Origin of the sequence: Microbacterium sp. NPDC087868 (assembly GCF_044900755.1) — a bacterium.
Taxonomy (GTDB): Bacteria; Actinomycetota; Actinomycetes; order Actinomycetales; family Microbacteriaceae; genus Microbacterium; species Microbacterium galbinum.
This window is the reverse complement of sequence record NZ_JBJDNO010000001.1, coordinates 949,894-1,006,934: the sequence shown is the minus strand read 5'-3', so window position 1 is coordinate 1,006,934 and position 57,041 is coordinate 949,894. Positions and strand designations below refer to the sequence as shown.

Sequence of the window (57,041 nt, the reverse complement as noted above, 5' to 3'; positions counted from 1 at the left end):
AGCGCCGCGGGCGAGGCGAACCCGGACGCCATCATCACCACGAACGGCTCGGAGCCGGAGAACCCGCTGATCCCGACCAACACCAACGAGGTCGGCGGCGGAAAGATCCTCGACGAGATCTTCGCAGGGCTCATCTACTACGACGCCGACGGCGAGCCCGTCAACGACGTCGCCGAGGAGATCACGACCGAGGACCCGCAGCACCTCACGGTCAAGATCAAGGAAGGCCTCACCTTCACCGACGGTGAAGAGGTCACCGCCGACAACTTCATCAAGGCGTGGAACGAGGGCGCGAAGCTCTCCAACGGCCACCTGTCGAGCTACTTCTTCGAGGACATCGAGGGCTTCAGCTACGACGAGGACTCCGAGCTCACGGGCCTGGAGCAGGTCGACGACTACACCTTCACGATCGCGCTGAACAAGCCGGCCTCCGACTTCGCTCTGCGTCTCGGCTACTCGGCGTTCTACCCGCTCCCGGACGTGGCCTTCGAGGACATGGACGCGTTCGGTCAGAACCCGATCGGCAACGGCCCGTACAAGATCGACGGCGACGACGCGTGGCAGCACGACGTGCAGATCGACCTCGTCCGCAACGACGACTACGAAGGCGGCCGCAAGGCAGCCAACGGCGGTCTGACGATCAAGTTCTACGCGACGCAGGAAGCGGCCTACGCCGACCTGCTCTCGAACGAGGTCGACGTCATCGACGCGATCCCGACGAACTCGCTGGCCGTCTTCACCGACGAGCTCGGCGACCGCGCCGTGAACCAGCCCTCGGCCGTGTTCCAGTCGTTCACCATCGGCCAGTTCCTCCCGCACTTCTCGGGCGAAGAGGGCAAGCTGCGTCGTCAGGCGCTCTCGATGGCGATCAACCGCGAAGAGATCACCGAGACCATCTTCTCGGGCTCGCGCACTCCGGCCGCCGACTTCACCTCGCCGGTCATCGCCGGCTGGTCGGACTCGGTCCCCGGTAGCGAGGTTCTCGACTTCAACCCGGAGAAGGCGAAGGAGCTGTGGGCCGAGGCCGACGCCATCGCCCCCTGGGAGGGTGACTTCAAGATCGCGTACAACGCCGACGGTGGGCACGACGCCTGGGTCGACGCGGTGAGCAACCAGATCAAGAACAACCTCGGCATCAGCGCCTCGGGCGACCCGTACCCCACCTTCCAGGACCTTCGCACGAAGATCAACGACCGCACCATCACCACGGCTGCGCGTTCGGGCTGGCAGGCGGACTACCCGGGTCTGTACAACTTCCTCGGACCGCTCTACGCCACGGGCGCCGGTTCCAATGACGGTGACTACTCGAACCCCGCGTTCGACGAGCTCATCTCGGCCGGTATCAGCAACCCCGACGCCGACGCGCAGATCGAGGACTTCACCAAGGCTCAGGAGGTCCTCTTCGAGGACCTGCCCGCCATCCCGCTGTGGTACTCCAACGTGACCGGTGGATTCAGCGAGAACGTCGACAACGTCACGTTCGGCTGGAACTCCGTCCCGCTGTACTACGAGATCACGAAGGCCGGCGAGTAAGATCTAACGGCACTTCACCTGTGAGGCGGTGACGATTTTCGTCACCGCCTCACAGGCTTGTGTTCGCACGGTCTTCTTACTCCCCCCCTTCAGAAGGGACAGCGGATGCTCGGTTACATCCTGAGACGTCTCCTGCAGGTGATCCCGGTCTTCTTCGGTGCCACCCTGCTCATCTACTTCCTGGTGTTCGCCATGCCCGGCGACCCGATCCTCGCCCTGTTCGGCGACAAGACCCCCAACCCGGCGGTCGTCGAGCAGCTGCGCGAGCAGTACCACCTGAACGACCCGTTCATCGTGCAGTACTGGTACTACATCACCGGTGTGTTCCAGGGCGACCTCGGCAACACGTTCTCGGGCCGTCCGGTCTCCGCCGTGCTCGCCGCGACGCTCCCGGTCACCGGTCGCCTCGCGGTCATGGCGATCGGAATCGAGTTCACGCTCGCGATCATCATCGGAACGGTCTCGGCGCTGCGCAAGGGCAAGGTCTTCGACAACGTGTCGCTCATGGTCGCGCTCGTCGCGATCGCGATCCCGATCTTCGTCGTCGCTTTCCTCGCGCAGTACTTCCTCGCGATCAAGCTCGGGTGGTTCAAACCGACGGTCGGCGCCGACAACGACTGGGGCGGTCTCTGGCTCCCCGCCATCGTGCTCGGCTTCAGCCTGTACGCCGTGAGCATGCGCCTGATGAGAAGCTCCGTCATCGACACCCTCAACCAGGACTGGGTGCGCACCGCGTACAGCAAGGGCCTCTCGCGCGGTCGCGTGATCCCCGTGCACGTGCTGCGCAACTCGCTGATCCCCGTGATCACGAACTCCGCCACCAACTTCGGCGTGCTGCTCGTCGGCGCGACCGTCACCGAGGGCATCTTCAACGTGCCCGGCGTCGGAAACACCCTGTTCCAGGCCATCCAGCGCGGTGAGGGACCGACCGTGGTCTCGTTCGTCACCGTGTTCGTCATCCTGTACGTCCTGGTGAACCTGCTCATCGACCTGCTCTACGGTCTGCTCGACCCGAGGATCCGCTATGCCTGACCCCACGACCCAGAAGCACTACGTCGCCCCGGTCGAAACCGAGTCGATCGCGGTAGACGCTGTCCGCATCTCCGAGAAGCCCAGCAACCTGTGGCGCGACGCCTGGAGCGACCTGCGCCGCCGTCCGCTGTTCTGGTTCTCCGTCGTCCTCGGACTCGTGTTCCTGCTGATGGCGGTGTGGCCGACGCTGTTCACCGCCACCGCACCGGACTCCTGCGATCTGGCGAACAGCAACGGCGGCCCGGCTGCCGGGCACCCGCTCGGCTTCACGTTCCAGGGCTGCGACATCTACGCCCGCATCGCCTGGGGTGCGCAGACGTCTCTCGCGGTCGGCCTCATCGCGACCGTGATCTCGTCGTTCCTCGGCCTGATCATGGGCGCACTCGCCGGTTTCTACGGCGGGTGGCTCGACGGTCTGCTGTCGCGCATCGGTGACATCTTCTTCGCGATCCCGTACATCCTCGCGGCCGTCGTCGTCATGACGGTGTTCCGCGACTCGCGTTCGGTCTGGACGCTGGCGCTCGCGATCGGCGGGTTCGCCTGGGCCTCCACGGCCCGTGTCGTGCGAGCAGAAGTGCTGCGCGTGCGTCAGGCGGACTTCGTCGTGGCGTCGCAGGCTCTCGGCCAGTCGAAGTTCAAGATTCTGCTCAACCACGTCATCCCGAACGCGATCGCGCCGCTGCTCGTCGTCTCGACCCTCGGCCTCGCGGCGGCGATCGTGGCCGAGGCCACGCTGTCGTTCCTCGGTGTCGGTCTGGGCAGCGACGTGATGTCATGGGGTAACGACATCAGTGATGCCCAGGCATCGCTCCGTGTCGCCCCGATGGCGCTCATCTATCCGTCGATCGCGCTGACCCTCGCGGTGCTCGCGTTCGTGACCCTGGGTGAGCTCATCCGAGACGCCCTCGACCCGAAGGCGAGGGCACGCCGATGAGCGAGCGCATCACCGATCAGGCGCCCCTGCTGAGCATCCGCGACCTCAAGGTCGCCTTCCGCACCCAGGAGGGTCTGCGCGAAGTGCTCCACGGCATCAGCTTCGACGTCTTCCCGGGCGAGACCGTCGCGATCGTGGGGGAGTCGGGTTCCGGCAAGTCCACGACCGCCACCGCGATCGTCAACCTGCTGCCCGGCACCGGCACGGTCACCGGCGGATCGATCACCCTCGAGGGTCGCGAGCTCACCACTCTGAGCCGCACGGCCATCGAGGGCGTGCGCGGCCGCGACATCGGATTCGTGCCGCAGGACCCGATGTCGAACCTCAACCCGGTGTGGAGCATCGGCTTCCAGGTGAAGGAGGCGATCCGCGCCAACGGCATCGCCCAGGGTCGCCAGGCCGTCAAGGCCCGCGCGATCGAGGTGCTGCAGCAGGCGGGTCTCGCCGACGCCGAACGCCGTCTGCACCAGTTCCCGCACCAGTTCTCGGGTGGCATGCGCCAGCGCGCGCTGATCGGCATCGGCCTCGCGGCCGATCCGAAGCTCCTGATCGCCGACGAGCCGACCTCGGCCCTCGACGTGACGGTGCAGCGCGTGATCCTCGATCACATGGCTTCGCTGACGCGCGACAAGGGCACCTCGGTGCTGCTGATCACGCACGACCTCGGTCTCGCGGCCGAGCGCGCCGACAAGATCATCGTGATGAACGGCGGCAACATCGTCGAGGCGGGCCCCAGCCGGCAGATCCTCGAGGACCCGCAGCACCCGTACACGAAGCGTCTCGTCGCGGCGGCGCCCAGCGTCGCCTCGCAGCGCATCCAGGCGGTCGTGGAGGATCGGGGCATCGAGACCCTCGACGACCTCGCCGACATCCCGCCGACGGTGCGCGTGGCCGGGCTCACGAAGGACTACAAGATCCGTCAGGGCGGCTTCCGCAGCGAGGCCTTCCGCGCGGTCGACGACGTGTCGTTCGAGATCCCCAAGGGCAAGACGCTGGCTCTGGTCGGGGAGTCCGGCTCGGGCAAGTCCACCGTCGCGAAGATGGTGCTCAAGCTCGAGGAGCCCACCGCGGGAACCATCGAGATCGACGGGCAGGACGTGTCGAAGCTGTCGAACGCGCAGGCGTTCGGTCTGCGCCGCCGCATGCAGCCCGTGTTCCAGGACCCGTACGGCTCGCTCGACCCGCTGCGCAACATCGGCAACACCATCGCCGAGCCGCTGCAGATCCACGGCGTCGGCGATCGTGCCTCGCACCGTGAGCGTGTGGAGGAGCTGCTCGACCAGGTCGCCCTTCCGCGGGCGTTGGCGACGCGCTACCCGAACGAGCTCTCCGGCGGTCAGCGGCAGCGCGTGGCGATCGCCCGTGCCCTCGCGCTCAAGCCCGACATCATCGTGCTCGACGAGGCCGTCTCGGCTCTCGACGTGCTCGTGCAGGACCAGGTGCTGCAGCTCCTGGCCGAACTTCAGTCGGAGCTCGGCCTGACCTACCTGTTCATCACCCACGACCTCGCGGTCGTGCGCGTGTCGAGCGACCTGGTGTGCGTCATGGAGAAGGGTCGGATCGTCGAGCAGGGTACCGTCGACGAGATCTTCGCCAACCCCCAGCAGGAGTACACGGATCGCCTGCTCCAGGCGATCCCCGGCGCGTCCATTCCGCTCGGCGGAAGCGGCGCGTGACCGCTGCCGACAAGCCCGAGGGCGTGCGGATCTTCCGCGCGTCCTCGGGCACGGCCGTGCTCGTGATCTCCGGCGCGCTCGCGCTCTTCCTGCTCGGCGACACGGTCGTGCGGGGCAGCTGGACGCAGATGCTCCTGGTGGCGCCGTGGGTGCTGCTGGGCATGTGGGTCGTGTACGAGCTGAGCTTCGTATCCATGGTGCGGGTCGACGACGCCGGTGTGGTCGTGCAGAACATGCTCCGGCGCACCTCGTTCGGCTGGGCCCGCGTCCGCGACGTGGACTTCCGCTGGCAGCTGGAGTTCTCCCTCGACGACGACTCGCGCGTCAGCGCCTACGGCGGACCCGCCCGCGCGCGTCCCTCGCGTCGTGATGCAGCAGAGGGCGAAGCATCCAAGGCCCCGGCCGGCATCCGCGATCTCACCGAGATCCGCGACCGGTGGGATGCGGCGACCGGGGCGGACGCCCCGATCCGCCGCGAGTGGGACTCCCGCGCGCTTCTCGCCCTCGGCATCATCGTGCTGTGGGCGATCGGCGCCGTGCTGGTCGCGAACGCCGGCTGAACGCGGGCGCGGATCGCCGGGGCTTCTCGGGGGATCAGCCCGGGAGGCCGAAGAGCGCCGGCCACGTCGCCGCCGCCCACGGGTAGCCGACGAACACCGTCGCGTCGATCAGGAAATGCGCGATGAGGAACGGCAGCAGGCGTCCGGTGCGCAGGAACAGCCAGCCGAACAGCAGCCCCATCGCGAGGTTGCCGATGAAGGCCCCGGGTCCCTGATAGAGGTGGTACGTCGCCCGGAGCACCGAGGTCGCGATGATGATGGTCCAGGGCGACCATCCGAGCTGCTTGAGCCGGGCGAAGAGATACCCGAGCACGACGAACTCCTCCTGCAACGACGCTCGCGCGGCGGCCAGCAGCAGGATCGGGATCGTCCACCAGTGGGTGTCGAGTCCGCCCGGGTTCACCGCGACGAACAGACCCAGTGCCCGGCCGACGACGTACAGGCCGAGGCCCGGGATGCCGATGGCCAGCACGAGGAGCGCGCCCCGGCCGATGTCGACGCCGACGCGTGTGCCGTCGAGGCCGAGACGGGCGAGGTGCGGTCGACGGTGCTGCCAGAGCAGGAAGCAGACGAGCAGCACCGGTACGAGCGAGAAGCCGATCGACAGCACCTGGTAGATCAGGTCGAAGACCTCGCGGTCGCTGCGTGAGGGATTCAGCGTCGCGGTCTGATCGGCGAGCGGGGTGTCGTCCGTGAGCCGGTAGGCGAGCTGGACGATCGCGTAGATCGCCGACTGGCCGAGACCGAGCGCGAGCACGATCGCGATCTCCCACCACAGCCGCCGCGCCGAGGGCTCGGAGGCCGGGTCAGGGAGCGGTCGGTCTGCGTCTTCGTGCCTCACTTTTCCGATGGTACGGCCTCCGTTCAGCCGGGGGTCCTGCGCGTGCGTTATCCTGGAACGTCGGTTTCCCGACTCCTCCCACTCCTCTTCTTAGGATTCCTGCATGGCTCACGCCCTCCGCTCTGACCTCCGCAACGTCGCCATCGTCGCTCACGTCGACCACGGCAAGACCACTCTTGTCGACGCGATGCTCCGCCAGACCGGCTCGTTCGGTGAGCACTCGCACGTCGAAGAGCGCGCGATGGACTCGAACGACCTCGAGCGCGAGAAGGGCATCACGATCCTCGCCAAGAACACGGCGATCACCTACAAGGGCAAGCACGCCGGCGGCAAGGAGATCACGATCAACGTGATCGACACCCCGGGTCACGCCGACTTCGGTGGTGAGGTCGAGCGCGGCCTGTCGATGGTCGACGGCGTCGTGCTGCTCGTCGACGCGAGCGAGGGCCCGCTCCCGCAGACCCGCTTCGTGCTGCGCAAGGCGCTCGAGGCCAAGCTCCCCGTCATCCTGCTGGTCAACAAGACCGACCGCCCCGACGCCCGCATCGCGGAGGTCGAGGAGGAGGCCCACGACCTGCTGCTGGGTCTGGCGTCCGACCTCGTCGACGACGTGCCCGACCTCGACGTGGACGCACTGCTCGACGTGCCGGTCGTCTACGCGTCCGGTCGTGCCGGTGCGGCGTCGCAGAACCGTCCCGCCGACGGCTCGCTGCCCGACAACGACGACCTCGAGCCGCTCTTCGAGGCGATCCTCGAGCACGTCCCGGCTCCGTCCTACGACGACGAGGCGCCCCTGCAGGCGTGGGTCACGAACCTCGACTCCAGCCCCTTCCTCGGCCGCCTCGCGCTGCTGCGCGTCTTCAACGGCACGCTGAAGAAGGGTCAGACCGTCGCCTGGGTGCGCTCCGACGGCACCACCAGCAATGCCCGCATCACCGAGCTGCTGATGACCCGCGCGCTCGAGCGCTACCCGGCCGAGTCCGCGGGCCCGGGCGACATCGTCGCGATCGCGGGCTTCGAGAACATCACCATCGGCGAGACGATCGCCGACCCCGAGGACGTGCGCCCGCTCCCGGCGATCACGGTCGACGACCCCGCCATCTCGATGACGATCGGCACCAACACCTCGCCGCTGATGGGCAAGGTCAAGGGCCACAAGCTCACGGCGCGCATGGTCAAGGACCGTCTCGACAAGGAGCTCATCGGTAACGTCTCGCTCAAGGTCGTCGACATCGGACGCCCGGATGCCTGGGAGGTCCAGGGCCGCGGTGAGCTCGCACTCGCGATCCTCGTCGAGAACATGCGTCGCGAAGGCTTCGAGCTCACGGTCGGAAAGCCGCAGGTGGTCACGAAGAAGATCGACGGCAAGACCTACGAGCCCTTCGAGCACCTCACGATCGACACGCCGGAGGAGCACCTCGGCGCGATCACCCAGCTCCTCGCGAACCGCAAGGGTCGCATGGAGAACATGACCAACCACGGCACCGGTTGGGTGCGCATGGAGTTCATCGTCCCGTCGCGCGGCCTCATCGGCTTCCGCAGCGAGTTCCTCACCACGACTCGCGGCACCGGCATCGCGAACGCGATCTCGCACGGCTACGAGCCCTGGGCCGGATCCATCACGACCCGCCAGAACGGCTCGATCGTCGCCGACCGTCAGGGTGTCGTCACCCCGTTCGCCATGATCGCCCTGCAGGAGCGCATGTCGTTCTTCGTGCAGCCGACCGCCGAGGTCTACGAGGGCATGGTCATCGGCGAGAACTCGCGCGCCGACGACATGGACGTGAACATCACCAAGGAGAAGAAGCTCACCAACATGCGTGCGGCGAGCTCCGACTCGTTCGAGTCGATGACGCCCCCGCGTCAGTTGACGCTCGAGGAGAGCCTCGAGTTCGCGCGTGACGACGAATGCGTCGAGGTCACGCCGGAGGCCGTGCGCATCCGCAAGGTGAACCTCGACGCCAACACGCGTGCGCGCGAGACCGCTCGCCTCAAGCGTCAGGATGCCAACGCCTGAGTCCGAACAGGACCGATAAGAGGGCCTCGCTCTGCAGAAATGCGGCAGCGAGGCCCTTTTCTCATGAAAAGCCCAGGTGGGACCTATATTCCGTCCAGGCTCTGCGGAGGGTTCGTTCAGAAACATGACACAGAATCGATGACTTGCGTCCGATGAGTCGGCTCCCGATGAGCCGCCCTGTCCGCAGGTCCGGGCGCTCGACGACCCGAAAGTCGATTCTTTGCTTCACCTTCAGAACACCCGTGCTTCCCGGCGCGCCCTCGAGGCCGCCACCGCCCACTCCGCCGTCCGCTCTCGTCGGCCGTTGCTGCTCCTCGGCACCGCCGTCGGTGCGATGCTCGGCATCACGCTGACCGCCGGACTCGTCGCGGGCCCGGCCTCCGGCGCCACCGAGACCGATGACGCATCGCCCTCGGCGACCACCGGCACCACCACGACCGTCGAGGCGTCGGACGACGTCGCGGCGACCGCGACCGCCGCGACCGATGCCATTGATGCCGCCGATAAGCTGTCCGCCGAGATCGACGCCGCAGGCTTCGACCTGAGCGGAGTCGTCCCCGCCGTCGAGACCGCGCAGTTGCAGAGCAATGTCGACACCCTCGACGGTCGGAAGGCCGTCCCGGCCATCGAGCTCACTCTCACCACGGTCATCGCCCAGCAGCACACCGAGAAGGTGATCGAGCAGACTGCGGCGCTCCAGTCGGCGTTCACCACGGCGCAGGAGAAGAAGGCGGCGGACGACGCGGCCGCCGCAGCCGCCGCGCAGGCGCAGGCAGAGGCCGAGGCGGCAGCTGCAGCGCTCGCCTCATCGAACACCCCCGAGGGGGCCAAGGCGACCGCACGTGTCATGGCGGCCGACCAGTACGGCTGGGGAGAGGACCAGTTCTCCTGCCTGAGTTCGCTGTGGCAGAAGGAGTCGAGCTGGAACTACCAGGCCTACAACCCGAGCGGCGCGACCGGCATCCCGCAGGCGCTCCCCGGCAGCAAGATGGCCTCGGCGGGCAGCGACTGGCAGACCAATGCCGCGACCCAGATCGCCTGGGGTCTGGGATACATCTCGTCCGTGTACGGCACCCCGTGCAGCGCGTGGGGGCACTCGCAGGCGATGAACTGGTACTGAGCCCGCAGACCCGCGAACGCCCCCGGTAGACACCTTCTACCGGGGGCGTTCGAGCGCTATCGTGGCGAATGACGGCTGGGGCGTCGTCGAACGCGAGGAGAGCCCGTGGACACGGCCGGATGGGACCACGTCCCGCAGCAGGTCTCGACCGGGGCATTGCCCGGGTGGCGAGACGTCGAGCGGCTGGTCGGCGACGCGCACGCGCGCTTCGCCGGGGATTCCGACGGCATCGTCGCCGACTACATCCCCGTGCTCGCCGAAGTCGACCCCGAGCTCTTCGGGCTCGCCGTCATCGAGGTCGGCGGGGGAGTGCACGACGCGGGCGACGCGCAGCATCCGTTCTCGATCCAGTCGATCTCGAAGATGTTCGTCTACGCCCTCGCCATCCAGGAGCACGGGCACGAGCGCGTCCGCGAGATCGTCGGGGTCAACAACACGGGCCTTCCCTTCAACTCGGTGATGGCGCTCGAGCTGAACGCCGGGCATCCCATGAACCCCATGGTCAACGCCGGCGCGATCGCCACCACCGCGCTCATGCCGGGGGAGACGTCCGCCGAGCAGTGGGAGCGCGTCCGTGAGGGTCTGTCGGCGTTCGCAGGCCGCGCTCTCGGACTCGACGGCGTCGTCTACGCCTCCGAGGCGCGTACGAACGACCGCAACCGAGCGCTCGGGCGCCTGCTCACCAGCTATGGACGCCTCGAGGGAGACTCCGACGAGGTCGTCGACGTCTACACCCGCCAGTGCGCTCTCACGGTGACCGCGCACGATCTGGCGGTCATGGGGGCCACTCTGGCCGACGGCGGCGTCAATCCCCTCACCGGGCAGCGCGTGGTGTCGGCCGAGGTGTGCCGTGACACGCTCGCCGTCGTCGCCGCCAGCGGCCTGTATGAGCGCTCGGGTGAATGGCTGTTCGAGATCGGACTCCCGGCCAAGTCCGGTGTCTCCGGGGGCATCGTCGCGGTCGCCCCCGGCAAGGGCGCCGTCGCGGGCTTCTCGCCGCGTCTCGACGATGCCGGCAACTCCGTGCGCTCGCAGCGCGCGATCGGCTACCTCTCCCGTGCCCTCGGGCTCAATCTGTTCGCGTCCGCACCCGCCGTTGCACCCGCCCCCGAGGAGTCCCGATGACCGAGTCCGCGCCGCAGACCGCATCCTTCGCCGTGAAGTCGTCCTGGCTTCCCATGATCAGCCTGTTCATGGCGCAGGTGCTGATGTCGTTCAACGTCGCCGCGCTCCCCATCTCGCTGGGTGGGATGGTGAGCGAGTTCGGCGTGCCGCCGACGGTCGCGAGCACCACGATCGTCATGTACGGGTTGGCCGTCGCGGCGCTCGTGATGACCGGTGCGAAGCTCGGTCAGCGCGTCGGATGGGTGCTGATCTTCCGCGTCGTGATCGCGCTGTTCGCGGCATCGTCGGTGCTCATGCTGATCGCCCCGAGCATCGGATGGGCGATCGCGGGTCAGGCGGTGGCCGGTGCCGCGGCGGCGATCATCGTGCCCTCGATCGTCGCGCTCATCGCCGAGAACTACCGCGGCGCCCAGCAGGCGACGGCGATCGGCGCGATCGGTTCGGCGCGGGCGATCTCCGGCGTCACCGCGTTCCTCATCGGCGGCACTCTCGGCACTCTCGTCGGGTGGCGTCCGATGTTCTTCATCGTCCTCGGCATCGCCGTGCTCGTCTTCGCCTTCAGCTTCACGCTGCGCGGAGACCGCGGCGACCCCGGCATTCGCATCGATCTCGTCGCCTCGCTTCTCATCGGCGCGGCGATCGTGCTCCTCACCCTCGGCTTCAACAATCTCAACGGCTGGGGAGCGATCGAGGCGACGGATGCGGCCCCGTTCGACATCCTGGGGCTCTCCCCGGCACCGCTCTTCATCGTGGCCGGCGTCGTGCTGGGGCAGGGGTTCTTCCTGTGGACGCGTCGGCGGATCGCCGAGGGACGTGTGCCGCTGATCGACCTCAGCATCCTGCGTTCCTCGAAGGAGCGCGCGGCGGTGTACGCCATGTTCATCGTGGTCGCGCTAGAGGCGTGCGTGAACTTCACGATCCCGCTCTACATCCAGATCGTGCAGGGGAGGACTCCCTTCGACACCTCGATCGCGATGATGCCGTTCAACCTCACCGTGTTCATCACCGCGACCCTCGTCGTGCGGTTCTACAAGCGCTACCCGCCGCGTGTGATCGGCGTCTTCGGATTCCTGCTCACGACCGGCGCCCTCGTATGGCTCTCGTTCGTCGTCAACAACAACTGGGAGACGCTGCCCACGATCCTCGGTCTGGTGGTGTTCGGGATCGGGCAGGGGGCGCTCGTGACCCTCGTCTTCAACGTGCTCGTCACCTCGGCGCCGTCGTCGCTCGCGGGTGACGTGGGATCGCTGCGGGGGACGACCCAGAACCTCGCGTCGGCGGTGGGGACGGCGGTCGCGGGTGCGCTGCTCGTCTCTCTGCTGGGGCTGAGCGTCGGGCGCGCGGTCGTGGAGCATCCGGAGCTGCCGCCGGCGCTCGTCGCGCAGGTCGATCTCGACAGCGTGAACTTCGTGAGCAACGACGACCTGCGCGTGGTGCTCGAGCGCACCGACGCGACGCCCGCCCAGGTCGACGCCGCCGTGGCCGTCAACGAGGAGTCCCGTCTGTCGACGCTGCGGCTCGGGCTGCTCGTGCTCGCCGGGATCAGCGCCCTGGCGATCCTCCCGGCCTCCCGACTGCCGCGATACAAGCCGGAGGAGATCCCGGATCCGTCGCCCGTGGCCGCGTCGGACTGATCCTCAGCGCAGCTCGGAGATCAGCACGGCGCTCGTGTTCGGGGCCGTGGCCTCGAACACGTGCGGGGCGTCGCCCGGGTAGGTGAGGTAGTCGCCGGGGTTCAGCAGTGCGGCGGCACCGGCGGGGCCGACCTTCGCCTGCCCCGAGATCAGCACCACGTGATCGATGGTCCCGGGGTGGTGCGGATCGGAGCGTCGGGCCTCGCCCGGTTCGGCGGAGATCAGGTACAGGTCGCGCCGTGCGCCGGGCGGGGAGGCGGCCAGCAGGGTGGCGCTGTACGCGGCGGCCGAGGACGGGACGCCGCTGAGATCCTCCCGGCGGATGAGCGTGGGCCCGCTCTGGGGCGGGTCCACGAAGACGGCGAACGGCACGTCGAGTGCGACGCCGAGCGCCCAGAGGGTCTCGACGCTCGGGTTTCCGGCTCCGCTCTCGAGCTGCGACACGGTGGCCTTCGAGACGCCGGCGCGCCGAGCGAGTTCCGAGACCGAGAGGGCTGCGGCTTCACGCTCCCGGCGCAGCGTGCGGGCGATGCGGGTGCGGAGATCCTCCATGCGTTCATCATGTCAAACGATCGTTCGCTTGACTAGTCGTCCTTGAATGTTCAGAATGATGGTCATGTGTTCATTGCAGCGAACGGTGCGCGAGGGGATCGCCCCGTGACCGCCGAGCGCGAGGTCTGGCGCGAGGCCCTCGGCGTCGTGCTGGCGACGAGCGCGTACGGCATCTCGTTCGGTGCCCTCGCCGTCGCGGCCGGGCTCGACGTCTGGCAGACCTGCGTGCTGAGCCTGCTCATGTTCACGGGAGGATCGCAGTTCGCCTTCGTCGGGGTCTTCGCGGCCGGCGGTGTCGCGGCGCTCCCCTCGGCGATCGCCTCGGCCGTCCTCCTCGGCGTGCGCAACGTCGCCTACGGCATGCGCATGTCGCCGGTCATCGGGGGAGGGCCCGCGACCCGTGCACTGGCCGCCCACTTCACGATCGACGAATCGACGGCGGTGGCGATCGCCCAGAGCGATCCGCGCCTGCGCCGGGTCGGATTCTGGGTCACCGGCATCGGGATCTTCGTCGGCTGGAACATCACCACCCTCATCGGCGCCCTCGTCGGCAACGTGCTCGGCGATCCGAAGGACTGGGGGCTGGATGCCGCGGCGGCGGCCGCCTTCCTGGCGCTGCTCTGGCCGCGCTTGCAGCAACGCCAGGCGATCGCGGTCGGGATCGCCGCCGCCGTCGTCGCCGCGGCGCTCACGCCCTTCCTCCTCCCCGGTCTGCCGGTGCTCGTCGCGGCCGTCGTGGCCGTGATCGTCGGGTGGTTCAACTGGCTGGGGCGCCCGGCATCCGATGGCCGCGCAGTGGATGCCGATGAGAAGGGGGAATCATGACCCTGTGGAGTGCGATCCTGCTGGCGGCTCTCGTCTGCCTGTCGCTGAAGGCCGTCGGATACCTCGTGCCGCCGAAGGTGCTCGAGGCGCCTCGACCCGCGCGCATCTCCGACCTGCTGACCGTCGCCCTGCTCGCGGCGCTCGTTGCGGTGCAGACGCTGGGCGACGGTCAGGCGATCGTCGTCGATGCGCGCGTGCCCGCTCTGCTCGTCGCGGCGGGTCTGCTGTGGCTGCGGCAGTCCTTCCTCGTCGTGGTGTTCGCGGCGGCGCTCACCGCTGCCCTCCTGCGTCTGTTCGGACTCGCGGCCTGACCGCGCGTAGGATCGGAGGGTGGGCGTGAGTCGGTTGTCGAGAGTTCTGTCGTGGGTGGCCTCGGCCCTGGTCGGTGGCGTCTACGGTGTCGCCGGAACGATCGCGCACAGCCAGACCTGGGGTCCGATCCCGACCGGCATGATCGTCGGAGCGATCGCGTGCGCCGCGATCCTCGTCGCCATCCGCGTGCTTACCCACGACCGCGGCGCCGCCGTCGCGGCCGGCCTCGGGATGGTGGGCATGCTGCTCCTGATCTCCGGCCGGGGCCCCGGCGGATCCGTCGTCGTCGAGAACACGCTCGCGGGACAGATCTGGACGTACCTGATCGCCGCGATCGTTCTCGTCGTCATCGCGTGGCCGTCGTTCCGGTCGGTGCCCGTCGCCACGGAGGCGGAGAAGTAGACTGGAGCGGTGACGTATGTGATCGCCCTCCCGTGTGTCGATGTGAAGGACCGAGCCTGCATCGACGAATGCCCCGTCGACTGCATCTACGAAGGCGAGCGCTCCCTCTACATCCACCCGGACGAGTGCGTCGACTGCGGCGCCTGCGAGCCGGTGTGCCCCGTCGAGGCGATCTACTACGAGGACGACCTGCCCGATGAGTGGCAGGACTACTACAAGGCGAACGTCGAGTTCTTCGACGAGGTCGGCTCGCCCGGAGGCGCGGCCAAGGTCGGCGTCATCGCGCACGACCACCCGATCATCGCGGCCCTGCCGCCCCAGGGCGAGTAGGCCGGCGCCCGTGAGCGTCCGCGACCTCGCCGACTACCCCTGGGACGCCGTCGTCCCCTTCCGCGAGCGGGCGTCCGCGCACGCCGGCGGACTCGTCGACCTCTCCGTCGGGTCGCCCGTCGATCCCACGCCCGAGATCATCCGGCGCGCTCTCGCCGAGGCGACGGACGCGCACGCCTATCCGCAGACCGTCGGTACACCGGCACTGCGCGAGGCGATCGTCTCCTGGTACGCGCGTCGCCGCGGGGTCGATGACCTCACCGTCGCGAACGTGCTGCCCACGATCGGCTCGAAGGAGTTCGTGGCGCTCCTCCCGACCCTCCTCGGGCTGGGAGAGGGCGACGTCGTCGTGCACCCCGAGATCGCCTACCCGACCTACGACGTCGGAGCACGCGTGGTGGGAGCGACGCCGCTTCCCGCCGATGACCCGGCGGACTGGCCCGAGGGCACCAAGCTGATCTGGATCAACACTCCGGGTAATCCCGACGGTCGCACCTGGACGGTCTCGGAGCTCGCCGCCGCGGTGCGCCGTGCGCGCGAGCTGGATGCCGTCATCGCGAGCGACGAGTGCTACGCGGAGCTCGGCTGGGACGGCGCCTGGGCGACCGAGGCGATCCCGTCGATCCTCGATCCGCGGGTGACCGGGGGGTCGCGGGCCAACCTGCTCAGCGTCTACTCGCTGAGCAAGCAGTCGAACCTCGCGGGCTACCGCGCCGCCTTCGTCGCCGGCTGCGCGCGCATCGTCGCCGACCTGCTCACCGCCCGCAAGCACCTCGGCCTCATGCCGCCCGAACCCGTGCAGCACGCCATGGCGGTGGCGCTCGGCGACGACGAGCACGTCGCCGCCCAGAAGGAGCTCTACCGCGAACGGCGGGAGCTGCTGCGTCCCGCCGTGGAGGCCGCCGGCTTCCGTCTCGACGGCTCCGAAGCCGGTCTCTACCTCTGGGTGACCGAGGGGCGTGACGCATGGGAGTCGATGGCTCGCCTCGCCGATCTCGGCATCCTGGCGGGTCCGGGTCCGTTCTACGGAGCAGCCGCCGCCTCGCACGTGCGTCTCGCGCTGACGGCGCCGACGGAGCGCGTCGCGGAGGCCGCTCGACGCCTGCACGCCGCCGCTTCGTAGAGAATCTGTAGGTTTCCCCCTCCCAGCACCGATCCGTTTGGCGGATGCGACAGTAGGCGTGCGGGCCTACTAGGCTGTAAAGGCGATTCGGTCGTGACCCGACCTGGCGCTGTGCGCCGTGCGATCGCCCGCTCCGATGAGATCAGGTTCCAAGGATGACCGATCTGCTCGGGGCGAGACGAGACAGACTACGGGCAGAAACCCCAAGGAGGTCCGCGTGAGTGCAGCGGCAGACCAGCAGGCCACGGCGAAGCTGACGATCGGTGACACGACCGCCGAGTTCCCCGTGCTGCAGGGCACGGCGGGCCACAACAGCATCGACTTCTCGACGCTGACCCGCCAGACCGGCTACACCGGGCTCGACTACGGGTTCGTCAATACGGCGTCGACGAAGTCCGACATCACCTTCATCGACGGCGACAAGGGCATCCTGCGCTATCGCGGGTACCCGATCGAGCAGCTCGCCGGTCGCACCAGCTACCTGGAGGTCGCCTGGCTGCTCATCTACGGTGAGCTCCCCTCGGAGTCCGAGCTGGCCGAGTTCGACGAGAAGATCCGTCGCCACACGCTGCTGCACGAAGACCTCAAGCACTTCTTCTCGGCACTGCCGCACACGGCACACCCGATGTCGGTGCTGTCCTCGGCCGTCGCCGCGCTCTCGACCTACTACGAGGGCCAGACCGACCCGCACAACCCCGAGCACGTCGAGATCAACACGATCCGCATGCTCGCGAAGCTCCCGGTGATCGCGGCCTACGCGCACAAGAAGAGCGTCGGTCAGGCCTTCCTCTACCCCGACAACTCGCTCGGCTTCGTCGAGAACTTCCTCAAGCTCAACTTCGGCGTCAACTCCGAGCCCTACGAGATCAACCCGGTCATGTCGAAGGCGCTCGAGCTCCTGCTGATCCTGCACGAGGACCACGAGCAGAACGCGTCGACCTCGACCGTGCGACTGGTCGGATCGACCGGGGCGAACCAGTTCGCGTCGGTGTCCGCCGGCATCCAGGCCCTCTCGGGGCCGCTGCACGGCGGGGCCAACGAGGCCGTTCTCACGATGCTCGGCCAGATCCGCGACTCGGGTCAGAGCGTCTCGCGCTTCGTCGAGCGGGTGAAGAACAAGGAAGAGGGCGTGAAGCTGATGGGCTTCGGGCACCGGGTCTACAAGAACTACGACCCGCGCGCCAAGCTCGTCAAGGACGCCGCCGACGAGGTCCTCGCCTCCCTCGGCGTCACCGACCCGCTGCTCGACCTCGCGAAGGAGCTCGAGGAGATCGCTCTCGCCGACGACTACTTCCGCGAGCGTCGTCTGTATCCGAACGTCGATTTCTACACCGGCGTGATCTACAAGGCGATGGGGTTCCCCACGCGCATGTTCACGGTGCTGTTCGCCATCGGCCGTCTGCCCGGCTGGCTCGCGCAGTGGCGCGAGCTGCAGCTCGACCCGCAGACCAAGATCGGTCGCCCGCAGCAGCTGTACACCGGGTCTCCGGAGCGTTCGTACCCGAACCGCTGACACGACACCGATGCCCGTCGTCAGCGCCGAGGCTTTCGTTCCGGTCGATCCGGCGACGGCGTTCGCGGTGTCGCAGACGACCGGCGCGGTTCGCCGGCGCTGGGACGGGTTCATCAGTGAGCAGCATTTCCTCGACGGTGCGCAGAGCGCCGCGAAGGGCGTGCGCACCTTCACGCGCCAGCGGTTCGGTCTGTCGATGGTGAGCCGCTACGTGTCGTACGCTCCGCCGACGAATGTGGGGATGGTCATGGAGACCGGCCCCTGGTTCTTCGAGAAGCTGGGCGGTGGCTGGCGCTTCGTCGCCGCACCCGATGGGTCGGGCACGATCGCGACGTGGAAGTACAACTTCTCGTGCCGCCCGGCCTGGCTCGCGCCGGTGGCTGAACGCGTCGGCGCGGTGATCCTCGGTTTCGAGATCCGGCGGCGCCTCGCAGGGTTCGTCGCCGGATGCACGAACCCCGAGGTCATCCGTTCCGTGCGGAACGGGACCCCGGGGTCGTAGACGTGCGGATGCTGCGGGTCAGCGTCCCTGCGAACCGCGGCCGCCCTGGCGGGACTGTCCACCCTGACGACCCTGGCCGCCCTGGCGCGCGAAACCGCCGCCCTGGCTCTGGCCCTGACCGCCACCGGAGCGGGGGCGACGACGGCGTGCGGGCGGGTTCGCCGCGCCGCTGCGCTCGCCACCGGCGGGACGCTGCTTCGGAGCCTGACGCTGCGGAGCCTGCACCGGGGCGGGACGCACGTGCGGTGCGCGCTCCGGGACGAGCTCGGTCACGGCGCCGGCGGTGACGTCTTCGAGCGGGGCGACGATCGCGGCCTTGCGCAGCAGGTCCTTGACGTCGCGGCGCTGCTCGGGGAGCACGACCGTGACGACGGTACCGGCGGCACCGGCGCGGGCGGTGCGGCCCGAGCGGTGCAGGTACGCCTTGTGCTCCATGGGCGGGTCGACGTGAACGACCAGGTCGACGTTGTCGACGTGCACGCCGCGGGCTGCGACGTCGGTCGCGACCAGCACGCGCACGCCGCCGTCTGCGGGGTCCGACGAGAACGCGCCGAGGTTGCGCTCACGGGCGTTCTGCGAGAGGTTGCCGTGCAGGTCGACGGCGGGGATGCCCGCAGCGGTGAGCTGCTTGGCGAGCTTCTTCGCCTGGTGCTTGGTGCGGGTGAACAGGATGCGGCGACCGGTGCCGGACGCGAGGTCGCGCACGAGGGTCGTCTTGTTCTCGGTGGAATCGACGACGAGCACGCGGTGCGTCATCTCGCCGAGGGGGACGCTCTCCTCGTCGACCTCGTGGCTGACGGGGTTCGAGAGGAAGCGGCGGGCGAGCGAATCGATGCCGCGGTCGAGCGTCGCGCTGAAGAGCAGGCGCTGTCCGCCGGCCGGCGTCGCGGTGAGGATGCGCGTGACGCCGGGCAGGAAGCCGAGGTCGGCCATGTGGTCGGCCTCGTCGAGTACGGCGACCTCGACCGCGCTGAGCCGCACGATCTGCTGCTTCATGAGGTCTTCGAGGCGGCCGGGGCACGCGACGACGATGTCGACGCCGCCGCGGAGCGCCTGCTCCTGCGGGCGCTGGCTGACGCCGCCGAAGACGGTGGTCACGCGCAGGCCGGCGGCCTCGGCGAGGGGGGAGATCGTCGCGGCGATCTGCGTCGCGAGCTCACGGGTCGGGGCGAGCACCAGACCGCGGGGGAGGCCCGCACGGCGCTGCTTGCCGGACGCGGCGAGGCGCGCGACGAGGGGGAGAGCGAAGGCGATGGTCTTGCCACTGCCGGTGCGACCGCGACCGAGCAGGTCGCGGCCGGCGAGCGAGTCGGGGAGGGTGTCGCGCTGGATCGCGAAGGCTTCGGTCTTGCCGGAATCGGCGAGAACGGCGGCGAGTTCGGCGGGAACGCCGAGTTCGAGGAAAGTAGGCATGGATGACTCCGTCCGTACGCGAGAAGACACGCACGATAGTGGGCTGAGGTGGGCGACGGCGCTCGCAGGGGGCGTGCGCATCGGTTCGCCGTGCGAAAGGCCAGCAAAGCGCTGGTGATGGGAGCCGGGTGACTCGCTTCGGTCCTCAGAGACCCCGTGACGACGACGACGTTGGCGAGCTCGTGCTCGGGCAACAGCCACAGTCTATCAGCGCCCGCTCCGAGGCGGCCGCAGGTGCGGATGACCGCGCGTCAGGCGTGCAGCGCCTCGTTGAGCGTGACGCCGACGCCCGCGCGACGCACGGCCTCGACCGCGCCGCTGATCGAGTTGCGGCGGAACAGCAGTCCGTTCTGCCCCGACAGCTCGGCGCCCTTCACGCTGGTGCGGGTGCCCTCGGCCGTCACGGGGCCGTCGACGAGCACGATCTTGGTGCCGGCGGTGACGTAGAGGCCCGCCTCGACCACGCAGTCGTCGCCCAGCGAGATGCCGATACCGGCGTTCGCGCCCAGGAGCGTGCGCGAGCCGATCGAGACGCGGTGCGAGCCCCCGCCCGAGAGGGTTCCCATGATCGATGCGCCGCCACCGATGTCGCTGCCGTCGCCCACGACGACGCCCTGCGAGATGCGGCCCTCGACCATCGAGGCCCCGAGGGTGCCCGCGTTGAAGTTGACGAATCCCTCGTGCATCACAGTGGTCCCCGGCGCGAGGTGGGCGCCGAGGCGCACGCGCGAGGCATCGGCGATGCGCACGCCCTGCGGCTGGAGGTAGTCGGTCAGGCGGGGGAACTTGTCGAGCCCCTGCACCTGGATTCCCGCGCGCTGGAGCTGCGGACGCAGGCGGGCGGCATCGGCGGGGAGCACGGGGCCCGCGTTCGTCCAGGCGACGTTCGGGAGGTGACCGAAGATCCCGTCGAGGTTCAGCTCGTTCGGGCGCACGAGCAGGTGCGAGAGCGCGTGCAGACGCAGGTAGGCGTCGGCGGTCGAGGCCGGAGCGGCATCGAGGTCGATCTCGAGCCGCACCGCCTCGACGGTGACGTTGCGCCGTGCGTCGGGACCGGTGAGTCCGTCGAGATCTGCCGCGGCATCCGAGGGCAGGGCGCCGGTGCCGAGGGTGGCGTACCAGGCGTCGAGAACCGTGCCGTCGCCGGCGATGGTCGAGAGTCCGATTCCCCACACGGTGCGCGCATCAGTCATGCCTCCACGGTACCGGCTCCCGCGATCACGCCCGGCCCATGTGACCGGCGTCCGATGACCGCGCGCCGAGGTCATAGGCTGGGGGCATGGTGCTCGATCTGACCGCATCCTCTCTCGACCTCACGCGCGCGATCTGCGACATCGCGAGCGTCTCGGGAGACGAGAAGACCTTGGCCGACGCGATCGAGCAGGCGCTCGTGCCGCTCGACCACCTCGAGGTGATCCGGCACGGCAACACGATCGTCGCCCGTACCGACCTCGGTCGCGCCCAGCGGGTGGCCATCGCCGGTCACATCGACACCGTCCCCATCAACGACAACCTGCCCACGCGCCTGATCGACGTCGACGGCGAGGCGTACCTGTGGGGCCGCGGCACGGTCGACATGAAAGCGGGCACGGCGGTGCAGCTGAAGCTCGCCGCCGAGATCACCGATCCCGTCATCGACATCACGTGGATGTGGTACGACAACGAGGAGGTCGAGGCGTCGAAGAACGGACTCGGTCTGCTCGCCGCCGTGCGTCCCGATCTCTTCGTCGCCGACTTCGCGATCCTCGGAGAGCCGTCCGACGGTGAGGTCGAGGGCGGATGCAACGGCACCATGCGCGCGATCGTGCGCACGAGCGGTGTCCGCGCGCACAGCGCACGCGCCTGGATCGGCGAGAACGCCATCCACCGCGCGGCCCCCATCCTCGCCCGCCTGGGTGAGTACCGGGCGCGCGAGGTGCTGGTCGAGGGTCTTCTGTACCGCGAGAGCCTCAGCGCCGTGCGCATCAGCGGCGGTGTCGCGGGCAACGTCATCCCCGATGCCTGCGAGGTCGAGATCAACTACCGGTTCGCTCCGAGCAAGTCGGCGGCGGATGCCGAGGCTCACCTGCGCAGTGTGCTCGCGGGCTTCGACCTCGAGGTCACGGACTCGGCGGAGGGTGCACGTCCCGGCCTCGACGCACCGATCGCCCAGCAGTTCGTGGCCGCCGTCGGCGCGGAACCGCGCCCCAAGTACGGCTGGACCGATGTCGCCCGTTTCTCTGCGCTCGGCATCCCTGCGGTGAACTACGGGCCCGGCGATCCCCACCTCGCCCACCACGACGAGGAGCGCGTCCCCGTCGCGCAGATCGATGCCGTCGAGCGGGGACTGCGGGCGTGGCTCAGCTCGCACTGAGCGCCGCGCGTCGGTGGGCGCAGATGCCGCTGCCGCTGCGCATCGCCGTCATCTACCTGATCGCCCGGCTCGTCACGACGGGCTTCCTCCTCTTCGCGGCATCCGCCTCGACGTCGCTGTCGCGCTTCGGAGCGGATGCCGGACTGGCCGACTTCGTGCTCGGCTGGGATGCGCAGTGGTACTGGCTGGTCGCGGAGAGCGGATACCCCTCGACGCTCGAGCTGACCGACGCGGGCACCGTCGTCGAGAACCAGTGGGCGTTCATGCCCGTCTTCGCCTACGCGGCGAAGGCGATCGGGTTCTTCTTCGGTTCCTGGGGAGTGGGGGCGTTCCTGCTCTCGTTCGTGGCCGGCTATCTCGCCTGCCTCGCTCTGCATCGGCTGCTGCGTGACCGGATCGGATCCTCCGCGGCGCTGTGGGCGGTGGTGTTCTTCGCCGCGGGGCCGCTCGCGGCGATGTTCCAGGTGGGATACGCCGAAACGCTGTTCCTGCTCCTGCTCTTCCTGGCACTGGACGCGGTGATCCGCCGCCGGTACGCCTGGCTGTACCTCCTGCTCCCGATCATGGCGTTCACCCGCCCGGGTATCCTGGCGTTCGCGCTGCTGCTCGGCCTCCACGGCATCGCCCGCTGGATGAACCGTCGCCGCGAACCACTGACCGCCGTCGAGATCGTGCACATCGTCGCGACGGCGGCGCTCGCGACCGTCGCCGGTTTCTCGTGGCAGGTGATCGCCGGTCTCGTCACGGGCGACATGGGGGCGTACCTCGCCACCGAGCTGGCGTGGCGTCAGCACTGGATCAGCGGGGGAGTGGCCGGGTTCGTACCCTTCGAGGGCTGGATCCAGGCGTCGCAGTTCTGGTTCGCGCAGTGGGGTATCCCCGCGTGGTGGGGCCCGATCGGACTCGTGGTCATCGTCGTCGCCACCGGACTCGCGCTCGTGCGCTCGCCGCAGGTTCGAGCGCTCGGTCTCGACCTCCGGCTCTGGAGCGCGAGCTATCTGCTGTACCTGCTGGCGGTGTTCTTCCCGCAATCGAGCACCTTCCGGCTGCTCCTGCCGATCAGTCCGCTCTGGGGAGCGGTGGCGGTGCCGCGCTCGCGGCTCTGGCGGCTGAGCGTTCTGGCGCTGTGCCTCGTGGGTCAGGGCGTGTGGATCTACTTCGTCTACGCGCTCGGGAACACCTTCTGGCAGGTGCCGTGAACATGAAGAATCGATGCATTTCTTCACAGGTGACGCTCAGGTCGCGACGACACCGATAAACTCTTCCCATACCACCGAGGAAAGGAAGCCGCGATGGCAGCGATGAAGCCGAGGACCGGGGACGGCCCCATGGAGGCCGTGAAAGAAGGACGACTCATCATCGTGCGCGTTCCGCTCGAAGGAGGAGGCCGTCTGGTCGTCTCCGTGAACGACGCCGAGGCCAAGGAGCTTCACGACGTGCTGGCAGCCGTCGTGGCGCCGGCCTGAGTCACCCCGATCCGTCTCACGGATCAACCGAAGGAGGCGGCGGATCATCGGATCCGCCGCCTCCTTCGTCTGTCGGGGGGAGCGTCAGTCGCGCTCGGCGACGCTGATCAACTGCAGCAGGCCCTCGCCCGCGGGAGACACGGTCGCGAGCACGGCCGACGACTCCTGGGTCTCCTGGATCAGGGAGCGGTAGCCCGCCGTGATCTCATCGCGCTGCACGGGGTCGGCCACGCGGCCACCCGCGAGCACGCGGGGGACGAGCACGATACCGCCGCGGCGGACGAGGCGCAGTCCGTGCTCCACGTAGTCGATGACGTTCTCGGGATCGGCGTCGACGAGCACGATGTCGTAGGCGTCCTCGTTCATGCGGGGGAGCACATCGGCGGCGCGGCCCGTGATGAAGCGGGCGCGGGTGGCCGGAACCTTCGCGTCGGAGAACGACTGGCGGGCCGCGGCGAGGTGCTCGGGCTCGTTGTCGATCGAGGTGAGCACGGCCTGCGGCGCGCCGCGCAGCAGCCAGAGTCCGGATACTCCGGCGCCGGTGCCGATCTCGACGATCGAACGGGCGGCGGTCGCGGCGGCGAGCACGGCGATCTGCGAGCCGACGGCGATGCTGATCGGCGCCGCTCCGAGCTCGACGCCGTGCGCCCGAGCGCGCGCGATCGCATCCGGTTCCGTGAGGGACTCTCGGATGAAACGTGCGTTCGCGTCGTGTTCGCTCATGACCTGATCCTCCCGTCCACGCTGTGACTCCTCCCAGCGTATTGGCTCGGTGCGCACGCGGAGCGCAGGCGCGGCGGTAGCCTGGACAGATGCAGTTCGGGTTGACCTTCGAGAAGCTTCTGCTGATCGGTCTCATCGCGGTGCTCATCGTGGGCCCCGAACGCCTTCCGCGCATGGCCGAGGGCTTCGCCAAGGTCGTGCGCCGCGCCGGGGAGTACCTCCGCGACACGCGCACCCGCGTGCGCGACGAGATGGGCCCCGAGCTCGACGACGTCGACTGGCGCAAGCTCGACCCCCGCCAGTACGACCCCCGTCGCATCATCCGGGACGCCCTCCTCGAGGAGCCGACCCCTCCGGCGCATCCGATGGCGGCGGCCGCCGCCATCGCGGAGCCCGAGCCGCGCACCCCGCCGCAGAGGTTCACTCCCGGCGAACTGCCGCCCTTCGATCTCGAAGCCACCTGATCGCATCGGCGATCGACGGCGGTCGCGACCTCAGCCGAGCGACATCGGCAGCGGGCGACCGGCGAGCCCGCGCCCTCGCCCGGCCAGGGAACGGGCGAGGGCGCGGATGGCCGTGGCTGCGGCATCCGTCTCGGCATCCAGCACGACCGGAGCACCCGCATCCCCGCCGGCGCGCAGGGCGGGACTCAGGGGGATCGAGGCCAGCAGGGGGACGCCGGCTCCGTCGGACGACAGCGCCTCCGCGACCGCGGCTCCACCGCCCGCACCGAACAGATCGACCAGGGTCCCGTCGGGAAGGGTGAGCCCCGCCATGTTCTCGACCACCCCGATCACGCGCTGACCGGTCTGGCGGGCGACGAGTCCGCTGCGGATGGCGACCTCGGCGGCGGCCGCCTGCGGGGTCGTCACCACGAGCACCTCGGCGTGCGGCAGCAGCTGTCCGATCGAGATGGCGATGTCGCCGGTGCCCGGCGGCATGTCGATCAGCAGGATGTCGAGATCGCCGAAATGCACGTCGGTGAGGAACTGCGACACGGTGCGGTGGAGCATCGGCCCTCGCCAGGCGACCACGCCCTCGCCTTCGCGCAGGAACATCCCGATCGATATGGTCTTCACCCCGTGAGCGACCGGCGGCAGCATGAGGTCGTCGATGCGCGTCGGCTGCGTGCCCGCGGGGATGCCCAGCAACCCGGGGATGGAGAAGCCGTGCACGTCCGCGTCGACGAGGCCGACCGCGAGGCCGAGGTCGGCGAGGGCGACGGCGAGATTCGCGGTGACGGTCGACTTACCGACGCCGCCCTTGCCGCTGGAGACGAGGATCACGCGGGTCAGGGAGTCCGGGCCGAAGGGCATCTGGCGGGGTGCTCTGCCGTCGCGCAGCTTCTCGGTCAGGCGCTTGCGCTCCTCGGGCGTCATCACCCCGACCTCGACCTCGACGGCGTCGATGCCGGGAACGGATGCCGCGGCACGGCGCACATCGGACTCGATCTTCGTCGCGGCCGGGCATCCGACGATCGTCAGGACGATCCCGACGGTGGCGCTGCCGCCCTCCACGACGATGTCGCGCACCATGTCGAGGTCGCCGATCGGACGTCGGAGTTCCGGATCGGATACCGCGGCGACCGCGCGTCGGACGTCATCGGCGGACGTCATGCGCGCGGGCGACGCGGAGGCCTCGTCGCCACCGGCCCCGTGGTCGGCGCGGGGGAGGCCGCGGGGGCCTCGGGGTCCGCGTCGTGATCGCCGAGGTCGGCGAGCAGTGCCTTGAGCTCCTGTCGCAGCACGTCGCGCGTGACGACGTGCGAGTTGCGCTCCTCGAGCGCCATGCGCAGCGCGACGATCTCGCGGGCGAGGTACTCGGTGTCGGCGAGGTTCCGCTCGGCGCGCTGACGATCCTGCTCGATCTGCACCCGGTCACGGTCGTCCTGCCGGTTCTGCGCGAGCAGGATCAGCGGCGCGGCGTAGGAGGCCTGCAACGAGAGCACGAGGGTCAGAGCGGTGAATCCGAGGGCGGCGTCGTCGAACCGCAGGCTCGTGGGCGACATCGTGTTCCACACGATCCACAGGATGCAGAACAGGCTGAGGATCAGCAGGAACGCCGGTGTGCCCATCGCGCGGGCGACCCACTCGGTGAACCGTCCGAAGCGGTCGCGTGAGGTCGGACGCTGACGGGTCGTGCCGCGCCCGAGCGGGGCGTCGAGGCGGGGGGAGCGGGCCATCAGCGCACCTCCGTGGTCGTGTCGTCCGACACCTCATCGACATCGTGCGTGCGCCAGTCGTCGGGCAGCAGGTAGTCGAGCACATCGTCGACGCTGATCGCACCGACGAGCCGGTGCGCGGCATCGACGACGGGGAGCGAGACGAGGTCGTAGCTGGCCAGCAGACGGGCGACCTCCGCCGCGGAGGCCGTGGCGGACACCGGTTCGAGACTGTCGTCGACGATCGCGCCGAGGCGTTCGTGCGGCGGGTAGCGCAGCATCCGTTGGAAGTGCACGACGCCGAGGAGGCGGCCCGTCGGCGTCTCGAACGGGGGGAGGGTGACGAAGACCGCGGCCGCGAGGGCGGGGTGCAGCTCGTGGCGACGGATCAGCGCGAGCGCCTCGGCGACCGTCGCGTCGGCCGAGAGCACGATCGGCTCGGGCGTCATGAGCCCGCCGGCGGTGTCGGGGCCGTAGCGCAGCAGCATGCGCACGTCTTCGGCCTCCTCCGGCTCCATGAGCTCGAGGAGGTGCTCCAGGCGGTTCGGGGGGAGCTGGGCGAGCAGGTCGGCCGCGTCGTCCGGTTCCATCTGGTCGAGGATGTCGGCGGCGCGCTCGTCGCCGAGGCGGTCGAGGATGTGCACCTGCTCGTCCTCGGGCATCTCCTCCATGGCGTCGGCGAGGCGGTCGTCGGACAGCTCCTCGGCGACCTCGATCATGCGCTGCTGCGGCAGATCGAGGAGCGTGTTGGCGAGGTCGGCCGCGTGCAGCTCGGAGTACGACGCCACCAGCTGTTCGGCGGACTGCGATTCCCCGGGCGCGCGCTCCTCGGTGACCTCGCTCCAGGCGGCGAAGGTCGTCGAGCCCTTCGCGAACGGCGAGGCGCTGGTCTTCGGCTTCCGGAGGAACAGCTGGCTGACGGCCCACTCGCCGAGTCGATTCGGTTCGATGGCGACGTCTTCGATCACAGCCGTGCCGCTGCCGTCGGCGAAGCTGACACGGCGCCCCAGCATCTCGGCGAGGACGCGCACCTCGCCGGCGCGCGGCGAGAAGCGGCGCACGTTGATGAGCCCGGTGCTGATGACCTGACCGGAGCGGATCGAGGTGACCCGACCGATCGACAGGAAGACGTGGCGACGGCCCGGGATCTCGACGACGAGGCCGATCACGCGGGGGGCCGCCGTACTTCGGTACACGATGACGACGTCTCGGACCTTGCCGAGCCGGTCGCCCACGGGGTCGAAGACGGCGCAACCGGCCAGGCGCGCGGCGAATACCCGTTGTGTGCTCACCCACCCAGCGTAGTCCGCGCGGCCCCGGGGCGTCCCCCGGATCGACGCTCCGAGGACGCGCGCATCGAGGCGTGGGACAATGGGCGGATGAGCATGCTCAACCGTCCCGTGAACAGCACCGACACCGGCGAGATGGTGGCGTCCACCCGTGACTACGCCACCGCGCAGAAGACCGTGTCCACGCTGATCGCCGCCGAGATCCCCGCCCGTGACATCGCGATCGTGGGCCAGGGCGTCCGCACGGTCGAGCGCATCACCGGTCGCCTCGGCTACGCGACGGCCGCGCGTTCCGGCGCGGTGAACGGCGTGCTCATCGGCCTCTTCCTCTCGGCGATCCTCGTGATCGGCAACCCCGAGGTCCCGATCCAGCTGTTCCTGGGCTTCGTGCTCATCGGCGTGGCGATCGGCATGATCCTCAGCCTCGTGACCTTCGCGATCGTCCGCCGCCGTCGCGACTTCGCGAGTGTGACGCAGCTGGCGGCCGACCACTACGAGGTCACGGTGCTGCCGGCGTCGCTGGCGAAGGCTCGTCAGGCGCTGGGGACCGCCCGCCAGGCGCCCGTGCGCCCGCCGGTCGATCTCGACGAGCCCCCGCGCTACGGCGAGCGGATCACGCCGGGGAGCCAGGGCCAGGCGCCCGTGCCCTCCGGCGAACCGGTGATCCCGCCGCGGCCCGCCGCACCGGTCGCTCCCGGAGCAGACGCGCCGACCGCGCCCGAGGGCGCCGAGCCCGGCGACACGGAGCAGGGCAAGCCCGCGAAGCCGGGCGAGGGCGACGCTCCCGTTGCAGGTACGCCCGAGCCCGCCTGATGCTCGCATCCGGACGCTCGTCGTTCGAGGTCGCCCTGCCCGCAGGTGGCACGCAGGTCTCTGTCGAGCACACCTCGGGCGAGGGGCGCACGACGATCCTGATCGCGCACGGTGCGGGCGCCGGAATGGACCACCCGTTCCTCACCGGGCTCGCCGCGGCGTTGACGGAGGCCGGGTTCTCGACCGCTCGGTTCAACTTCCCCTACGTGGAGCAGGAGCGACGGATGCCGGGCCCCGCCGCGCACGCGATCGCGACGTGGCGCGCCGCCGTCGCCGCGGAGCGGGAGCTCGACCCGACGGCGCGGATCATCGCGGCCGGCAAGTCGTACGGCGGCCGGATGGCCTCGATGGCCGTGGCCGAGGGACTCGACGTCGACGCTCTCGTCTATCTCGGTTATCCGTTGCACCCGCCGGGCGCCCCCGAGAAGCTGCGCGCCGAGCATCTGCCGGCGATCGCCGTGCCCCAGCTGTTCATCGAGGGCTCGAACGACCCGTTCATCCAGCCGCTCACGCAGTTCGAGGAGGTCGTCGAGACCTGCCGGGATGCGCGCGTCGCCTGGATCGACGGCGGAGGTCACAGCTTCGAGGTGAAGGGGCGCAAGCGTCCGGCATCCGATATCGGTGCCGGGCTCGCGCCCCTCCTCGTGGACTTCGCCGCCCGGATCTGACTCCCGAGGGATCAGCTCTGGACGCGGGCGATCCAGGCCTCGATCTCGTCGGCCGTGCGGGGGATGCCGGCCGAGAGGTTGACGGGGCCGTCCTCGGTCATGAGGATGTCGTCCTCGATGCGCACGCCGATCCCGCGGAGTTCGGCGGGGACGGTGAGATCGTCGATCTGGAAGTACAGGCCGGGCTCGATCGTGAACACCATGCCCGGGGCGACGATGCCGTCGTAGTACATCTCGCGGCGAGCCTGGGCGCAGTCGTGCACGTCGATGCCGAGGTGGTGCGAGGTGCCGTGCACCATGTAGCGGCGGTGCTGGCCGCCGGCGTCGGCGTCGAGGGCCTCCTCGGCCGTGACGGGGAGCAGACCCCACTCCGCGACGCGAGCGGCGATCACGGTCATGGCCGCGGCGTGGATGTCGCGGAAGCGCACCCCGACCTTCGCGGCGGCGAAGGCGACGTCGGCCGCTTCGCGCACGGCTTCGTAGACACGGCGCTGCACATCGGTGAACGTGCCGGAGACGGGCAGCGTGCGGGTGATGTCGGCGGTGTAGAGGCTGTCGGCCTCGACACCGGCGTCGACGAGGATCAGATCGCCGGGCACCACGGCGCCGTCGTTGCGGGTCCAGTGCAGGTAGCAGGCGTGGGGCCCGGAGGCGGCGATGGTGTCGTATCCCTCCCCGTTGCCGTCCTCGCGCGCCCGGCGGTGGAACACGCCCTCGACGACGCGCTCGCCGCGCGCGTGCGCCACGGCGGAGGGGAGCTCGCGGATGATGTCGTCGAAGCCGGCGGCGGTGATCTCGACCGCACGTCGCATCTCGGCGATCTCGAAGTCGTCCTTGATGAGGCGCAGCTCGGAGACCGCACGGGTCAGCGCCTCGTCCTCATCGAGCACCAGCTCGCCCTCGGCCGGCGCGAACTCGGCCAGGTGCGCGGTGGTGAGGGCGAGGTCGGCGGCGACACCGGCCAGCGAGGGGCGCGGTCCGATCCAGAACTCTCCGACGGTGGCGTCGGCGTAGAACTCGGTCGTGGTGCGGTCGGCACGCTCGCGGAAGTACAGGGTCACGTCGTGACCGTCGTCGGTCGGGTCGAAGACGAGCACCGAGTCGGGCTCGGTGTCGGATGCCCAGCCGGTGAGGTGCGCGAAGGCGGAGTGCGCACGGAACACGTAGTCGGTGTCGTTACTGCGCTGCTTGAGGGAGCCCGCCGGGATGACGAGGCGCTTACCGGGGAACGCGGCCGAGAGCGCGGCGCGGCGCACGGCGGCGTAGGGTGCCTGCTCGCGCGCGCCGGGAAGCGTCTCGGGACGCTCGGCCCACCCGGTCGAGATGGTGTCGAGGAAGCCCTGCGGGAACGGCTGCTTGCGATTCGTGTTGCTGTTCTCGACGTCGGGTTCGGCGATCGTGTCGCGTTCTGCTGCGGTGCTCATCCCTCAAGTCTCTCACTCGGGGATGCACGCCGCCTCTCAGCCGGCGGGCTCGAGCTGCACCACGAGGGCGCGGTGATCGCTGCCGCCGGCGTCGTCGAGCACGACCGAACCGGTGGGCGTCCAGTTCTGCGAGGCCATCACATGATCGATCGGCGCGCCCGCCAACGGGGGCAGCGAGCTGGGCCAGGTCCCGACGACTCCGTTGCCGGTGCGCGAAGCGACATCGCGGCAGTACCCGATGTCACCGCCCTCGATGCCGAGACCGGCCATGTGGTCGATCGTCGCGTTGAAGTCGCCCGCGAGGATGAAATCGCCCGCGGGGCACTGGTCGGCGATCCACTGGAGATCGGACTGCCACTGCTGCATCTCCTCCACGCGGGGTGCCACGGCGTGCACCGCCACGACCGTCGGCCCGCTCCCATCGACCGGCATCAGCACGACGCTGGGCACCGAGCCGGTGTTGCTCGTGCCGTCCTGCGACGATTCGATGACCGAGTACTCCCCGAGGTCGGGGGAGACCAGGACGGTCGTCTGCCAGGACTGCGGGCCGTCGGGCACGTCGGGGCGGAACTGCACGTGGTGCACCCACATCGGATGCCCCTGCTCGCGCAGCATGAGCGCGATGCGCTCGCCCACGGCCTCGGTCGTCTCGGGGAGCGCGACGATGTCGGCTCCCTGGTCGAGGATCTCCTGGGCGATCTGGTCGGCCGACACCGCCTCGCCGGCGGTGTTCCAGGTCAGAACACGGACGCTCGTCTCCGCCTTGTCGGGAAGGGCCGACGTGCCGAATCCGCGGGTCGCTCCGATGATTCCGGTCGCTCCGGCTCCGAGCAGCGCGACGATGAGGATCGAGGCGGCGAAGCCGCGCAGCGGGCGGGCGAGCAGGAGCAGCAGCGCCAGGAGCGCGATCACCACGAAGATGCCCAGCACCACACCGCGCGCCGCGACGACCTGCGCGAAGGGATAGGTCTGCTCCAGCCGGAAGAACTGCGGCCACACCACGACGGCCGTGGCGGCGGCGAACAGCACGGTGATCAGGATTCCGAGGAGGCGAAACATCCCCTCCAGCCTAGGAGCGCCGCCTGTGAAGTCCCTGCCGCGACAGGCGGGACTGCGCTCCCGTGCGCCCGCCCTCCGCCCCGCTCGGTACGCTCGGAGGATGGCCCCTGAGCACTCCCGTCGATTCGTCGGTCCTGCCGACCTGCATCTGCACTCGAATCACTCCGACGGAACCGAGGCGCCGGCCGAGGTCGTGCGCCAGGCGCACGCGCACGGACTGCGCACGATCGCGCTCACCGACCACGACCGCACGACCGGTTGGGGCGAGGCGGCGGAGGCGACGGCGGCGCTGGGAATGACCTTCCTACCGGGGATGGAACTGTCGGCGAAGCACGACTGGCGCAGCGTCCACGTGCTGGGCTACCTGTTCGACCCCGACGACGCGGCCCTGCGAGCGGAGACGGATCGCATCCGTGGCGACCGCATCGGCCGGGCCGAGCGGATCGTCCGCAGCATCGGCCGCGACTACGACCTGCACTGGGACGACGTGCTCGCCCAGACCACGCCGGACGCGACGGTCGGTCGCCCGCACATCGCGGATGCGCTCGTCGCACGAGGAATCGTCCGCGACCGCACCGAGGCGTTCGACGGCATCCTGCATCCGCGCGAGGGGTATTACGAGCCGCACTACGCGCCGGATCCGCTCACCGCCGTCCGGCTCATCACGGACGCCGGGGGAGTGGCGATCATCGCCCACCCGGTGACCTCCGGTCGCGACCGTATGATGCCGATGTTGTTCCTGGAGCAGCTGATCGATGCGGGGCTCGGCGGCTTCGAGATCGACCATCGGGAGAACACCGAGGCGGGGAAGGCCCTGCTGCGCGAACTCGCCGCTCGACGCGATCTCATCGTCACCGGCTCCAGCGACTACCACGGCAGCGGCAAGCCCAACCGGCCCGGGGAGAACACCACGAGCGACGAGATGGTCGAGCGCCTGATCGCGCGCGCCTCCGGTACCACACCGCGCTACCCCTGACGGGGCTTCCCGGCATACTGGCGGTCGACTCCCGGCGCTCTCGCCGTCGTCGTCGATACGCTCGCCCGATGCAACGCGCCACCTCGCTCGAGCGCCGGATCGACGCGGCCGCTCACCGTCTGCTCCGCGATGCCCCGGCGAACGGCATCCGCGCGTTCCTCGTCGAGTTCGCCGTCTTCGTGCTCAAGCAGGCCTGGGCCTGCATCTTCGGCGCGGCGCTCCTCGTCGTGATCGTCGCCGCGCGGCTCTGGTATCCCGATGATGCGGCCCTCGCCCGGAACGATGCACTCACGATCGCCGCCGTGCTCATCCAGGTCGCGATGCTGGTGTTCCGGCTCGAGAGCGGACGCGAGCTGTGGGTGATCCTGCTCTTCCACGTCACCGGCACGGTCATGGAGTTGTTCAAGACCGACGTGGGGTCGTGGGCGTATGCCGCCGACGGCATCCTCCGCATCGGCGGAGTGCCGCTGTTCAGCGGTTTCATGTACGCCGCGGTCGGCTCCTACATGGTGCGCGTCTACCGCCTGTTCGACCTCGGGTTCACGCGCTACCCGCGCCGATGGCTCACCGCACTCGTCGCCCTGGCGATCTACGCGAACTTCTTCGCGCACCACTACTGGTGGGATGCACGCTGGGTTCTGCTGATCGCTGTGCTCGTGCTCTGGCTGCCGACGGTCATGCACGCGCGGGTCTGGCGGCGGACGCTGCGCATCCCGCTCCTGCTGGCGTTCGCCGGCGTCGCGGTGTTCATCTACTTCGCCGAGAACATCGGCACGCTGGCCGGTGCATGGGCGTACCCGGATCAGGCCGACGGGTGGCAACCCGTCTCGCCGAGCAAGCTCGTGTCGTGGTTCCTGCTCATGATCATCTCGGTCGTGCTCGTGACGTGGGTGTACCCGCCGAAGGCCCCGGCGCGGGCCCGAGCCGGGACATGACAGAGGGGCGGATGCCGCAGCATCCGCCCCTCTGTCGAAACCGTCTCAGGCGCCCGCGACCGGTGCCGCGCCCGCTCCGCCGGAACCTCCGCGACGACGGCGGCGACGGCGAGCCGGGGCGGGCTTTCCGTCGTGGTGCTCCTTGCCTGCACCGTCGTGCGTGCCGGCGCCCTCGGCGCTGCGATCGGCGGCGGGGGCACCGTCGCCGTCACCCGAGGCCGCAGGTGCGGCGCCCTCGGCGAACGTCGAACCGACCGGGTTCGACCCGCCGCGACGGCGACGACGGCGGCGCGTGCCGCCCTCGTCGGTGCCCTCGGCAGCGGCATCCGCTGCGCGCTCGGGGCGCGGGGTGCGCGGGGGACGGGTCGACTCCGCCTTGGGCGCCGAGACGAGACGACCCTTCGTGCCGGCGGGGATGTCGAGGTCCTCGTACAGGTGCGGGCTCGAGGAGTAGGTCTCGACGGGCTCGGGCTGACCGAACTCGAGGGCGCGGTTGATCAGGGCCCACTTGTGCAGGTCCTCCCAGTCGACGAACGTGACCGCGATACCGGTCTTGCCCGCGCGGCCCGTGCGGCCCGCGCGATGCAGGTACGTCTTGTCCTCGTCCGGGATCGTGTGGTTGATCACGTGCGTGACGTCGTCGACGTCGATGCCGCGGGCGGCGACGTCGGTCGCGACCAGGACGTCCTTCTTGCCGGCCTTGAACGCCGCCATCGAGCGCTCGCGCTGGTCCTGGCCCATGTCGCCGTGCACGCCGCCGACGTTGAAACCGCGGTCGCCGAGCTCGTCGACCAGTCGCTGGGCCGCACGCTTGGTGCGGGTGAAGATCACGGTCTTGCCGCGGCCCTCGGCCTGCAGGATGCGGGCGATGACCTCGTCCTTGTCGAGCGAGTGCGCGCGGTAGACGAGGTGCTTGATGTTCGCCTGCGTGAGGCCCTCGTCGGGGTCGTTGGCGCGGATGTGGATCGGGTTCGTCATGAAGCGACGGGCCAGCGCCACGATCGGGCCGGGCATCGTCGCCGAGAACAGCTGGGTGTGGCGCACGGCCGGCACCTTCTGGAAGATCTTCTCGATGTCGGCGAGGAAGCCGAGGTCGAGCATCTTGTCGGCCTCGTCGAGCACGACCTCGGTCGCGTTCGACAGGTCGAGCAGACGCTGGCCGGCGAGGTCGATCAGGCGACCGGGCGTGCCGACGACGATCTGCGCGCCGGCCTTGAGCTGGTCGATCTGGCCCTCGTACGCCTTGCCGCCGTAGATGGCGACGACGCTGGTCGAGCGGTTGCTGGTGAGCAGGTCGATGTCCTCGTAGACCTGCACCGCGAGCTCGCGGGTCGGCACGACGATGAGCGCCTTCACCCCGTGCTCGGGGTCGAGGCCGAGACGCTGCACGACGGGGATGCCGAAGCCGAAGGTCTTACCGGTTCCGGTCTTCGCCTGGCCGATGATGTCCTGGCCCGGAAGGCCGAGGGGGATGGTCTGCTCCTGGATGGGGAACGCGTCGACGATGCCCTTCGCAGCGAGCGCATCGACGATGTCCTGATCGATCCCGAGATCGGAGAAAGTAGTCACTGTATTCAGATTGCCTGTCCGGCGGTCGTGCTGAGACCGCCACGTTAACGATCCACGCCGTCTCTTGTGCCACAGGCGCGGGCCCCGCTCCGACGGCGGGGACACGCCCAGCCTACCGGAGGGCGGCCGAACGCCCGAGGAGGACCTCCGCCCCGGGTATTGTGATCGTCGTGGCGAACTCGGTAGGGAGACCTCGTGGTTAAGTGGTTCTGGCAGCGCGACGATGCGCCGCGACGCACTCTCGCCCTGCGCAGCCGGGGCGACCAGGGCGACGCGACCCGCGTGGACTTCGCCGACCTCGCGCCCGAGCTGCCCCGCTTCCTGGGCCAGGCCGCCTACCTGCAGCTGGGGTACTTCGAGACCCTCACCCGTCTCATCCGTGCCACGCCGGAGCTCGCCGAGAAGGAGGCGCTCTCCCGTGCGGCCGGGGCCGCTCTCACGAAGCATCGCGGCATCGTCGAGGTGATCGCCGAGCGCGGCGACGACCCCACGCAGCTGATGCTCCCGTTCCGCGAGAACCTCGATGCGTTCCGCCGCAAGACGATCGGTGCGCGACCGCGCGAGACGCTCCTCGCCGTGTACATCACGGCCGGGATGCTCGACGACTTCTATCTCGCCCTCGCGTCCAGCTACGGCGAGACCGGGCGGCGGATCGCCGAGATCCTGCGCGAGGACGACGCCCGCCACGAGATCGTCTCGATCATCCAGGAGACGATCGAGAGCGACGAGGAGTGGCGCTCACTGCTGTCGATGTGGGCGCGACGCCTGGTGGGTGACACGATCCTCGTCTGTCGCTCGGCGCTGAAGCCCGAGGTCTTCGTGGCACCGGACGACGAGCGCATCGAACCGGTGTACACCGAGCTGATGGGCGCGCACGCGCGTCGCATGGACGCGATGGGGCTCGCGTCCTAGACCTGCGGAGTCCTAGACCTGCAGATCGATCTGGACGTGCGGACCTAGATGCCGAGGGCCGCGGTCTTCGCCGCGTCCGAGCGGCGTCGGGCGGCGACCAGAGCGAGAGTCGCGACGACGGCGACCACGACACCGCCGAGGATGCTCGCGAGCCAGAGCCACACGTTGTCCTCGCCGAGACCGGCCCACTGCAGGCCCGTGTAGAGCGCGGCGGCGACGACCGTCGCGATGCCCGGGGTCAGTGCGGCGCCGCGGAGTTCGCGGCCGTCGATGAGGAAATGCGCGGCGATGCCCAGAGCGCAGGCCGCGACGAGGGCGAGAAGGATGTACATCGCGATCAGGCGACGAAGCCGACCCGGCGCGATTCCTCGGTGCCCAGCTCGATGTAGGCGAGGTTCGCGGTGGGGACGATGTACGAGTTGCCCTTGATGTCGGTGAAGCTCAGGTGCGCGGTGCTCTGGTCGAGCGCTGCCGCGACCTGGGTGCGGATCTCTTCTGCTGCGGTGGCGGTCTCGAAGCTCAGCTCGCGGCCGGTGTTGATGATTCCGATGCGGATTTCCACGCGTACTCCTTGGAGTGTCAGGACGATGTCGTCGTCCGAGGTCTGCGCCAACTCTACCCCGCAGGTGCGTCGCCGGATCGGCGCAGGGGAGCGGTTTCGCCGTGAGCGCACACGCGCCCGACCCGCCGCGGGAGGCGATGTCGGCGCACGCCGCTAGCGTGGAGTGCATGACAGGGGATGCCGCGCAGCGAGCCGTGATCGACGCCGCGGCGACCGCATCCGGAGTCGTCATCGGCGCACCGGGAACGGGCAAGACGCGCACGCTGATCGAGCGCATCGGCAGGCTGCTCGATCACGAGGGGATGCGCCCCGAGGAGGTGCTGGCCCTCACTCCGAGCAGGCAGGCGGCGACGGCGCTCCGCGACCGCATCGGCGTGCGCGTCCGCCAGGCGACGCCGGGTCCGCTCGCGCGGTCGCTCGGATCCTTCGCCTTCCAGATCGTTCGCGGAGCGATGGTGCACGCGGGCTCCGAGCCGCCGGCGTTGCTCACGGGCGCCGATCAGGACCGGATCATCGCCGAGCTCCTCGCGGGCGACGCCGAAGACGGCGGCATCCGCTGGCCCGACGCGCTCAGCGCATCGGTGCGCGGGTCGAAGGGGTTCCGTTCCGAGCTGCGTGCGCTCATCGCCGAGTGCACCGAGCTGGGTGTGCTCCCGGACGAGCTGAAGGCATCGGGCGACCCGATCTGGGCGGCCGCCGCCGATTTCATTCTCGAGTACCGCTCGGTGCTCGACGCGTTGCGCTCGGCGCATCGCGACGCCGCAGACCTGCTCGGCGAGGCGAGCACGATCCTCCGTGACGCGTCCCCGGGCACGCTCGGCCCCCTGGCGCCCCTGCGCGTGGTGCTCATCGATGACGCGCAGGAGTTGACCCGCGGGGGCGTCGCCGTCGTCCAGGCGCTGCGTGCCCGAGGGGTCTCGGTGCTCGCGTTCGGCGATCCCGACATCTCCTCCGGTGCGTTCCGGGGAGCGAGCCCCGAACTGTTCGCCGACCTCGTCTCGGCGCTCGGAGCGGTGCACGTGCTCGACGGCGCGCACCGCCAGCACCCGGCGCTCACCGCGCTCACCCGCACCGTGACGCAGGCGATCGGGGTCTCGGGAAGGGTCGAGCACCGGCGCGCACCGCAGGCCGGCCCCATCGAGGGAGCGGATGCCGCCGTCACGTCGTTCCTCGCCCCGTCGCCGCACGAGGAGTTCGACCGCATCGCCGGTGTCATGCGCGAATGGCACCTCATGCGGGGCGTCGCCTGGGATCGCATGGCCGTCATCGCCCACGACACGCGTCAGGTGACACTGCTCGAGACCGAGCTCGCCGCGCGGGAGATCCCGACACGGGCCGCCGGCGTGCAGCGTCCGCTCGGCAGCGAGGGCGTCGTGCGCGACATCGTCGGCATCGTGCGCCTCGCACTCACCCCGGCAGCGGAGCGCACGTCCGCGGAACTCGAAGAAGCCCTGCGCACGCCGTTCGGGGGGATGGACGCGATCGCCCTGCGTCGTCTGCGCGCGCGGCTGCGACACCTCGAGCTGGAACACGGGGGAGCCACACCCGCTCGCGAGCTGCTGCGCCGGGCGATGGCCGACCCCGAGCACTTCACGCTCATCGATGCCCCGGAGTCCCGCACGGCCCGGCGGTTCGCCGAGACGATCGAGGCGGTCTCGGCCGCCGCGCGAGCCGGCGAGACGATCCACGACCTGCTCTGGCGGATCTGGGAGCAGTCGCGGGCGATCGACGGCCGCCGCCTGCACATCGCGTGGCGAGAGCTGTCGGCGCAGCCCGGCGGCGCCGAGACCGCGCGATCGCTGGATGCCCTCGTCTCGCTGTTCGACGCGGCCAAGCGCTTCGTCGAGCGCACGCCGAACGAGCGCCCGGAGACGTTCGTTCGCGACATCCTCGACAGCGAGGTGCCCGAGGACTCGCTCTCGACACCCGATCGGCCGGGGCGGGTCACTCTGCTCACCCCGGCGACCGCGCTCGGCACCGAGTTCGACGCGGTCGTCGTGGCCGGTCTTCAAGACGGCGTCTGGCCGAACCTCCGGCTCCGGGGCGGGATGCTGCAGACCTGGCGTCTTCCCGACGCCGTGACGTCGATGCGTACCGGCGTCCCCCTCGAGACGCCGGGCATCCTGGATCGGCGAAGAGGAGCGCTGCACGACGAGCTCCGCCTCTTCGTCCGGGCCATTTCGCGCGCGCGGGACCGGATCCTCGTGACGGCGGTCGACGACGACGACCAGAGCCCGAGCCCGTTCTTCGCGTTCCTACCGACGCCCGACGCCCCGGAGGCACACGCATCGGCCGAGCATCCGCTCACCCTCCGCGGACTCGTCGCGCGCCACCGACGCACCCTCACGACGGCGACCTCCGACCCGGCACGTCGTCTCGCCGCGGAGCAGCTCGCGATCCTCGCGGCCGAGGGTGTCGCCGGCGCGGATCCGCGGGACTGGTACGGCGTCACGCCACCGAGCACCGATCGTCCCCTGCGGGACCTCGCCGCCGACGGTGCGCGGGTGTCGCCTTCGAAGATGGAGTCCTACGAGGAGTGCGGCCTGAACTGGGTCGTCTCCGCCCTGGGGGGCGACACCGTGATGCCGCCGACGGCGGGGATCGGCACGATCATCCACGAGGCCATGGAGAAGGTACCGGACGGCGACCTCGAGCAGATGCGGGCGATCGTCGCGGAGCACTGGCCCGAGCTGGACTTCGAGACCGAGTGGATCGGACGCAAGGAGCGGCGTCGAGCCGACCTCTACGTCGACCGGCTGCACACGTACCTCGGCGACGTCCGACGCGACGGAGGGCGGGTCGTCGGCAGCGAGACGCGGTTCGACTTCGCCGTCTCCCTGCCCGATGACGACGGCCTCCCGGTCGTGCACGACGTCGGCGACGACAGAGGAGCGCGCGCGATCGTGAGCGGCTACATCGACCGTATCGAGGCCTACCCTCCGGGGGCGGGGGAGCATCCCCCGGCGCGGGGGCGCGGGTGGACCGAGATGACCGCGGCCGGCGAGGGCGAGCGCGCGGTGGTCGTCGACCTCAAGACCGGACGCACCGATCCGGAGGCCGACGCGGGAGTCCGTGAGCACGCCCAACTGGCGGCGTACCAGGTGGCGGTCCAGCAGGGCCTGATCGAGGGTGCCCCCGCCGAGGCCCTCGCCGGGGCGCGTCTCGTGATCGTCTCGAAGACCCTCGCCAAGAGCGACTACCGCATCGCCCACCAGCACACGCTCGACGACACCGCGCGCGAGGCGTTCCTGCGCCGTGTGGCCGATGCCGCCCGCGGGATGTCGGCCTCGAGTTTCACCGCGCAGGTCGAGTCGCACTGCGCCGACACGCAGCGCCGCATCCACCCCTGTCGGATCCACACCGTCCCGGCGGTGAGCGCGTGACCGGCTGGGGCGGCGGACTCGGGTTGTCGGCGACCGATGTCGCGGCGGCTCTCGGCCAGCCCTCACCCACCCCCGCGCAGCAGCAGGTGATCGAGGCGCCGCCGTCGCCCGCCCTCGTCGTCGCCGGAGCGGGCAGCGGGAAGACCGAGACGATGTCGGGTCGCGTGGTGTGGCTCGTCGCCAACGGTCATGTACGACGCGACGAGATCCTCGGACTCACCTTCACCCGAAAGGCTGCGGGCGAGCTCGCCGAGCGCATCGGGCACCGCCTCGCCGTGATCGACGAGTTCGGTCGCCGCGGTCTGCTGCCGCACGTGCCGGAGATCGTGGCGACGCACGCCCTGCGCCGGGTGGAAGAGGCGGCCGCGGGTCGTCAGCGCGACGTCGTGCGCACGCACGTGCTCGACGAGCTCGCCGGCCGTTACGGCACGGGCTGGGACCCGACCGCTCCGCGTGCGGCCGAGGAGCTGATGATCCGCCCACGGGTGTCGACCTACAACGCCTTCGCCGACGGCATCGTGCGCGAGCACGCCGCTCGGATCGGACGCGACGCCGACGTCGCGATGCTGAGTCAGGCCGCGTCGTGGATGCTCGCGCGAGAGGTCGTGCTGCGCGCCGACCTCCCGGAACTCGAGGGGATCGACTACGCGCTCGGCACGGTGATCGACGCGGTGCAGCGCCTCGCGGGGGAGGCTCTCGACCATCGGGTCGATCTCGATGAGGCCGAGCGTCTCGCGCGCGAGACGGCGCTGTCGTTCGAGCCGTACCGCGGCAACGGCGACGTCGAGAAGGCGGCGGCGAACCTTCTCAGCCTGCCGACGCTCGCCGCGCTCGTGCGCGAGTACATCGCCGAGAAGGGGCGACGCGGCGTGCTCGACTTCGCCGATCAGGTCGGTGGCGCCTACGACATCGTCGAGGCCGCTCCCGACGTGCGCGCCGAGCTGCGCGAGCAGCACCGCGTCGTCCTGCTCGACGAGTATCAGGACACCTCGGTCATCCAGACCCGTTTCCTCGCCGAGCTGTTCCACGACAGCGCGGTGATGGCCGTGGGAGACCCGCACCAGTCGATCTACGGCTGGCGCGGCGCGAGCGCCGACAATCTGTACGCGTTCTCGAGCGCCTTCGCGCGCGAGCAGGAGGCGCAGACGTACAGCCTCATGACCAGCTGGCGCAACGACCGCGGAATCCTCGACATCGCCAATCGCGTGCTCGAGCCGCTGCAGCGGCCGGGGCTCGACGTGCCCCCGCTCGAACCCCGTCCCGGTGCGGGCTCCGGAACCGTCGATCTGCGATTCGCTTTCACGGTCGACGACGAGGCCGCCGATGTCGCTCGCTGGTTCGTCGAGCGACGAGCTGCGCACGATGCGTCCGCCGCCGGGCGCCCGCACACCGGCGCGCTGCTGTTCCGTTCGAAACGTCACATGCAGACCTTCGCGGCCGCGCTCGCCGCGGAGGGCGTACCGCACCGCATCCTCGGGCTCGGCGGACTGTTGGCGACCCCCGAAGTGGTCGACGTCGTCTCCACCCTGCGCGTGGTCCACGACCCGACCGCGGGTTCGGCACTCATCCGTCTGCTCACGGGTCCGCGGTTCGGCGTCGGGGTGGCCGATATGGCCGCGCTCTACGATCTCGGCCGAACCCTCGCCGAACGCGACACCTCGATGATGCCGCTTCCCGAAGAGGTGCGCGTGCGACTGCGCTCGTCGCGCGGCGCCGATGAGGCGGTGTCGATCGTCGATGCCGTCGACGTGGTGCGAGCGGTGCGCGACGACTATCGGCTGCTGGAGGGATTCACCCCCGACGGGCGATCGCGCATCCGTGCGGCGGGGGAGATGCTCGAGCGGCTCCGACGGGCCTCGTCGCAGCCGCTGACCGAGCTGCTGCGCCTGATCGAACTCGAGCTGCGCCTCGACATCGAACTGGCGGCGAACGAGACCCGGGGGCCGGCACGGGTCGCCTCGACGCAGCTCCGCGCGTTCTCCGATGAGGTGCGTGCCTTCCTCGCGGCCGACGACCGCGGCACGATCGGGAGCCTCCTCGCCTGGCTCGACAAGGCGGAGAGCACCGACGAGCTCATGCCGCGCCCGGAGCCCCCCGAGCCGGGCGTGGTGCAGCTGCTGACGATCCACGGATCGAAGGGGCTGGAGTGGGATGCCGTCGCAGTCGTCCGTCTCGTCGCCGACGAACTCCCCAGCCGGGTCTCCGACACCTCGGGCTGGTTCGGTTTCGGGGTCGTGCCGTTCGCGCTGCGCGGCGACCGCGACGCGCTGCCGCGATTCGATTGGGACCCCGAGAGCGCGGTCGGCGGCGAGCTCGACCCGAAGAAGCGTCAGGCTCTGGCGCAGGCGTCACTGTCGGGCGGGGCGACCAAGGCCAATCCCCAGGGCGGCGCGATCAAGCGCTTCAAAGACGCATACCGCGCCTATCAGCAGCAGGAGGAACGCCGGCTCGCCTACGTGGCGGTCACACGCGCGCGCACCGACCTGCTTCTCAGCGGTGCGCACTGGGCGGGGCAGAAGGCTCCCCGCACGCCGAGTCCTTTCCTGCTCGAGGCGATCGACGTGCGCGAGCACGAGCCCATCGAACCGGTCGATCCCGACGAGAACCCCTACGACGGGCCGGGAGCGACGATCTCGTGGCCACTGGATCCGCTCGGTGCCCGCCGTCCGCTCGTCGAGTCGGCGGCGGAGATGGTCGCGGGGGCCCTCGCGCGACCCGAGACGCTCGTTCCCTCCGAAGAGCTCCAGCGGCTCCTCGCCGAGCGCGCCGCGCGTCTGCGTGGCATCGACGCAGCGGCGCCGACCCGCGTGCCCGCCTCCCGTTTCAAGGACTACGTCACGGACTACGGCGGCACGGTCTCGGCGATCATCCGCCCGATGCCGGAGCGTCCGTACCGGCAGACCCGACTCGGCACGCTCTTCCACGCCTGGGTCGAGCACCGGTCATCGCTCGTGGGCGTCGGTGCCCGCGTCGACGAGGCGCTCTGGGAGATCGACGAGGACGAGGTGGGCGGCGAGATCGGTCCGGCGCCGGGAGAGGGAACCGGCGAAGCGGCGGATGCGGCCGACCTCGCCATCCTCCAGGCGACGTTCGAGCGCAGCGAGTGGGGTTCCCTCCAGCCGATCGCCGTCGAGATCGAGATCGACTTCGCGCTCGGCGCCGGGCTCGCGGATGCCCCCGCTGACCGGGCCGGCGAGTCCGACGCGCACATCGTGATCTGCAAGCTCGATGCCGTGTACCGCCGCGACGATCGTGGAGGCCGGATCGAGATCGTCGACTGGAAGACGGGAAAGCCGCCGAAGGGCGAGGCCGAGCGGGACGAGCGGATGCTGCAGCTCGCACTGTACCGTCTCGCCTACCACCGCCGATTCGGGGTGCCGCTCGACGAGATCGACGTCGCGCTCTACTACGTCGCCGACGACCTCGTCATCCGCGGAGACCGGGTCTACTCCGAGTCCGAGCTCTTCCAGCGCTGGAGCGCCGCGCGCGCCGCGCGCTGAGCCTCGTCGTCATCGCGTTCGTCGTCATCCGCGTCGTCGCCGGCGTCCGCCGGGGCCGTGAAGATATCGCCGACGCCGGTGAGGTCCTCGGTTTCGACGTCGACCATCGCGGCGCGACGCGCCGCTTCGGAGGTGTCGGTCGACGACGATCCCTCCTCCGATTCCTGCGCCCAGAGTTCGTCGGGATTGTAGGCGTCGGTCTGCATCGAGGTGTCGATCAGTGCTGCGGCTTCCGCGGGAACGCGGTCGAGCGCGTCGAGGGCCGAGTCGACCCCCTCGTTCCGCGCGGCGACGACGGCGAGGTCGTCCGCGCGGAGACCCTCGGCGAGCGCCTCGAGAAGGGCAGCCGCATCGTCGACGATGTCGGGGCGGTGCAGCGAGTCCCCGTGCACCAGCCAGCGCGCGAACTCGAGTTCGGCGAGCATCCGTGCGCGCACCTCGATCGCACCGTCCGGTGAACGCTCCGACGACCGGGCGTAGGCGGCCTGCACGTCGGGTGCCGCATCGGGCGCGGCCGAGAGCCAGGCGAGGTCGACGGCCGGATCGCCGACCGAGAGGCCGTGCCAGTTCAGCAGTCCGGTGACCTGGGGACCGCGCTCATCGTCGTCCTCGAGCAGGAAGGAGGTCGACTGCACGCCGTTCAGGGTCACGGTCGACTCGAAGCGCCACAACTCGTCATCGGCGACGGCATCCCGCCAGCGCGCCGTCAGCCGGGCGGGAACGCGGCCGGTGGAGGCCGCGTCGTCGACCAGCCGCCGGATGTCCTCACGGCTCTCCTCGGCCGAGCGTGAGACGAGACCCGCGCTCCGGACGATCGAGACGGGCAGGCCGTGCACGGCGGCGATCGCTGCCCCCATCGACTCCGCCGTGCCGCGTCCGGCCGGCACGTGGGCGGCCTCGACCTGGAAGCCGGGGAGGAGTTCGGTGACGAGGGCGCGACCATCGCCGACGCGGGTCTCGCCCACGTACTCGGGTGCGCGGAACGGGAGGATCGCCCGCGCGCCGGCCGTCAGGGCGCGCAGCGCGAGGGACTCGGCGGCGAGCTCACGGGCCGTCTCGTCGTCGTCCGCGACGCGGATCGCGAGCTCGCGCCCGTCGGCCAGCGAGGCGACGGCGGAGTCGAAACGTGCGTCACCGTCTGCGCTCAGCGTGCGAGTACCCGTGACCTCCGCGCCGGGCAGTGCCGCCGTCACGGCCGCGGCTAGAGTGAAAGGTGAGCGTCCCATGCCCTAAGGGTAGGTCGGCTCAGGGGCGGTCCCGCCTCCGCCACGCCCGTGAGAGAGGGAGTCGATCACCCATGCACCGCCCAACCCTCGACCGCGCGGCCGAGCTCCGCGAGGAATCCGGCGTCATCGATCGTCTGCGCGGAGAGACGTCGACACGCGTGATCGCCGTCCGCGACGGTCGAGTGCGCGTGACCGATGATCTGCTGGTCCGCGTCGCGCCGACCGAACCCGTCGATGCCACATGGGCGCTCCTCGGGCGCGACGAGTCCGGAACTCCGCTGTTGTTGGCCGCGCTTCCGGCCGAGAGCGCATCGATCGACGCGGCCCCCGACGAGACGTGGCTCGGGCTGCGTGATCTCGGAGCGCGGCTCCCGGCGCAGGAGAGCGAGATCCTCATCGAGGCGCTGGCGCTCGCCGCCTGGCTGCGCGATGCGCCGTTCTGCCCGACCTGCGGCGGAGGCACCGAGATCCGTCAGGCGGGATGGTCGCGTCGCTGTCTGGTCTGCGGGCGCGATCACTTCCCGCGAACCGACCCCGCCGTGATCGTGGCGGTCGAGAGCCGCGACGGCGAGCGACTGCTCCTCGGCGCGAACGCGAACTGGGGCGGTCGGATGTACTCGTGCTTCGCGGGGTTCGTCGAGGCGGGCGAGTCGCTCGAATCGACCGTCCATCGTGAGCTCGCCGAGGAATCGGGGGTGCGTCTCTCCGCGCTGCGCTACGTGTCTTCGCAGGCTTGGCCGTTCCCGCGCTCTCTGATGGTCGGCTTCCGCGCGGTCGTCGACGACGAGGCGGATGCCCGCGCCGACGGCGAGGAGATCGTCGACGTGCGCTGGTTCACCCGCGCGGAGATCACGTCGTCCCTAAAGGGGGAGGGGCCCGTCGGGCTGCCCGGACACGCATCGATCGCGCGCGCACTCATCGTGGACTGGCTCGAGGCGGGCGCGTGAGCGCTCTCGACGCACTCGACGAGCGGCAGCGGCAGGCGGCATCGGTCCTCCGCGGACCCGTCGCGGTGCTGGCGGGGGCCGGTACCGGCAAGACGCGCGTGATCACCCACCGGATCGCGCACGGAGTCGACACCGGCGCGTACTCGCCCGCGCGGGTGATGGCCGTGACGTTCACGGCGAAGGCCGCGGGGGAGCTGCGTGGGCGCCTGCGTGCGCTCGGGGTCGAGGGCGTCGCCGCCCGCACGTTCCACGCCGCCGCTCTCGCGCAGCTCAATTTCTTCTGGCCGACGCTCGCCGGACAGCCCGCCCCGTCGATCATCGACAACAAGGTGCGGATGCTGGGACAGGTCGCCGACGCCATCCGCCTGCGTCCCAGCACCGCGACCCTGCGGGACATCGCGTCGGAGATCGAATGGCGCAAGGTCTCCATGCTCTCGATCGAGCAGCACGCGACCCTGGGACGGTCGGTATCCGGCGTCGATGCGACGCAACTCGCCGAACTGCAGCGCGGATACGAGGCGCTCAAGGACGAGCGGAACCAGCTCGATTTCGAAGACGTTCTCCTGGCGTGCGCCGGGATGCTCGAGGCCGAACCGCGAGTCGCCGCATCGGTGCACGAGCAGTACCGCCACTTCACGGTCGACGAGTTCCAGGACGTCTCGCCTCTGCAGAACCGACTGCTCGAGCTCTGGATCGGTGACAGGCACGACATCTGCGTGGTCGGCGACGCCAGCCAGACGATCTACTCCTTCGCCGGCGCCGAGCAGCGTTTCCTCCTCGAGTTCGAGCGCCGCCATCCCGATGCGACCGTCGTGCGGCTCGAGACGAACTACCGCTCGCAGGCTCCCATCCTCTCCGCCGCGAACGCGCTCATGAAGGGGCGCCCCGGCGCGCTGGAGCTCACCCCCGCGCGCGAGCAGTTCGCGACCGAGCCGCCCACCGTCACCGCCTACGACAGCGAGCGCGACGAGGCGGAGGGAATCGCCGCGTCCATCTCGGCACAGATCGCCGAGGGCATCTCTCCCGCAGACATCGCGGTGCTCTACCGGGCCCATGCCCAATCGGCCGCGCTGCAGCAGGCGCTCGCCGCGGAGGGCATCCCGACCACGGTGCTGGGCGGCACCCGTTTCTTCTCGATGCCCGAGGTGCGTCAGGCGATCCTCGCGATCCGTGCTGCGGCCGTCGCCCCGGTGGAGCAGGGGTTCGTCCCTGCGGTGCAGCGCGTGCTGCGCGAGCTCGGACTCACCGAGGAACCGCCGGCGGCGGGCGGAGCCCAGCGCGACGGCTGGGAGGCGCGACGCGCGATCCTCCGCCTCGCCGAGGAGGCCGGGCCCGAAGCCACCTTGCGCTCCTTCGGCGATGCGCTCATGGCCCGGGCGAAGGATCAGCACGAGCCGACCATGCGCACCGTCACGCTCTCGACCCTGCACGCCGCGAAAGGCCTGGAGTGGTTGCACGTGCACCTCGCCGGATGGGCGGAGGGGGCATTGCCGATCTCCTATGCGACGAGCTTCGAATCGATCGATGAGGAGCGCCGTCTCGCGTACGTCGGCGTCACGCGAGCCGCGCGAACTCTGTCTCTGTCGTGGTCGCGCTCGGCGGGACGAGGCGAACGGGCTCCCTCGCGGTTCCTGGCAGAGATCGGGACGACGGGACGCGGCACAGGCATTCTCCGTGAAACCTCACCGCTCGCGAGTCGCGGGACCCGTCCGCGCTGAGCCGGATGATCTCGCTCTCCGCCGAGGGCGCGGCGGCGAGAAGGCGCGCGGCGATCGCTCCGGCGCCCGCGATGAGCACGGCGCGAACGCGCCCGGGGTCGCGAGCGACGAGCTGCGTGTGCAGTCGGGGCCAGGCGGGGTCGAGATCGCGAGCATGGAGATCGCGGCACGTGAGGCACGGCGTGATGCCGGGGACGACCATCGGGCCGATCGTCACCTGATCGCGACCGACGGCGACGGGCAGGTGCGTCACATCGTCGCGGAGGTACGTCGCCAGTTGCATCGCCGCAGCGCTGCCGGCGACGAGCACCACGGCCGTGCCGGACCGAGAACCGTGCTCTCCGATCGGAACGCCCTCGTCGGCGAGGCTCTCCCGCAAGCGATGCTCGGTGCGGGCATCGGTCACGCCGAGTCGCTCGACCCAGGCGGCGCGCGGCACGGGCGGGTCGTCGATGAGGAGGTGTTCCAGCCGCGCGAGCAGCGCTCGCGCCTCCTCGCGCGGCGCCCCGAGTCCGTGCGCGATCACGTCGAAGGAGGCTCGGCGGAAGCCGGAACCCATCCGTGACAGCAGCAGCTCCACCCATGCCGCTTCGGCGTCGATGTGCAGATCGCCGTCGAGTCCAAGCTGCAGCGTGCGCTCGTCGCGCCAGAGCAGCGGAAGGGCGGGGGAGAGGCGGGTGAGTGTCGTCGGCGTGAGCGGAGGCATCCACCGATTCTGGACATTCCACGGCGTCCATGGGATGCCGCAGAGACATCCGTGGACAACGCGACTGCTCCTCTCCGATGGGGAGGAGCAGTCGCGGCTCAGACCGGTCGGTCGCCCTCGGGGCGGTCTTCCGATTCGTCTCCGCCTGACGAATCTCCGCCCGACGAATCTCCGCCCGACTTTTCGTCGGCGTCGCCCGAGAAGTCGTCACCGTCGAGCAGGCGGGCCAGCGCCTCGTCGAACTCGTCGGCGACCGGCTGCTCGCCCCGCGCCGTCGCCTGGAGGCGGGCGACGAGGGCCGTCGGGTCGTCGATGTCGTCGGCGGTCGGCATCAGATCGGGGTAGTCCCAGAGCGCGTCGCGGGCGGCGATACCGACGGCATCCGTGACCTGCTGCCACATCGCGGCGGCCTCGCGCATGCGGCGCGGGCGCAGCTTCAGACCGACGAGAGCCCCGAGCGCGTCCTCGGCGGGACCGCCGACCGCGCGCCGACGACGTGCCGCCTCCGCGAGCCGTGCACCGTCGGGGAGGCGCGAGGTCGCCTGGGTGGTGACGACGTCGACCCAGCCGTCGATCGTCGCGATGAGGTTCTCGAGCCGCGTCAGTGCCTCGCGCTGCGCCTCGGTCTGCGTCGGCAGCAGGGCACCGCCCTCGATCGCGGCCCGCAGCTCCTCGGGATTGGACGGATCGAGTCGGCTCGCCACGTCTTCGAGTGCATCCACATCGACCGTCACCCCGCGCGCGAAGTCGGTGATCTGGGCCATCACGTGCAGGTGCAGCCACTTGGCGTGCCGGTACAGGCGGGCGTACGCGAGCTCGCGCGCCGCGAGGTAGAGGGCGATCTGGTCGTCGGGGATCTCGAGCCCCTCGCCGAAGGCGGAGAGGTTCTGCGGGATGATCGCGGCGGTGCCGGCGGGGAGCACCGGGATGCCGACGTCTCCGCCCGAGACCACCTCGAGCGAGAGGTTGCCGAGCACCTGGCCGAATTGCGCGGCGAACACCGAACCGCCGAGTCCGCGCATGAGCCTGCCCGCGCCCTGCACGACGTCGCGCATCTCCTCGGGCACCTGCGTGTCTAGTGCGCTGGTGAGCGCATCGGCGATGCTGGTCGAGACGGGGCCGGCGATCTCCTTCCACACGGGGAGGGTCTTCTCGACCCATTCGCCGCGGGTCATCGCGACCGGCGCCTGGGCGAGGTCGGAGATCGTGGTCGCCTCGCCGAGCCAGAGCCCCGCCAGGGCGAACGCATCCACGAGCGAGGTGCGCGAGCCGTCGGTGATGCCCTGTCCATCGCGGTTCGCGATGTGCAGCGCCTGGCGCAGCGCGTTCTCCCAGGCGTCGCCGCCGAACGCTCCCTGCAACTGCGACATGATCGTCTGCATCATCGCGGGGTCGAGCGCCAGCCCGTCCATGCCCTCGAAAGCACCACGCAGCGCCTCGGGGTCGATGTCGCCACCCTGGCCTGCGAGCATCCGCCGCAGGAACTCCTGGAAGTCCTCGGGTGTCGGGTCGTTGTCTGCCATGTCGATCGCCCTCTCAGCACGCCTATAGCCGTGCCATCTACGCTAGTCACAGGTTCATGCGAGCGAACCCGATGCGGGCAGATCCCTGTACGCCGCTCGCGAACGACGGAGGATGCTGTGGAACGAACGCGGCCTGTGAAGCTCGGACTCGGCGTCTGGGCGTTGATCGTCGCACTCGTGGCACTGGTCGTCCTCACCTTCCTCCCCACCCCCTACGTCATCCAGCGGCCGGGCCCCGTCTACGACACCCTCGGCACGGCCGCGGGTGCGGACGGGGAGAAGGTGCCGCTCATCAGCATCGAGGGCGCCGAGACGTTCGACACCGGCGGCACGCTCGATCTGACCACCGTCCAGGTCGTCGGCAACCGCGAGCGCACCCCCAGCTGGTTCGAACTCGCGCTGGCGTGGACCGACTCCTCCCGCGCCGTCGTACCGCTCGACTCCGTGTTCCCGGAGGGCGTGACCACCGAGCAGCGCGATGAGCGCAACGCGACCCTGATGGTCGACTCGCAGCACGAGGCGACCGCCGCGGCGCTGGGAGAGCTCGGCTACGACACCGGGGCCGAGGTCGTCGTCGTCGAGGCCGTCGAGGATTCCCCGGCCGAGGGCATCCTCGAACCCGACGACGTGATCACCGCGATCGACGGCGACCCCGTGGTGTCGGCGAAGCAGCTGCGCTCGCGCATCCAGGACATCGGGGGAGCGGAGATCGACCTCACGGTCCTGCGAGACGGCGAGGAGCAGGACGTCACGATCACTCCGCAGGAGTACACCGAGGGCGACACGACCACGTGGCTGATCGGCATCACCCTTCGCACCGACTACGACTTCCCGATCGACGTGACGATCCAGCTCGACAACGTCGGCGGCCCCAGCGCGGGGATGATGTTCGCTCTCGGGATCATCGACCAGCTCACCCCGGGCGAGCTCAACGGTGGCGAGAACGTCGCCGGCACCGGCACGATCGAGGCCGACGGCACGGTCGGCCCCATCGGCGGCATCCGTCAGAAGCTCTACGGGGCGCGTGATGCGGGGGCCGAGTTCTTCCTCGCTCCGGCATCGAACTGCGACGAAGTCGTGGGCCACGTGCCCGACGGGTTGCAGGTCGTCCGCACCGCGACGCTCGAGGAATCGCTCGATGCTCTCGAGGTCATCGCCGACGGCGGAGACGTCTCGGCGCTGCCCGCCTGCACCCCGTCGTGACCTCGCCGTGACCGGGATGACAGCCGCAGCCCAGTAACGCGTGCCTAGGATGGGGGTGTGACCTCGACCTCAGCTCCGAACCCGGCCACTCCTCGAACCTCCCGACGCATATTCGGCATCTCGCTGGTGATCATCGCCGCATTGATCGCGGTGTTCTTCGTCTTCGCGTCGCTCTACACCGAATTCCTCTGGTTCGATCAGGTGGGCTTCACCGGTGTGCTCACGACCCAGTGGGTCGCCACCGTGGTGATGTTCGTCATCGGGTTCCTCGGGATGGCGGTGCCGCTGTTCGTCGTGATCCAGCTGGCCTACCGCCTGCGCCCGGTCTACGTTCGCCTGAGCTCCCAGCTCGACCGCTACCAGGAGGTCATCGAGCCCCTGCGTCGTCTCGCCATGTGGGGTATGCCGATCTTCTTCGGTCTGTTCGCCGGCTTCTCGGCCGCCGGGCAGTGGAAGACGGTGTGGCTCTGGGCCAACGGCGTCGCGACGAGCGACGTCGACCCGCAGTTCGGCATCGACACCGGCTTCTACATGTTCGCGATGCCGTTCTACTCGATCGCGCTCGCGTTCGTCTCGGCCGTGCTGCTGCTCTCGCTCCTGGTCACGGCGCTCGTGTCGTACCTCTACGGGTCGGTGCGCATCGGTCAGGGAGAGCTGCGCATCTCGAAGGCGGCGCGCATCCAGCTCGCCGTCATCGCCGGTCTCTACATCCTCGTGCAGGCGGTCAGCCTGTGGCTCGACCGCTACAAGACGCTGGTCACCCCCGACGACCGCATCACCGGTGCCGCGTACACGGGCGTCAACGCCACGATCCCCGGTCTTGCGATCCTGGCGATCATCGCCGCACTCGTCGCGATCCTCTTCTTCGTCACGGCCGTGATCGGCCGCTGGCGCTTCCCGCTCGCCGCCACGGCGCTGCTGATCGTCGCCTCGCTGGTCGTGGGCGTCGGATACCCGTGGGTCGTCACGACCTTCCAGGTGAAGCCGAACCAGAACGCCTACCAGGCCGAGTACTACCAGCGGAACATCGACGGCACGAAGGAGGCGTACGGGGTCGCGAACCTCGAGACGACCACCTTCGAGGCCGAGACGGATGCCGAAGCCGGTCAGCTGCGCGCGGATGCCGACACCACGGCCTCGATCCGCATCATGGACCCGAAGGTCATCAGCCCCACCGTGCGGCAGCTCGAGCAGTACCGCGCGTACTACCAGTTCGAGGAGACGCTCGACGTCGACCGCTACGAGATCGACGGCGAGATGCAGGACACGGTCGTCGCCGTCCGCGACCTCGACATCACCAAGCTCGGCGAGGGCGACAACTGGAACAACCGTGTCGCCGTCTACACGCACGGTTACGGCCTCGTCGCTGCCGCGGGCAACCAGCGCACGAGCGACGGCGAGCCCGTCTTCCTCGAGCGCGGCATCCCGTCGTCGGGCTTCCTGACCGACCGCGAGAACTTCGAGCCCCGCGTCTACTTCGGTGAGAACTCGCCCGAGTACTCGATCGTGGGAGCCCCGGAGGGCGCCGACCCGGTCGAGATCGACTACCCGCGCGGCAAGGACGGCGCGAGCGAGACGAAGACGACGTTCAACGGCGAGGGCGGCCCCGCCATCGGCGACACGTTCACGAAGCTCCTCTACGCGCTCAAGTTCCAGTCCGAGCAGATCCTCTTCTCGAATCTGGTGAACGAGGACTCGCAGATCCTCTACGACCGAGACCCGAAGACCCGTGTGGGCAAGGTCGCGCCGTACCTCGAGCTCGACAGCGACCCGTACCCCAGCGTGGTCGACGGCCGCATCGTCTGGATCGTCGACGGTTACACGACGAGCTCGACGTACCCCTACGCGACGAGCGTGAGCCTCTCCGACGCGATCACCGACTCGAACACGCGGGCACCGAGCCTCGCGATCGACGAGATCAACTACATCCGCAACTCGGTCAAGGCGACCGTCGATGCCTATGACGGCACCGTCACGCTCTACGCGTGGGACGCCGAGGACCCGATCCTCAAGACCTGGCAGAAGGTCTACCCGTCGACCGTGAAGCCGATCAGCGACATGTCGGGCGAGCTCATGAGCCACGTCCGCTACCCGACCGATCTGTTCAAGGTGCAGCGCGACATCCTCGGGATCTACCACATCGACACCGCCGGGTCCTTCGCCCAGCAGGACAACCGCTGGCAGACCCCGAACGACCCGCGCAGCGACGCGATGCTGCAGCCGCCGTACTACCTGACCATGCAGATGCCGGGGCAGGACAGCGCGCGGTTCTCGATGTTCTCGACCTTCATCCCCGCGTCGCAGGGCGCCGGCAGCAGCCGAGACGTGCTGATGGGCTATCTGGCCGTCGATTCGGATGCCGGTGCCGAGGCGGGTGTGAAGGCGGAGGGCTACGGCCAACTGCGCATGCTCGAGATCAACGACGACACGACGGTGCCGGGTCCCGGTCAGGTGCAGAACACCTACAACTCCGACACGGCGGTCGTCCCGCAGCTCAACCTGCTGCAGCAGGGAGAGTCGGAGGTCATCTACGGCAACCTGCTGACGCTCCCCGTGGGTGGCGGTCTTCTCTACGTGCAGCCCGTGTACGTGCAGTCGTCCGAGGGCACGCAGCTCCCGCGTCTGCAGAAGGTGCTCGTCGCCTTCGGCGACAGGGTCGCGTTCGAGAACACCCTGACCGAGGCGCTCGATTCCCTCTTCGGCGGTGACTCCGGTGCGACCGGAGGAGATGACGAGGTCGAACCGGTCGATCCTTCCGAGGTCGACCCCGACACGGGTGAGGTGCCGACCACCGAGCCGACCGAACCCACGACGCCGACCGACGAGCAGGCTGCGGCCCTGGCCGACGCGCGCCAGGCGCTCCTCGATCGCGACACCGCTCTGAAGGCCGGTGACCTCGAGAAGTTCGGCGAGGCCGACAAGCGTCTCACCGAGGCAGTGCAGAAGCTCCTCGACATGGAGTCCACCTCGGGGGAGTGATCCTCGGACCGCACTGACGAATGCCGCATCCCTCGGGATGCGGCATTCGTCGTTCCCGGGTACCGGCGATCGTGTCGGTCCACGCATCCACCGGGCACAGCGAAAGGCCCCCGACCGGGATTTCTCCTGATCAGGGGCCTTTCTTGTGTCGCATTCTCGTTGCGGGGACAGGATTTGAACCTGCGACCTCCGGGTTATGAGCCCGGCGAGCTACCGAACTGCTCCACCCCGCGGCACAAGGAATAGCCTAACACGGGAATCGGGAGTGCGCGAATCGAGGCGCAGTCCGCGGCGATGCGGGAGGATGAGGGCATGTCCGTGAGCCCCGCCGTCCCCGTCGCCGTCTGCCAGTTCGCGCCCACCGATTCCCGCGAGGGCAATCGCGAGCGCATCGCAGAACTCGTGGCGGATGCCGCGGCGCGGGGCGCACGTCTGATCGTTCTACCCGAGTACTCGAGCTACTTCGTGAATCCGATGGACGAGACCCTCGCCGCACACGCGGAGACGCTGGAGGGCGACTTCGTGCAGACGCTGATCGCGCTGGCGGGGGAGTACGCGGTCGTGATCGTCGCCGGACTCGTCGAGAAGTCGGACGACACCCATCGCGTCCGGAACACGGTGGTCGCCGTTCGGGGCGACGGCATCCTGGCCGTCTACCGCAAGCAGCACCTCTACGACGCGTTCGGGCAGACCGAGTCGGACTGGGTCGAGCCGGGAGAGGTGGGCGAGGCGGCGACGTTCGACCTGGCAGGCCTGCGCTTCGGCCTGATGACCTGCTACGACCTCCGCTTCCCCGAGGTCGCCCGCACCCTCGTCGACGCGGAGGCGGACGTGCTGGTCGTGCCCGCCGAGTGGGTGCGCGGTCCGCTCAAGGAGCATCACTGGACCACCCTGCTCGCCGCCCGGGCGATCGAGAACACGGTCTACGTCGTCTCCGCCGACCACCCCGCGCCGATCGGCGTCGGTCACTCGCAGATCGTCGACCCGCAGGGAGTGGTGCTCGCCGGTGTCGGCAGCGCCGAGGGCATCGCGGTGGCGCCCGTCGAACGGGCGGTCATCGACCGCGTCCGCGAGACGAACCCGTCGCTGCGGGTGCGCCGGTACGCCGTCGTTCCGCGCTGACCGGCGAGCTCTCCGCACCTCGCGGCGGAGCCTTCGGCCCCCGGGGCCCCCGCGGGCCGCTGGGAGAGCCCTCAGTCCCGCAGGCGCGCCAGGCGCGAGACGGCCTCGTCGATGACCGACACCTTCTTGCAGGCGGCGAAGCGCACGATGCCCGCGTACTCCGGGTCGGCGCGGTGCGCCGGCGGCAGGAAAGCAGCCAGCGGAATCGCCCCGACGCCGAAGCGCTCGGGCAGGGTGCGGCAGAACTCCGCACCATCGGCGCCGCCGACCGCCGTGGCGTCGGCGAGGGTGAAGTACCCGCCCTGCGGGGCGAAGACGGTGAAACCCGCGGCCTGCAGTCCGGCACCGAGCACGTCGTGCTTGTGGGCGAGCGTCGCCGCGGCATCCGCGAAGAAGGCGTCTCCCAGGCGGAGCCCGACCGCGACGGCGGGCTGGAAGGGGGCGGCCCCGACGTAGGTGAGGAACTGCTTCACGGTGAGCACCGCGGTGATCAGTGCGGCGGGACCGTGGATCCAGCCGACCTTCCACCCGGTGGCCGAGAAGGTCTTGCCCGCTGAGGAGATCGTCAGCGTGCGCTCCGCCGCGCCGGGCAGTGTCGCGACCGGGATGTGCCGGGCACGGAACGCCAGGTGCTCGTATACCTCGTCCGTCACGATGAGCGCGTCATGCCGCTCGGCGAGGCGAACGATCTCGGTGAGCACGTCCGCGTCGAACACCGTGCCGGTCGGGTTGTGCGGATCGTTCACGAGGATGATCCGCGTACGGTCGGTGACAGCATCCGCCAACCGGTCGAGGTCCGGCTGGAAGTCCGGCACGCGCAGCGGCACGGTGCGCAGCGTGCCTCCGGCGAGAGAGACCGCGGCCGCGTAGGAGTCGTAGTACGGCTCGAAGACGACGACCTCGTCCTCCGGACCGTCGATCAGGGCGAGGAGCGTCGCCGTGAGAGCCTCGGTCGCTCCGACCGTGACGAGCACCTCGGTGTTCGGATCGACGTCGAGGCCGTAGAACCGCTTCTGGTGCTCGGCGATGGCGAGTCGAAGATCGGCGGTGCCCCGACCGGGCGGGTACTGGTTCACCCCATCGGCGATCGCCCGCCTGGCGGCCTCGAGAACCTCCGCCGGGCCGTCCTCGTCGGGGAATCCCTGCCCGAGATTGATCGCTCCCGTCGAGGCCGCGAGGGCCGACATCTCTGCGAAGATGGTGGGCGCGACGGCCCCGTCGGGCGAGAGCAGGCCCGCGCCCGCCGCTGTGCGCCGCCATGCACCGGTGATGACACTCATGAAGAACAGGCTATGGCCATAAGGGAAACTCACCTTCGCCATATGAAACGCACAGACTCGGAGAGCACTCTGAAGGGGCGTTGTTGAAGGAGCACACACCATGAACGAAGACAACACCCCCGACCACTCGGCACCCGACGTGCCGTCCACCGAGGCAGCAGAGGTCGCCGACCGTTCGGCGCCGCAGGCCGCCGCTGACATCCCCGCCGCGCCGGCCGCGGAGCCCGCCGCCCCCGTGGCCGCAGAGTCCGCTCCCGCGCCGCAGCCGGCCGCGGGACACCAGGTGCCCTCGACGTTCGCGTCGCCCGCTCCCGCCGCCCCCGCGCCCGTGATCGCTCCGGCCACCGCGCAGCAGTTCGCTGGCTCGACGGCCACGTCGCCGGGAGCCGCGTTCGGTCTCCACTCCGGCGCCGCCCACACCCAGCCCACGGTTCCCCTGGGCGGAACCGCGCCGCTCGGCCTCGGTGACGCACCGGCCGATCCGCACGTGAAGACCAAGGAGGCCAAGCCGCGCGGCGGCGTGCGCCTCGCGGCCATCGTGGTCGCCGCCGCACTCGTCGGAGGCGTCGCGGGCTTCGGCGGCGGCGCGATCTGGAACGCCGTCGGCACCACGCCCTCGAGCGGTGTCGCGGAGGGGCCACAGACGGTCACCGTCAACAACCCCGGCTCCGTGAACGAGACCACGGCCGTCGCCACGAAGGCGCTGCCGTCGGTGGTCACGATCGAGGTCGCCGGCACCAGCGAGGCCGGCAGCGGCTCCGGAGTCATCATCAGCGACGATGGCTACGTGCTCACCAACACGCACGTGGTGACGCTCGGCGGTGCCGTCGCCGACCCCACGATCCGTGTGACGACCTCCGACGGTCGCATCTACTCGGCGACCGTCGTGGGGACCGACCCCATCTACGACCTCGCGGTCATCAAGCTCACCGATGCCACCGATCTCACGCCCATCGAGTTCGCGGACTCGTCCGAGCTGAACGTCGGCGACACGGCCGTGGCACTCGGCGCGCCGCTCGGACTGTCGAACTCGGTCACCACCGGCATCGTCAGCGCGCTGAACCGCAGCATCCAGATCGCGTCCTCCGCCCTGCCGGACT

49 protein-coding genes and 1 tRNA gene (2 of these 50 only partly in view) are annotated in these 57,041 nt (G+C 69.9%); 33 read left to right on the top strand and 17 right to left on the bottom strand.

Annotated features, from left to right (window positions below):
* From ACI2JZ_RS04955 to ACI2JZ_RS04935, 5 genes are all read left to right on the top strand, one after another.
* Positions 1-1,533, top strand: the 3' portion of a protein-coding gene (locus tag ACI2JZ_RS04955) for an ABC transporter substrate-binding protein (protein WP_404596705.1). It extends 105 nt beyond the left edge of the window; 1,533 of the gene's 1,638 nt are visible here — the last part of the coding sequence; the start codon falls outside the window, past its left edge; it ends in the stop codon at positions 1,531-1,533.
* Between the two features lie 105 nt (positions 1,534-1,638).
* Positions 1,639-2,565, top strand: a complete 927-nt coding sequence (locus ACI2JZ_RS04950) for an ABC transporter permease (protein WP_404596704.1) — start codon at positions 1,639-1,641, stop codon at positions 2,563-2,565.
* Positions 2,558-3,499: an ABC transporter permease gene (locus tag ACI2JZ_RS04945; RefSeq protein WP_336640686.1), complete on the top strand. Its 942-nt coding sequence runs from the start codon at positions 2,558-2,560 to the stop codon at positions 3,497-3,499. The genes ACI2JZ_RS04950 and ACI2JZ_RS04945 overlap by 8 nt, the downstream gene beginning before the upstream one ends.
* Positions 3,496-5,175, top strand: a complete 1,680-nt coding sequence (locus ACI2JZ_RS04940; RefSeq protein ID WP_247622962.1) for an ABC transporter ATP-binding protein — start codon at positions 3,496-3,498, stop codon at positions 5,173-5,175. The genes ACI2JZ_RS04945 and ACI2JZ_RS04940 overlap by 4 nt, the downstream gene beginning before the upstream one ends.
* Positions 5,172-5,735, top strand: a complete 564-nt coding sequence (locus ACI2JZ_RS04935) for a PH domain-containing protein (RefSeq protein ID WP_404596701.1) — start codon at positions 5,172-5,174, stop codon at positions 5,733-5,735. Before ACI2JZ_RS04940 ends, ACI2JZ_RS04935 begins: the two co-directional genes overlap by 4 nt.
* Before the next feature lie 34 nt (positions 5,736-5,769).
* Here the strand turns inward: ACI2JZ_RS04935 and ACI2JZ_RS04930 are convergent, their stop codons facing one another.
* Positions 5,770-6,576 carry a CPBP family intramembrane glutamic endopeptidase gene (locus ACI2JZ_RS04930; RefSeq protein WP_404596700.1) on the bottom strand — a complete coding sequence of 269 codons (807 nt, stop codon included), beginning with the start codon at positions 6,574-6,576 and terminating at the stop codon, positions 5,770-5,772.
* A gap of 103 nt (positions 6,577-6,679) precedes the next feature.
* Here ACI2JZ_RS04930 and typA point away from each other — a divergent pair, with 103 nt between their 5' ends.
* The 4 genes from typA (at position 6,680) to ACI2JZ_RS04910 (ending at position 12,472) form a co-directional block, all read left to right on the top strand.
* Positions 6,680-8,593, top strand: a complete 1,914-nt coding sequence (gene typA, locus ACI2JZ_RS04925) for a translational GTPase TypA (protein WP_247622959.1) — start codon at positions 6,680-6,682, stop codon at positions 8,591-8,593.
* Between the two features lie 220 nt (positions 8,594-8,813).
* Positions 8,814-9,713, top strand: a complete 900-nt coding sequence (locus ACI2JZ_RS04920) for a phospholipase (RefSeq protein WP_404596698.1) — start codon at positions 8,814-8,816, stop codon at positions 9,711-9,713.
* Positions 9,714-9,818: 105 nt separating this feature from the next.
* The gene (glsA, locus tag ACI2JZ_RS04915; protein ID WP_404596696.1) at positions 9,819-10,838 is read left to right on the top strand and encodes a glutaminase A; all 1,020 of its coding nucleotides are present in this window, start codon (positions 9,819-9,821) and stop codon (positions 10,836-10,838) included.
* On the top strand, positions 10,835-12,472 hold the full coding sequence (locus tag ACI2JZ_RS04910) for an MFS transporter (protein ID WP_404596695.1): 1,638 nt from the start codon (positions 10,835-10,837) through the stop codon (positions 12,470-12,472). Before glsA ends, ACI2JZ_RS04910 begins: the two co-directional genes overlap by 4 nt.
* 3 nt (positions 12,473-12,475) lie before the next feature.
* Here the strand turns inward: ACI2JZ_RS04910 and ACI2JZ_RS04905 are convergent, their stop codons facing one another.
* The gene (locus tag ACI2JZ_RS04905; RefSeq protein WP_404596694.1) at positions 12,476-13,024 is read right to left on the bottom strand and encodes a helix-turn-helix domain-containing protein; all 549 of its coding nucleotides are present in this window, start codon (positions 13,022-13,024) and stop codon (positions 12,476-12,478) included.
* A gap of 105 nt (positions 13,025-13,129) precedes the next feature.
* Here ACI2JZ_RS04905 and ACI2JZ_RS04900 point away from each other — a divergent pair, with 105 nt between their 5' ends.
* The 7 genes from ACI2JZ_RS04900 (at position 13,130) to ACI2JZ_RS04870 (ending at position 18,031) form a co-directional block, all read left to right on the top strand.
* On the top strand, positions 13,130-13,849 hold the full coding sequence (locus ACI2JZ_RS04900; protein ID WP_404596693.1) for an AzlC family ABC transporter permease: 720 nt from the start codon (positions 13,130-13,132) through the stop codon (positions 13,847-13,849).
* Positions 13,846-14,160 carry an AzlD domain-containing protein gene (locus tag ACI2JZ_RS04895; protein WP_247622953.1) on the top strand — a complete coding sequence of 105 codons (315 nt, stop codon included), beginning with the start codon at positions 13,846-13,848 and terminating at the stop codon, positions 14,158-14,160. The genes ACI2JZ_RS04900 and ACI2JZ_RS04895 overlap by 4 nt, the downstream gene beginning before the upstream one ends.
* A 19-nt stretch (positions 14,161-14,179) precedes the next feature.
* A complete protein-coding gene (locus ACI2JZ_RS04890; RefSeq protein ID WP_247622952.1) occupies positions 14,180-14,563 on the top strand; it encodes a histidinol dehydrogenase in 384 nt (127 codons plus the stop codon).
* Positions 14,564-14,572: 9 nt separating this feature from the next.
* The gene (gene fdxA / locus ACI2JZ_RS04885; protein WP_042542002.1) at positions 14,573-14,893 is read left to right on the top strand and encodes a ferredoxin; all 321 of its coding nucleotides are present in this window, start codon (positions 14,573-14,575) and stop codon (positions 14,891-14,893) included.
* Positions 14,894-14,903: 10 nt separating this feature from the next.
* Positions 14,904-16,016, top strand: a complete 1,113-nt coding sequence (dapC, locus tag ACI2JZ_RS04880; protein ID WP_404596692.1) for a succinyldiaminopimelate transaminase — start codon at positions 14,904-14,906, stop codon at positions 16,014-16,016.
* Between the two features lie 217 nt (positions 16,017-16,233).
* Positions 16,234-17,529, top strand: a complete 1,296-nt coding sequence (locus ACI2JZ_RS04875; protein ID WP_247622950.1) for a citrate synthase — start codon at positions 16,234-16,236, stop codon at positions 17,527-17,529.
* A 10-nt stretch (positions 17,530-17,539) separates the two neighbouring features.
* A complete protein-coding gene (locus ACI2JZ_RS04870) occupies positions 17,540-18,031 on the top strand; it encodes an SRPBCC family protein (RefSeq protein WP_404596691.1) in 492 nt (163 codons plus the stop codon).
* An 18-nt stretch (positions 18,032-18,049) separates the two neighbouring features.
* Here the strand turns inward: ACI2JZ_RS04870 and ACI2JZ_RS04865 are convergent, their stop codons facing one another.
* Complete coding sequence (locus ACI2JZ_RS04865; protein ID WP_404596690.1) at positions 18,050-19,444, bottom strand: DEAD/DEAH box helicase; 1,395 nt, start codon at positions 19,442-19,444, stop codon at positions 18,050-18,052.
* Positions 19,445-19,695: 251 nt separating this feature from the next.
* On the bottom strand, positions 19,696-20,637 hold the full coding sequence (gene dapD / locus ACI2JZ_RS04860) for a 2,3,4,5-tetrahydropyridine-2,6-dicarboxylate N-succinyltransferase (RefSeq protein ID WP_336640674.1): 942 nt from the start codon (positions 20,635-20,637) through the stop codon (positions 19,696-19,698).
* A gap of 86 nt (positions 20,638-20,723) precedes the next feature.
* Between dapD and dapE the strand changes: the two genes are divergently transcribed.
* The 3 genes from dapE to ACI2JZ_RS04845 all read left to right on the top strand — a co-directional run bounded on the left by dapE (position 20,724) and on the right by ACI2JZ_RS04845 (position 23,263).
* Complete coding sequence (dapE, locus tag ACI2JZ_RS04855) at positions 20,724-21,797, top strand: succinyl-diaminopimelate desuccinylase (RefSeq protein ID WP_404596688.1); 1,074 nt, start codon at positions 20,724-20,726, stop codon at positions 21,795-21,797.
* Positions 21,779-22,996: a hypothetical protein gene (locus ACI2JZ_RS04850; protein WP_404596687.1), complete on the top strand. Its 1,218-nt coding sequence runs from the start codon at positions 21,779-21,781 to the stop codon at positions 22,994-22,996. Before dapE ends, ACI2JZ_RS04850 begins: the two co-directional genes overlap by 19 nt.
* Before the next feature lie 93 nt (positions 22,997-23,089).
* A complete protein-coding gene (locus tag ACI2JZ_RS04845; protein WP_017203323.1) occupies positions 23,090-23,263 on the top strand; it encodes a DUF3117 domain-containing protein in 174 nt (57 codons plus the stop codon).
* 84 nt (positions 23,264-23,347) lie between these two features.
* Here the strand turns inward: ACI2JZ_RS04845 and ACI2JZ_RS04840 are convergent, their stop codons facing one another.
* Entirely contained in the window at positions 23,348-23,986 is a 639-nt protein-coding gene (locus ACI2JZ_RS04840; protein ID WP_247622945.1) for an O-methyltransferase, read from the bottom strand.
* Positions 23,987-24,075: 89 nt separating this feature from the next.
* Between ACI2JZ_RS04840 and ACI2JZ_RS04835 the strand changes: the two genes are divergently transcribed.
* Positions 24,076-24,450, top strand: a complete 375-nt coding sequence (locus ACI2JZ_RS04835; protein WP_400440138.1) for a Sec-independent protein translocase TatB — start codon at positions 24,076-24,078, stop codon at positions 24,448-24,450.
* 30 nt (positions 24,451-24,480) lie between these two features.
* Here ACI2JZ_RS04835 and ACI2JZ_RS04830 read toward each other — a convergent pair whose 3' ends face one another.
* From ACI2JZ_RS04830 to ACI2JZ_RS04820, 3 genes are read right to left on the bottom strand one after another with little or no spacing between them, the layout of a single operon-like run.
* The gene (locus tag ACI2JZ_RS04830) at positions 24,481-25,602 is read right to left on the bottom strand and encodes an Mrp/NBP35 family ATP-binding protein (protein ID WP_404596685.1); all 1,122 of its coding nucleotides are present in this window, start codon (positions 25,600-25,602) and stop codon (positions 24,481-24,483) included.
* Positions 25,599-26,168, bottom strand: a complete 570-nt coding sequence (locus ACI2JZ_RS04825) for a DUF1003 domain-containing protein (RefSeq protein WP_247622942.1) — start codon at positions 26,166-26,168, stop codon at positions 25,599-25,601. Before ACI2JZ_RS04825 ends, ACI2JZ_RS04830 begins: the two co-directional genes overlap by 4 nt.
* Positions 26,168-27,439, bottom strand: a complete 1,272-nt coding sequence (locus ACI2JZ_RS04820) for a magnesium transporter MgtE N-terminal domain-containing protein (protein ID WP_247622941.1) — start codon at positions 27,437-27,439, stop codon at positions 26,168-26,170. The genes ACI2JZ_RS04825 and ACI2JZ_RS04820 overlap by 1 nt, the downstream gene beginning before the upstream one ends.
* An 87-nt stretch (positions 27,440-27,526) precedes the next feature.
* Here ACI2JZ_RS04820 and ACI2JZ_RS04815 point away from each other — a divergent pair, with 87 nt between their 5' ends.
* On the top strand, positions 27,527-28,249 hold the full coding sequence (locus ACI2JZ_RS04815; protein WP_404596683.1) for a general stress protein: 723 nt from the start codon (positions 27,527-27,529) through the stop codon (positions 28,247-28,249).
* The gene (locus ACI2JZ_RS04810; RefSeq protein ID WP_404596682.1) at positions 28,249-28,917 is read left to right on the top strand and encodes an alpha/beta family hydrolase; all 669 of its coding nucleotides are present in this window, start codon (positions 28,249-28,251) and stop codon (positions 28,915-28,917) included. The genes ACI2JZ_RS04815 and ACI2JZ_RS04810 overlap by 1 nt, the downstream gene beginning before the upstream one ends.
* Positions 28,918-28,928: 11 nt before the next feature.
* On the opposite strand, the gene ACI2JZ_RS04805 is transcribed toward ACI2JZ_RS04810, so the two are convergent.
* Both ACI2JZ_RS04805 and ACI2JZ_RS04800 read right to left on the bottom strand, forming a co-directional pair.
* Positions 28,929-30,341 (bottom strand): aminopeptidase P family protein, encoded by a 1,413-nt coding sequence (locus tag ACI2JZ_RS04805; protein WP_404596681.1) that lies wholly within the window; start codon positions 30,339-30,341, stop codon positions 28,929-28,931.
* Positions 30,342-30,377: 36 nt separating this feature from the next.
* Positions 30,378-31,400, bottom strand: coding sequence for an endonuclease/exonuclease/phosphatase family protein (locus ACI2JZ_RS04800; RefSeq protein ID WP_404596680.1), 1,023 nt, complete (start codon positions 31,398-31,400; stop codon positions 30,378-30,380).
* A gap of 100 nt (positions 31,401-31,500) precedes the next feature.
* Here ACI2JZ_RS04800 and ACI2JZ_RS04795 point away from each other — a divergent pair, with 100 nt between their 5' ends.
* Positions 31,501-32,376, top strand: coding sequence for a PHP domain-containing protein (locus tag ACI2JZ_RS04795; RefSeq protein ID WP_404596679.1), 876 nt, complete (start codon positions 31,501-31,503; stop codon positions 32,374-32,376).
* Between the two features lie 68 nt (positions 32,377-32,444).
* Positions 32,445-33,311, top strand: a complete 867-nt coding sequence (locus ACI2JZ_RS04790; RefSeq protein WP_404596677.1) for a DUF817 domain-containing protein — start codon at positions 32,445-32,447, stop codon at positions 33,309-33,311.
* Positions 33,312-33,356: 45 nt separating this feature from the next.
* Here the strand turns inward: ACI2JZ_RS04790 and ACI2JZ_RS04785 are convergent, their stop codons facing one another.
* Complete coding sequence (locus tag ACI2JZ_RS04785; protein ID WP_247632557.1) at positions 33,357-34,880, bottom strand: DEAD/DEAH box helicase; 1,524 nt, start codon at positions 34,878-34,880, stop codon at positions 33,357-33,359.
* Positions 34,881-35,075: 195 nt separating this feature from the next.
* Here ACI2JZ_RS04785 and ACI2JZ_RS04780 point away from each other — a divergent pair, with 195 nt between their 5' ends.
* A complete protein-coding gene (locus ACI2JZ_RS04780; RefSeq protein WP_247622933.1) occupies positions 35,076-35,792 on the top strand; it encodes a ferritin-like fold-containing protein in 717 nt (238 codons plus the stop codon).
* A 44-nt stretch (positions 35,793-35,836) separates the two neighbouring features.
* Here the strand turns inward: ACI2JZ_RS04780 and ACI2JZ_RS04775 are convergent, their stop codons facing one another.
* Together ACI2JZ_RS04775 and ACI2JZ_RS04770 are read right to left on the bottom strand one after the other, a co-directional pair.
* A complete protein-coding gene (locus tag ACI2JZ_RS04775) occupies positions 35,837-36,124 on the bottom strand; it encodes a hypothetical protein (RefSeq protein WP_404596676.1) in 288 nt (95 codons plus the stop codon).
* Between the two features lie 5 nt (positions 36,125-36,129).
* The gene (locus ACI2JZ_RS04770) at positions 36,130-36,354 is read right to left on the bottom strand and encodes a DUF3107 domain-containing protein (RefSeq protein ID WP_247622931.1); all 225 of its coding nucleotides are present in this window, start codon (positions 36,352-36,354) and stop codon (positions 36,130-36,132) included.
* Positions 36,355-36,521: 167 nt separating this feature from the next.
* Here ACI2JZ_RS04770 and ACI2JZ_RS04765 point away from each other — a divergent pair, with 167 nt between their 5' ends.
* Positions 36,522-39,737, top strand: a complete 3,216-nt coding sequence (locus ACI2JZ_RS04765; protein ID WP_404596675.1) for an ATP-dependent helicase — start codon at positions 36,522-36,524, stop codon at positions 39,735-39,737.
* Positions 39,734-43,237: a UvrD-helicase domain-containing protein gene (locus tag ACI2JZ_RS04760; protein WP_404596674.1), complete on the top strand. Its 3,504-nt coding sequence runs from the start codon at positions 39,734-39,736 to the stop codon at positions 43,235-43,237. The genes ACI2JZ_RS04765 and ACI2JZ_RS04760 overlap by 4 nt, the downstream gene beginning before the upstream one ends.
* Here the strand turns inward: ACI2JZ_RS04760 and ACI2JZ_RS04755 are convergent.
* Complete coding sequence (locus ACI2JZ_RS04755; RefSeq protein WP_247622929.1) at positions 43,183-44,463, bottom strand: phosphotransferase; 1,281 nt, start codon at positions 44,461-44,463, stop codon at positions 43,183-43,185. The two genes, ACI2JZ_RS04760 and ACI2JZ_RS04755, sit on opposite strands and share 55 nt — an antisense overlap.
* 71 nt (positions 44,464-44,534) lie before the next feature.
* On the opposite strand from ACI2JZ_RS04755, the gene nudC reads away from it, so the two are divergent.
* Positions 44,535-45,410, top strand: coding sequence for an NAD(+) diphosphatase (nudC, locus tag ACI2JZ_RS04750; protein ID WP_404596672.1), 876 nt, complete (start codon positions 44,535-44,537; stop codon positions 45,408-45,410).
* Positions 45,407-47,128 (top strand): ATP-dependent helicase, encoded by a 1,722-nt coding sequence (locus tag ACI2JZ_RS04745; RefSeq protein ID WP_404596671.1) that lies wholly within the window; start codon positions 45,407-45,409, stop codon positions 47,126-47,128. Before nudC ends, ACI2JZ_RS04745 begins: the two co-directional genes overlap by 4 nt.
* A gap of 804 nt (positions 47,129-47,932) precedes the next feature.
* Here ACI2JZ_RS04745 and ACI2JZ_RS04740 read toward each other — a convergent pair.
* Complete coding sequence (locus ACI2JZ_RS04740; protein ID WP_404596670.1) at positions 47,933-49,357, bottom strand: zinc-dependent metalloprotease; 1,425 nt, start codon at positions 49,355-49,357, stop codon at positions 47,933-47,935.
* Positions 49,358-49,474: 117 nt separating this feature from the next.
* On the opposite strand from ACI2JZ_RS04740, the gene ACI2JZ_RS04735 reads away from it, so the two are divergent.
* Positions 49,475-50,560, top strand: coding sequence for a PDZ domain-containing protein (locus ACI2JZ_RS04735; RefSeq protein WP_404596669.1), 1,086 nt, complete (start codon positions 49,475-49,477; stop codon positions 50,558-50,560).
* Positions 50,561-50,617: 57 nt separating this feature from the next.
* On the top strand, positions 50,618-53,539 hold the full coding sequence (locus tag ACI2JZ_RS04730; RefSeq protein ID WP_247632548.1) for a UPF0182 family protein: 2,922 nt from the start codon (positions 50,618-50,620) through the stop codon (positions 53,537-53,539).
* Between the two features lie 159 nt (positions 53,540-53,698).
* On the opposite strand, the gene ACI2JZ_RS04725 is transcribed toward ACI2JZ_RS04730, so the two are convergent.
* Positions 53,699-53,772 (bottom strand) — tRNA-Met (locus ACI2JZ_RS04725).
* Between the two features lie 79 nt (positions 53,773-53,851).
* On the opposite strand from ACI2JZ_RS04725, the gene ACI2JZ_RS04720 reads away from it, so the two are divergent.
* Complete coding sequence (locus ACI2JZ_RS04720) at positions 53,852-54,661, top strand: carbon-nitrogen hydrolase family protein (RefSeq protein ID WP_247955879.1); 810 nt, start codon at positions 53,852-53,854, stop codon at positions 54,659-54,661.
* A gap of 71 nt (positions 54,662-54,732) precedes the next feature.
* Here the strand turns inward: ACI2JZ_RS04720 and ACI2JZ_RS04715 are convergent, their stop codons facing one another.
* Positions 54,733-55,941, bottom strand: a complete 1,209-nt coding sequence (locus ACI2JZ_RS04715) for an aminotransferase class I/II-fold pyridoxal phosphate-dependent enzyme (protein ID WP_404596666.1) — start codon at positions 55,939-55,941, stop codon at positions 54,733-54,735.
* 100 nt (positions 55,942-56,041) lie between these two features.
* Between ACI2JZ_RS04715 and ACI2JZ_RS04710 the strand changes: the two genes are divergently transcribed.
* On the top strand, positions 56,042-57,041 hold the 5' portion of the coding sequence (locus ACI2JZ_RS04710; protein ID WP_247622921.1) for a S1C family serine protease. Its footprint extends 614 nt past the window's final position; 1,000 of the gene's 1,614 nt are visible here — the first part of the coding sequence; the start codon lies at positions 56,042-56,044; its stop codon lies beyond the right edge, outside the window.

Bases quoted from the DNA above. Each gene is read 5' to 3' on its own strand.
- ACI2JZ_RS04950 (WP_404596704.1), top strand. From the start codon at position 1,639: ATGCTCGGTTACATCCTGAGACGTCTCCTGCAGGTGATCCCGGTCTTC.
- ACI2JZ_RS04945 (WP_336640686.1), top strand. From the start codon at position 2,558: ATGCCTGACCCCACGACCCAGAAGCACTACGTCGCCCCGGTCGAAACC.
- ACI2JZ_RS04940 (WP_247622962.1), top strand. From the start codon at position 3,496: ATGAGCGAGCGCATCACCGATCAGGCGCCCCTGCTGAGCATCCGCGAC.
- typA (WP_247622959.1), top strand. From the start codon at position 6,680: ATGGCTCACGCCCTCCGCTCTGACCTCCGCAACGTCGCCATCGTCGCT.
- ACI2JZ_RS04910 (WP_404596695.1), top strand. From the start codon at position 10,835: ATGACCGAGTCCGCGCCGCAGACCGCATCCTTCGCCGTGAAGTCGTCC.
- ACI2JZ_RS04905 (WP_404596694.1), bottom strand. From the start codon at position 13,024: ATGGAGGATCTCCGCACCCGCATCGCCCGCACGCTGCGCCGGGAGCGT.
- ACI2JZ_RS04895 (WP_247622953.1), top strand. From the start codon at position 13,846: ATGACCCTGTGGAGTGCGATCCTGCTGGCGGCTCTCGTCTGCCTGTCG.
- ACI2JZ_RS04870 (WP_404596691.1), top strand. From the start codon at position 17,540: ATGCCCGTCGTCAGCGCCGAGGCTTTCGTTCCGGTCGATCCGGCGACG.
- ACI2JZ_RS04865 (WP_404596690.1), bottom strand. From the start codon at position 19,444: ATGCCTACTTTCCTCGAACTCGGCGTTCCCGCCGAACTCGCCGCCGTT.
- dapD (WP_336640674.1), bottom strand. From the start codon at position 20,637: ATGACTGATGCGCGCACCGTGTGGGGAATCGGACTCTCGACCATCGCC.
- dapE (WP_404596688.1), top strand. From the start codon at position 20,724: ATGGTGCTCGATCTGACCGCATCCTCTCTCGACCTCACGCGCGCGATC.
- ACI2JZ_RS04845 (WP_017203323.1), top strand. From the start codon at position 23,090: ATGGCAGCGATGAAGCCGAGGACCGGGGACGGCCCCATGGAGGCCGTG.
- ACI2JZ_RS04840 (WP_247622945.1), bottom strand. From the start codon at position 23,986: ATGAGCGAACACGACGCGAACGCACGTTTCATCCGAGAGTCCCTCACG.
- ACI2JZ_RS04835 (WP_400440138.1), top strand. From the start codon at position 24,076: ATGCAGTTCGGGTTGACCTTCGAGAAGCTTCTGCTGATCGGTCTCATC.
- ACI2JZ_RS04830 (WP_404596685.1), bottom strand. From the start codon at position 25,602: ATGACGTCCGCCGATGACGTCCGACGCGCGGTCGCCGCGGTATCCGAT.
- ACI2JZ_RS04825 (WP_247622942.1), bottom strand. From the start codon at position 26,168: ATGGCCCGCTCCCCCCGCCTCGACGCCCCGCTCGGGCGCGGCACGACC.
- ACI2JZ_RS04815 (WP_404596683.1), top strand. From the start codon at position 27,527: ATGAGCATGCTCAACCGTCCCGTGAACAGCACCGACACCGGCGAGATG.
- ACI2JZ_RS04810 (WP_404596682.1), top strand. From the start codon at position 28,249: ATGCTCGCATCCGGACGCTCGTCGTTCGAGGTCGCCCTGCCCGCAGGT.
- ACI2JZ_RS04805 (WP_404596681.1), bottom strand. From the start codon at position 30,341: ATGAGCACCGCAGCAGAACGCGACACGATCGCCGAACCCGACGTCGAG.
- ACI2JZ_RS04800 (WP_404596680.1), bottom strand. From the start codon at position 31,400: ATGTTTCGCCTCCTCGGAATCCTGATCACCGTGCTGTTCGCCGCCGCC.
- ACI2JZ_RS04795 (WP_404596679.1), top strand. From the start codon at position 31,501: ATGGCCCCTGAGCACTCCCGTCGATTCGTCGGTCCTGCCGACCTGCAT.
- ACI2JZ_RS04790 (WP_404596677.1), top strand. From the start codon at position 32,445: ATGCAACGCGCCACCTCGCTCGAGCGCCGGATCGACGCGGCCGCTCAC.
- ACI2JZ_RS04775 (WP_404596676.1), bottom strand. From the start codon at position 36,124: ATGTACATCCTTCTCGCCCTCGTCGCGGCCTGCGCTCTGGGCATCGCC.
- ACI2JZ_RS04765 (WP_404596675.1), top strand. From the start codon at position 36,522: ATGACAGGGGATGCCGCGCAGCGAGCCGTGATCGACGCCGCGGCGACC.
- ACI2JZ_RS04755 (WP_247622929.1), bottom strand. From the start codon at position 44,463: ATGGGACGCTCACCTTTCACTCTAGCCGCGGCCGTGACGGCGGCACTG.
- nudC (WP_404596672.1), top strand. From the start codon at position 44,535: ATGCACCGCCCAACCCTCGACCGCGCGGCCGAGCTCCGCGAGGAATCC.
- ACI2JZ_RS04740 (WP_404596670.1), bottom strand. From the start codon at position 49,357: ATGGCAGACAACGACCCGACACCCGAGGACTTCCAGGAGTTCCTGCGG.
- ACI2JZ_RS04720 (WP_247955879.1), top strand. From the start codon at position 53,852: ATGTCCGTGAGCCCCGCCGTCCCCGTCGCCGTCTGCCAGTTCGCGCCC.
- ACI2JZ_RS04715 (WP_404596666.1), bottom strand. From the start codon at position 55,941: ATGAGTGTCATCACCGGTGCATGGCGGCGCACAGCGGCGGGCGCGGGC.